Source organism: Roseicyclus persicicus, assembly GCF_012395815.1.
Classification (GTDB): Bacteria; Pseudomonadota; Alphaproteobacteria; order Rhodobacterales; family Rhodobacteraceae; genus Roseicyclus; species Roseicyclus persicicus.
On record NZ_JAAZQQ010000006.1, the window covers coordinates 163700 to 219725 of the forward strand.

Annotated in this window: 51 protein-coding genes and 1 tRNA gene (2 of these 52 cut by a window edge); 18 read left to right on the top strand and 34 right to left on the bottom strand. The window is 71.0% G+C overall.

The annotated features are described in order from the left end of the window. Positions 1 to 111, bottom strand: partial view of a YkgJ family cysteine cluster protein gene (locus tag HCU73_RS16170; protein ID WP_168624515.1) — the 5' end (the start) only. 312 nt of this gene lie to the left of the window's left edge; the window shows 111 of its 423 coding nt (coding positions 1–111); it begins with the start codon at positions 109 to 111; its stop codon lies beyond the left edge, outside the window. Between the two features lie 184 nt (positions 112 to 295). Here HCU73_RS16170 and HCU73_RS16175 point away from each other — a divergent pair, with 184 nt between their 5' ends. From HCU73_RS16175 to mmsB, 5 genes are all read left to right on the top strand, one after another. After that, positions 296 to 715, top strand: coding sequence for a hypothetical protein (locus HCU73_RS16175; protein WP_210730679.1), 420 nt, complete (start codon positions 296 to 298; stop codon positions 713 to 715). 81 nt (positions 716 to 796) lie between these two features. Next, entirely contained in the window at positions 797 to 1924 is a 1128-nt protein-coding gene (locus HCU73_RS16180; protein WP_168624517.1) for a carboxylate-amine ligase, read from the top strand. A gap of 90 nt (positions 1925 to 2014) precedes the next feature. Further along, a complete protein-coding gene (locus HCU73_RS16185; protein ID WP_168624518.1) occupies positions 2015 to 3157 on the top strand; it encodes an acyl-CoA dehydrogenase family protein in 1143 nt (380 codons plus the stop codon). Between the two features lie 54 nt (positions 3158 to 3211). Continuing rightward, the gene (locus HCU73_RS16190; RefSeq protein WP_168624519.1) at positions 3212 to 4246 is read left to right on the top strand and encodes an enoyl-CoA hydratase/isomerase family protein; all 1035 of its coding nucleotides are present in this window, start codon (positions 3212 to 3214) and stop codon (positions 4244 to 4246) included. A 15-nt stretch (positions 4247 to 4261) separates the two neighbouring features. Further along, positions 4262 to 5140: a 3-hydroxyisobutyrate dehydrogenase gene (gene mmsB, locus HCU73_RS16195; RefSeq protein ID WP_168624520.1), complete on the top strand. Its 879-nt coding sequence runs from the start codon at positions 4262 to 4264 to the stop codon at positions 5138 to 5140. Between the two features lie 219 nt (positions 5141 to 5359). Here the strand turns inward: mmsB and HCU73_RS16200 are convergent, their stop codons facing one another. The 8 genes from HCU73_RS16200 to HCU73_RS16235 all read right to left on the bottom strand — a co-directional run bounded on the left by HCU73_RS16200 (position 5360) and on the right by HCU73_RS16235 (position 15449). Next, complete coding sequence (locus tag HCU73_RS16200; protein WP_168624521.1) at positions 5360 to 6079, bottom strand: alanyl-tRNA editing protein; 720 nt, start codon at positions 6077 to 6079, stop codon at positions 5360 to 5362. After that, positions 6076 to 8529, bottom strand: a complete 2454-nt coding sequence (locus tag HCU73_RS16205; protein WP_168624522.1) for a DUF3772 domain-containing protein — start codon at positions 8527 to 8529, stop codon at positions 6076 to 6078. The genes HCU73_RS16200 and HCU73_RS16205 overlap by 4 nt, the downstream gene beginning before the upstream one ends. Next, positions 8529 to 9554, bottom strand: a complete 1026-nt coding sequence (locus tag HCU73_RS16210) for a cysteine synthase A (RefSeq protein WP_168624523.1) — start codon at positions 9552 to 9554, stop codon at positions 8529 to 8531. Before HCU73_RS16210 ends, HCU73_RS16205 begins: the two co-directional genes overlap by 1 nt. Positions 9555 to 9619: 65 nt before the next feature. Further along, on the bottom strand, positions 9620 to 10741 hold the full coding sequence (locus HCU73_RS16215; protein WP_168624524.1) for an NUDIX domain-containing protein: 1122 nt from the start codon (positions 10739 to 10741) through the stop codon (positions 9620 to 9622). A gap of 22 nt (positions 10742 to 10763) precedes the next feature. After that, a complete protein-coding gene (locus HCU73_RS16220; RefSeq protein ID WP_168624525.1) occupies positions 10764 to 11204 on the bottom strand; it encodes a TrgA family protein in 441 nt (146 codons plus the stop codon). Between the two features lie 115 nt (positions 11205 to 11319). After that, positions 11320 to 12531: an SAM-dependent methyltransferase gene (locus tag HCU73_RS16225; protein WP_168624526.1), complete on the bottom strand. Its 1212-nt coding sequence runs from the start codon at positions 12529 to 12531 to the stop codon at positions 11320 to 11322. A gap of 74 nt (positions 12532 to 12605) precedes the next feature. Then, a complete protein-coding gene (locus HCU73_RS16230) occupies positions 12606 to 14021 on the bottom strand; it encodes a cryptochrome/photolyase family protein (RefSeq protein WP_168624527.1) in 1416 nt (471 codons plus the stop codon). A 261-nt stretch (positions 14022 to 14282) separates the two neighbouring features. Continuing rightward, entirely contained in the window at positions 14283 to 15449 is a 1167-nt protein-coding gene (locus HCU73_RS16235; RefSeq protein WP_168624528.1) for a Ppx/GppA phosphatase family protein, read from the bottom strand. 274 nt (positions 15450 to 15723) lie between these two features. Here HCU73_RS16235 and HCU73_RS16240 point away from each other — a divergent pair, with 274 nt between their 5' ends. The 6 genes from HCU73_RS16240 (at position 15724) to HCU73_RS16265 (ending at position 20614) form a co-directional block, all read left to right on the top strand. Then, positions 15724 to 16044 carry a virulence factor gene (locus HCU73_RS16240; RefSeq protein ID WP_168624529.1) on the top strand — a complete coding sequence of 107 codons (321 nt, stop codon included), beginning with the start codon at positions 15724 to 15726 and terminating at the stop codon, positions 16042 to 16044. Positions 16045 to 16072: 28 nt separating this feature from the next. Beyond that, positions 16073 to 16993: a methylenetetrahydrofolate reductase gene (locus tag HCU73_RS16245; RefSeq protein WP_168624666.1), complete on the top strand. Its 921-nt coding sequence runs from the start codon at positions 16073 to 16075 to the stop codon at positions 16991 to 16993. Between the two features lie 17 nt (positions 16994 to 17010). Then, the gene (locus HCU73_RS16250; RefSeq protein WP_168624530.1) at positions 17011 to 18081 is read left to right on the top strand and encodes a methyltetrahydrofolate cobalamin methyltransferase; all 1071 of its coding nucleotides are present in this window, start codon (positions 17011 to 17013) and stop codon (positions 18079 to 18081) included. A 54-nt stretch (positions 18082 to 18135) separates the two neighbouring features. Next, on the top strand, positions 18136 to 18363 hold the full coding sequence (locus HCU73_RS16255; RefSeq protein WP_168624531.1) for an N-(5'-phosphoribosyl)anthranilate isomerase: 228 nt from the start codon (positions 18136 to 18138) through the stop codon (positions 18361 to 18363). A gap of 72 nt (positions 18364 to 18435) precedes the next feature. Beyond that, positions 18436 to 20493 carry an ASKHA domain-containing protein gene (locus tag HCU73_RS16260; RefSeq protein WP_168624532.1) on the top strand — a complete coding sequence of 686 codons (2058 nt, stop codon included), beginning with the start codon at positions 18436 to 18438 and terminating at the stop codon, positions 20491 to 20493. A 47-nt stretch (positions 20494 to 20540) separates the two neighbouring features. Then, positions 20541 to 20614 (top strand) — tRNA-Gly (locus HCU73_RS16265). Positions 20615 to 20806: 192 nt separating this feature from the next. On the opposite strand, the gene HCU73_RS16270 is transcribed toward HCU73_RS16265, so the two are convergent. From HCU73_RS16270 to HCU73_RS16280, 3 genes are read right to left on the bottom strand one after another with little or no spacing between them, the layout of a single operon-like run. Further along, positions 20807 to 21835 carry an AbrB family transcriptional regulator gene (locus HCU73_RS16270; RefSeq protein ID WP_168624533.1) on the bottom strand — a complete coding sequence of 343 codons (1029 nt, stop codon included), beginning with the start codon at positions 21833 to 21835 and terminating at the stop codon, positions 20807 to 20809. Beyond that, entirely contained in the window at positions 21825 to 22604 is a 780-nt protein-coding gene (locus HCU73_RS16275) for a citryl-CoA lyase (RefSeq protein ID WP_168624534.1), read from the bottom strand. The genes HCU73_RS16270 and HCU73_RS16275 overlap by 11 nt, the downstream gene beginning before the upstream one ends. Further along, positions 22601 to 23809: a CaiB/BaiF CoA transferase family protein gene (locus HCU73_RS16280; RefSeq protein WP_168624535.1), complete on the bottom strand. Its 1209-nt coding sequence runs from the start codon at positions 23807 to 23809 to the stop codon at positions 22601 to 22603. The genes HCU73_RS16275 and HCU73_RS16280 overlap by 4 nt, the downstream gene beginning before the upstream one ends. A 109-nt stretch (positions 23810 to 23918) precedes the next feature. On the opposite strand from HCU73_RS16280, the gene HCU73_RS16285 reads away from it, so the two are divergent. Beyond that, positions 23919 to 24410, top strand: coding sequence for an acyl-CoA thioesterase (locus HCU73_RS16285; protein WP_168624536.1), 492 nt, complete (start codon positions 23919 to 23921; stop codon positions 24408 to 24410). Positions 24411 to 24482: 72 nt separating this feature from the next. Here the strand turns inward: HCU73_RS16285 and pgi are convergent, their stop codons facing one another. From pgi to HCU73_RS16320, 7 genes are all read right to left on the bottom strand, one after another. Next, the gene (gene pgi / locus HCU73_RS16290) at positions 24483 to 26087 is read right to left on the bottom strand and encodes a glucose-6-phosphate isomerase (protein ID WP_168624537.1); all 1605 of its coding nucleotides are present in this window, start codon (positions 26085 to 26087) and stop codon (positions 24483 to 24485) included. A gap of 5 nt (positions 26088 to 26092) precedes the next feature. Beyond that, on the bottom strand, positions 26093 to 26764 hold the full coding sequence (gene pgl / locus HCU73_RS16295) for a 6-phosphogluconolactonase (protein ID WP_168624538.1): 672 nt from the start codon (positions 26762 to 26764) through the stop codon (positions 26093 to 26095). Position 26765: 1 nt separating this feature from the next. Then, complete coding sequence (gene zwf / locus HCU73_RS16300) at positions 26766 to 28211, bottom strand: glucose-6-phosphate dehydrogenase (protein ID WP_168624539.1); 1446 nt, start codon at positions 28209 to 28211, stop codon at positions 26766 to 26768. Between the two features lie 138 nt (positions 28212 to 28349). Beyond that, positions 28350 to 29306: an agmatinase gene (locus HCU73_RS16305; protein ID WP_168624540.1), complete on the bottom strand. Its 957-nt coding sequence runs from the start codon at positions 29304 to 29306 to the stop codon at positions 28350 to 28352. A 181-nt stretch (positions 29307 to 29487) separates the two neighbouring features. Continuing rightward, complete coding sequence (locus HCU73_RS16310) at positions 29488 to 30084, bottom strand: HNH endonuclease (protein WP_168624541.1); 597 nt, start codon at positions 30082 to 30084, stop codon at positions 29488 to 29490. A 196-nt stretch (positions 30085 to 30280) separates the two neighbouring features. Continuing rightward, a complete protein-coding gene (locus tag HCU73_RS16315; protein ID WP_168624542.1) occupies positions 30281 to 30967 on the bottom strand; it encodes a prolyl oligopeptidase family serine peptidase in 687 nt (228 codons plus the stop codon). Next, positions 30964 to 31599 carry a DNA-3-methyladenine glycosylase family protein gene (locus HCU73_RS16320; RefSeq protein WP_168624543.1) on the bottom strand — a complete coding sequence of 212 codons (636 nt, stop codon included), beginning with the start codon at positions 31597 to 31599 and terminating at the stop codon, positions 30964 to 30966. The genes HCU73_RS16315 and HCU73_RS16320 overlap by 4 nt, the downstream gene beginning before the upstream one ends. Positions 31600 to 31667: 68 nt before the next feature. Here HCU73_RS16320 and HCU73_RS16325 point away from each other — a divergent pair, with 68 nt between their 5' ends. Continuing rightward, the gene (locus HCU73_RS16325) at positions 31668 to 32936 is read left to right on the top strand and encodes an MFS transporter (RefSeq protein ID WP_168624544.1); all 1269 of its coding nucleotides are present in this window, start codon (positions 31668 to 31670) and stop codon (positions 32934 to 32936) included. 52 nt (positions 32937 to 32988) lie between these two features. On the opposite strand, the gene HCU73_RS16330 is transcribed toward HCU73_RS16325, so the two are convergent. The 4 genes from HCU73_RS16330 to cysS are packed head-to-tail and all read right to left on the bottom strand — an operon-like array spanning position 32989 to position 37472. Continuing rightward, complete coding sequence (locus tag HCU73_RS16330; protein ID WP_168624545.1) at positions 32989 to 33759, bottom strand: squalene/phytoene synthase family protein; 771 nt, start codon at positions 33757 to 33759, stop codon at positions 32989 to 32991. After that, positions 33756 to 34475 (bottom strand): class I SAM-dependent methyltransferase, encoded by a 720-nt coding sequence (locus HCU73_RS16335; protein WP_168624546.1) that lies wholly within the window; start codon positions 34473 to 34475, stop codon positions 33756 to 33758. Before HCU73_RS16335 ends, HCU73_RS16330 begins: the two co-directional genes overlap by 4 nt. Then, the gene (gene cimA / locus HCU73_RS16340) at positions 34472 to 36091 is read right to left on the bottom strand and encodes a citramalate synthase (protein WP_168624547.1); all 1620 of its coding nucleotides are present in this window, start codon (positions 36089 to 36091) and stop codon (positions 34472 to 34474) included. Before cimA ends, HCU73_RS16335 begins: the two co-directional genes overlap by 4 nt. After that, positions 36084 to 37472 carry a cysteine--tRNA ligase gene (gene cysS, locus HCU73_RS16345; RefSeq protein WP_168624548.1) on the bottom strand — a complete coding sequence of 463 codons (1389 nt, stop codon included), beginning with the start codon at positions 37470 to 37472 and terminating at the stop codon, positions 36084 to 36086. The genes cimA and cysS overlap by 8 nt, the downstream gene beginning before the upstream one ends. Positions 37473 to 37710: 238 nt before the next feature. Here cysS and HCU73_RS16350 point away from each other — a divergent pair, with 238 nt between their 5' ends. Beyond that, a complete protein-coding gene (locus tag HCU73_RS16350) occupies positions 37711 to 38064 on the top strand; it encodes an MmcQ/YjbR family DNA-binding protein (protein WP_210730680.1) in 354 nt (117 codons plus the stop codon). A gap of 124 nt (positions 38065 to 38188) precedes the next feature. Continuing rightward, positions 38189 to 39358 carry a pyridoxal phosphate-dependent aminotransferase gene (locus HCU73_RS16355; protein ID WP_168624550.1) on the top strand — a complete coding sequence of 390 codons (1170 nt, stop codon included), beginning with the start codon at positions 38189 to 38191 and terminating at the stop codon, positions 39356 to 39358. A 73-nt stretch (positions 39359 to 39431) separates the two neighbouring features. Here the strand turns inward: HCU73_RS16355 and HCU73_RS16360 are convergent, their stop codons facing one another. The 10 genes from HCU73_RS16360 to HCU73_RS16405 form a co-directional block, all read right to left on the bottom strand. Then, on the bottom strand, positions 39432 to 40046 hold the full coding sequence (locus tag HCU73_RS16360; protein WP_168624551.1) for an outer membrane protein: 615 nt from the start codon (positions 40044 to 40046) through the stop codon (positions 39432 to 39434). A 213-nt stretch (positions 40047 to 40259) separates the two neighbouring features. Then, complete coding sequence (locus HCU73_RS16365) at positions 40260 to 40865, bottom strand: outer membrane protein (RefSeq protein WP_168624552.1); 606 nt, start codon at positions 40863 to 40865, stop codon at positions 40260 to 40262. A 142-nt stretch (positions 40866 to 41007) separates the two neighbouring features. Beyond that, a complete protein-coding gene (gene eda, locus HCU73_RS16370) occupies positions 41008 to 41649 on the bottom strand; it encodes a bifunctional 4-hydroxy-2-oxoglutarate aldolase/2-dehydro-3-deoxy-phosphogluconate aldolase (RefSeq protein WP_168624553.1) in 642 nt (213 codons plus the stop codon). A 61-nt stretch (positions 41650 to 41710) separates the two neighbouring features. Further along, entirely contained in the window at positions 41711 to 43516 is a 1806-nt protein-coding gene (edd, locus tag HCU73_RS16375; RefSeq protein ID WP_168624554.1) for a phosphogluconate dehydratase, read from the bottom strand. 78 nt (positions 43517 to 43594) lie between these two features. Then, on the bottom strand, positions 43595 to 44431 hold the full coding sequence (locus HCU73_RS16380) for a YiiX/YebB-like N1pC/P60 family cysteine hydrolase (RefSeq protein WP_168624555.1): 837 nt from the start codon (positions 44429 to 44431) through the stop codon (positions 43595 to 43597). Between the two features lie 79 nt (positions 44432 to 44510). Continuing rightward, complete coding sequence (locus tag HCU73_RS16385; RefSeq protein ID WP_168624556.1) at positions 44511 to 45644, bottom strand: ABC transporter ATP-binding protein; 1134 nt, start codon at positions 45642 to 45644, stop codon at positions 44511 to 44513. A 36-nt stretch (positions 45645 to 45680) separates the two neighbouring features. Then, positions 45681 to 47345 (bottom strand): alpha-glucosidase family protein, encoded by a 1665-nt coding sequence (locus tag HCU73_RS16390; protein WP_168624557.1) that lies wholly within the window; start codon positions 47343 to 47345, stop codon positions 45681 to 45683. 19 nt (positions 47346 to 47364) lie between these two features. Beyond that, on the bottom strand, positions 47365 to 48540 hold the full coding sequence (locus HCU73_RS16395) for a carbohydrate ABC transporter permease (RefSeq protein ID WP_168624558.1): 1176 nt from the start codon (positions 48538 to 48540) through the stop codon (positions 47365 to 47367). A gap of 30 nt (positions 48541 to 48570) precedes the next feature. Continuing rightward, the gene (locus tag HCU73_RS16400; RefSeq protein ID WP_168624559.1) at positions 48571 to 49572 is read right to left on the bottom strand and encodes a carbohydrate ABC transporter permease; all 1002 of its coding nucleotides are present in this window, start codon (positions 49570 to 49572) and stop codon (positions 48571 to 48573) included. A 128-nt stretch (positions 49573 to 49700) separates the two neighbouring features. Then, positions 49701 to 51059 (bottom strand): ABC transporter substrate-binding protein, encoded by a 1359-nt coding sequence (locus tag HCU73_RS16405; RefSeq protein ID WP_168624560.1) that lies wholly within the window; start codon positions 51057 to 51059, stop codon positions 49701 to 49703. Positions 51060 to 51329: 270 nt separating this feature from the next. Here HCU73_RS16405 and HCU73_RS16410 point away from each other — a divergent pair, with 270 nt between their 5' ends. Genes HCU73_RS16410 through HCU73_RS16420 form a run of 3 tightly spaced genes read left to right on the top strand, consistent with a single transcriptional unit; the run spans position 51330 to position 54707 of the window. Next, positions 51330 to 52355 (top strand): substrate-binding domain-containing protein, encoded by a 1026-nt coding sequence (locus tag HCU73_RS16410; protein WP_168624561.1) that lies wholly within the window; start codon positions 51330 to 51332, stop codon positions 52353 to 52355. 26 nt (positions 52356 to 52381) lie between these two features. Next, positions 52382 to 53695, top strand: coding sequence for a GH1 family beta-glucosidase (locus HCU73_RS16415; protein WP_168624562.1), 1314 nt, complete (start codon positions 52382 to 52384; stop codon positions 53693 to 53695). A gap of 52 nt (positions 53696 to 53747) precedes the next feature. After that, positions 53748 to 54707 carry a glucokinase gene (locus tag HCU73_RS16420; protein ID WP_168624563.1) on the top strand — a complete coding sequence of 320 codons (960 nt, stop codon included), beginning with the start codon at positions 53748 to 53750 and terminating at the stop codon, positions 54705 to 54707. Here HCU73_RS16420 and HCU73_RS16425 read toward each other — a convergent pair. Beyond that, a protein-coding gene (locus HCU73_RS16425) for a carboxypeptidase M32 (protein WP_168624564.1) crosses the window boundary here: on the bottom strand, positions 54702 to 56026 show its 3' portion. Its footprint extends 145 nt past the window's final position; only the last 1325 of its 1470 coding nucleotides appear in the window; the start codon falls outside the window, past its right edge — the gene reads right to left on this strand; it ends in the stop codon at positions 54702 to 54704. The two genes, HCU73_RS16420 and HCU73_RS16425, sit on opposite strands and share 6 nt — an antisense overlap.

Here is a 56026-nt window from a genome sequence, read left to right on the forward strand (position 1 = left end):
CGAGGCCGGAATCGCGCGGCCGCGGTCCTCGGGCAGAAGGGCGACATAGCGGTCGTGACCGCCGAAGCAGCAGGCCCCGCAGGCCGTGCAGTCGAATGTGGGGGAGGACACCGAAGCACCCGTGCGATGCGCCGGCAGGGCCGGCCCGATGCCGCCCGCGATGCGCCGCCGGGGCAGATAGCGGCCCGCGCGACGCCCGGCAAGGGGAGCGGTTGCGCAAGTTAACGCTTGTCACGGCTCCGCGATTTTCACAAAACTGCGAGGACGGCGTTTCCAGTGTCAGGCGAGAGTTGTCATGCCAGTAACGTTCCGGATTTTTCCGGACCATGCACTCGTGACCGTGCGCTACACGGGTCACGTGCGGTTCTGCGACGGTCAGTCCGCGTTCTGCGACTACCTCGAACACCCGGACCGGCGCAGACGGGAAAAGCACCTGCTGGACCTGAGCGAGGTGACGGGGTTCGACCGCGACTATGCCCGGCTGATGCAGATGCAGGCGGTCAAGGCCGCCGCCTTCTACGAAACCGGCGGGCCCGCGATGCTGCTGTACCTTGCGCCTACGGACGTCAGCCTGCGTCTGGCCCTGATGTTCCAGCGCAGCTGGGACGGGGTGGCCGACCTGGCCGTGCGGGTCGTGCGCGAGACCGAGCAGGCCGAGGACGTGCTGGGCCTGCGCCCCGGCGCGCTGGAGACCCTGCTGCAGACCGTGCCCTGACGTCCGCGCCCGCCTTGCCCCTTGGCAAGGCCCCGCCGCCCCGGCCATGCTGGCACGACCGCAACCGGAGGGGGCGCGCGCATGACCGACCAGGCCTTCACGCTGGGGATCGAGGAGGAATACCTCCTCGTCGACCGCGAGACGGGCGATCTGCGCCAGGCGCCCGAGGGGCTGATGCAGGCCTGCGCCGCCGAGCTCGAGGGGCAGGTCAGCCCCGAGTTCCTGCAATGCCAGATCGAGATCGGCACCCGCGTCTGCACCGACATCGCCGCCGCGCGCGAGGATCTGAGGCGCCTGCGCGCCACGGTCTCGGCCTGCGCGGCCCGGCACGGGCTGTCGCCGATCGCGGTGTCCTGCCACCCCTTCGCCGACTGGAAGGACCAGCACCACACCGACAAGGACCGCTACAACCGTCTTGCCCAGGACCTCGGCGGCGTGGTGCGGCGGATGCTGATCTGCGGGATGCATGTCCATGTCGGGCTGCCCGACGACGAGACGCGGATCGACCTGATGGGGCAGATGTCCTACTTCCTGCCGCATCTCTTGGCGCTGTCGGCGTCGTCGCCCTACTGGCAGGGGCAGGACACGGGGCTGGCCTCCTACCGGCTGACGGTGTTCGACAACCTGCCGCGTACCGGGCTGCCGCCACTGTTCAGTTCCTTCGCGGAATACGGCCGCACCACCGACACGCTGATCGAGCTGGGGCTGATCGAGGACACCACCAAGATCTGGTGGGACCTGCGCCCCTCGCACCGCTTCCCGACGCTGGAGGCCCGCATCTGCGATGTCTCCCCCCGGATGGAGGACGCGCTGGCGCTGGCCGCCCTGGTGCAGTGCCTGATGCGCTTCTTCCACCGGCTGCGGCAGAAGAACCAGCGCTGGCGCATCTACGACCGCTTCCTGATCAACGAGAACCGCTGGCGCGCGCAGCGCTACGGCACGACCGAGGGGCTGATCGACTTCGGCGCAAGGGCCATCATCCCCCTGCCCCGGGCCGTGGCCGAGATCCGCGAGCTGATCGCCGAGGACGCCGCCGCGCTGGGCTGCGAGGCTGAGATCGCGCGGCTGGCCCACATCGCCGAGGCCGGCACCAGCGCCACGCGCCAGCGCCGCGCCTTCGCCGAGGCCAGGGCCGCGGGGCGCGACGACCGCGCGGCGATGAAGGCGGTGGTCGACCACCTGATCGAGGAGTACCACCTCGACCTGTGACGGGCGCGCGGGCGGCCTTGCAAAACTCCTGCAACAGTCGGTAATTAAACGAGCGTTCAATTCTTCGGGCACCAAGGGGAGGAGCCGCAGATGGACTTCGCACTGAGCGAGGAGGCGCAGGCCGTCCACGACATGGCGCTGGAGTTCGGCCAGGCCGAGATCGCGCCCCACGCGCGCGACTGGGAACGGGAGGGCACGATCCCCAAGGCGCTGTGGCCCAAGCTGGCCGCGCTGGGCTTCGGCGGGCTCTACGTGTCCGAGGACAAGGGCGGATCGGGCTTGAGCCGGCTCGAGGCGACGCTGGTGTTCGAGGCGCTGAGCCGCGCCTGCCCCTCGGTCGCGGCCTTCCTGTCGATCCACAACATGTGCGCCAAGATGATCGAGCTCTATGGCTCGGACGAGCTGCAGGCCCGGTTCCTGCCCCGAGCGCTGGGCATGGAGACCTTCTTTTCCTACTGCCTGACCGAACCCGGCTCGGGCTCGGACGCGGCCGCGCTCAAGACGCGGGCCGAGCGCACCAACGACGGCTACGCGCTGACCGGCACCAAGGCCTTCATCTCGGGAGGCGGCTATTCGGACGCCTACATCGTGATGTGCCGCACCGGCGGCGACGGCCCGCGCGGGATCTCGGCGGTGATCGTCGAGGACGGCGCCCCGGGCCTGTCCTTCGGCGGGCTCGAGGACAAGATGGGCTGGCGCTCGCAGCCGACGCGGCAGGTGCAGTTCGACGCCTGCGCGGTGCCGGCCGGCAACCTGCTGGGCGAGGAAGGGCTGGGGTTCAAATACGCCATGGCGGGGCTGGACGGCGGGCGGCTCAACATCGCGGCCTGTTCGCTGGGCGCGGCGGCGGCGGCGCTGGAGCAGACGCTGGCCTACATGGGCGAGCGCAAGGCCTTCGGGCAGAGCATCGACCAGTTCCAGGCGCTGCAGTTCCGGCTGGCGGACATGGAGATCGAGCTGGAGGCCGCGCGCGTGATGCTGCGGCAGGCGGCGTGGAAACTGGACCAGGGCGCGCCGGACGCGACGAAACATTGCGCCATGGCCAAGAAATTCGTGACCGAGGCCGGCAGCCGCATCGTCGACCAGTGCCTGCAGCTGCACGGCGGTTACGGCTACCTGGCCGACTACGGCATCGAGAAGCTGGTGCGCGACCTGCGCGTGCACCAGATCCTCGAGGGCACCAACGAGATCATGCGCCTGATCGTGGCGCGCCACATGCTGGCCGCGCGCTAGGCGGCGGGCGGGTCATGCGTATTTTGGGAAAGATGAAGGGGGCTGGGCGGCGGCATGGCTGAGGACATCGACATCCGCGTCGAGGGGCGCGCGGGGCGGATCACGCTGCGGCGGCCGCAGGCGCTGAACGCGCTGAGCTACGACATGGTGCGCGCCATCGACGCGGCGCTGATCGGCTGGGCGGACGACGGCGCGGTGGCGCTGGTGGTGATCGACGCCGAGGGCGACCGCGCCTTCTGCGCCGGCGGCGACATCGCCGAGATGCACGCGACGGGGATGGCCGAGGATTACGCCTACGGGCGCCGGTTCTGGGCCGACGAATACCGGATGAACGCGCGGTTCTTCCATTTCCCCAAGCCCGTGGTCAGCCTGATGCAGGGCTTCACCATGGGGGGCGGCGTCGGCATCGGCTGCCACGCCTCGCACCGGGTGGTCTGCGAGACGAGCCAAATCGCCCTGCCCGAATGCGGGATCGGGCTGGTGCCCGACGTGGGCAGCACGCTGCTGCTGGCCCGCGCGCCGGGGCGGCTGGGCGAATACCTCGGCGTCACGGGGGCGCGCATGGGCCCGGGCGACGCGATCCTCGCGGAGTTCGCGGACTACTACATCCCGCGCGAGGCCTGGCCCGCGCTGGTGGCCGAGCTGTGCGAGACCGGCGACTGGGAGGCGGTGGACCGCGCGGCCGCGCCCGCGCCCGAGGCCCCGCTGGCCGCCGACCGGGCCGCGATCGACCGCCTGTTCGCGGGCGACACCCTCCGCGACGTGCTGAACCTGCTGACCATCGACGGGAGCGCGGTGGCCGAGGGCGCCCTGAAGCTCATGAACCGCAACAGCCCGCTGGCCGTCGCCTGCACGGTCGAGCTGGTCCACCGCGCCCGGCTGCGCGACACCATCGACGCGGCGCTGGAGCAGGAATACCGCTTTACCTACCGCGCGATGGAGAAGGGCGATTTCCTGGAAGGCATCCGGGCGGCGATCATCGACAAGGACCGGACGCCGCGCTGGCGCCACGCGGCGCTGGATGCCGTGCCCGCGACCGAGGTGGCGGCGATGCTGCTGCCGCTCGGCGCCGACGCACTGAAGCTCTGAGAAAGGGAGAGGGTCATGAGGATCGGGTTCATCGGTCTGGGCAACATGGGCGCGCCGATGGCCGCCAACCTCGTCAAGGCGGGCCACGCGGTGACGGGTTACGACGTGGCAGCCGCCGCGCCCGAGGGCGTGACGCGGGCCGACAGCGCGGCCGGGGCGGCGAAGGGCGCCGAGGTGGTCATCACCATGCTGCCGAACGGCGCGATCCTGAAACAGGTCGCGGCCGAGGTGATCCCGGCGATGGAGCCGGGCGCGGTCCTTCTCGACTGCTCCACCGTCGACGTGGCCAGCGCCCGCGAGGTGGCCGCGATGGCCGCGGGTGCGGGGCTCGGGTCGCTCGATGCGCCGGTGTCGGGGGGCGTGGGCGGGGCGGCGGCCGGCACGCTGACCTTCATGGTCGGCGGCACGCCCGAGGCCTTCGCCACCGCGAAACCCCTGTTCGACGCGATGGGCCGCAAGGCGGTGCATTGCGGGCCGGCGGGCAACGGGCAGGCCGCCAAGATCTGCAACAACATGATCCTCGGCGTCACCATGATCGCCACCTGCGAGGCCTTCGCGCTGGCCGACAAGCTGGGGCTGGACCGGCAGGCGATGTTCGACGTGGTCTCGACCTCGTCGGGGCAGAGCTGGTCGATGAACACCTACTGCCCCGCCCCCGGCGTCGGCCCGACCAGCCCCGCGGACAACGGCTACAGGCCCGGCTTCGCGGCGGAACTGATGCTCAAGGACCTGCGCCTCAGCCAGGCGGCGGCCGAGGGCGCCGACGCCGACACGCCGATGGGGGCGCTGGCGGCCGCGCTCTATGCCCGCTTCGTCGAGGAGGAGGACGGCCGCGGCCGGGACTTCTCGGCGATGCTGCCGAGATTCGAGGGCCGGGGACGGACAAGCTCCTAGCGGATCGAAAGATATTTTCCTTTGAGATGTTGCCGAATTGTGGCACCTTGTCGGGGACACTCCAAGATATGTCCGCACAAGGCCCGGCGGGGCGGCCCTCTTGCTCAGGTGCACCTCAGCCAACCCGCCGGGCCGCGGACATCTCGACGGGGTGCTTTTTTTTGCCCCCCATGATCCATGGCCCAGCCGGCGGCCCGATGACCGGGCCTGCGGCGTCCGTCAGCCCAGTTCGACGGTGATGCGGCGGTTCTGGCGGCCCTTCTTCTCGATCTTGCCGATGACGAGCTTCCCGATCTCGCCGGTGCGCTTGACGTGGGTGCCGCCGCAGGGCTGCAAGTCGATCTGACCCGCCCCCTCGCCGATGCGGATCAGCCGGATCCGGCCCGCCCCGCGCGGGGGCTGCACCGACATGGTCTTGACGAGGCCGGGGTTGGCGTCGAGTTCGGCCTCGGTGATCCAGTCCTCGGTCACGGGCAGGTCGCGGGTGACGAGCGCGTTCAGCCGCCCCTCCAGCACCGCCTTGTCCTCGGGGCTGTCGGGCATGTCGAAGTCGAGCCGGCCCTTGTCGGCGCCGATCGCCCCACCCGTCACCGGCAGCGGGATCACCACCGACAGGAGGTGCAGCGCGGTGTGCACGCGCATGTGGCCAAAGCGCCGGTCCCAGTCGAGGCGCTGGCCGACCTCGGCGCCGACGGGCGGCAGGATCGCGGGCTCGGCCGGCACCAGCACGATGGCCCCCGCCTCGCCCTTGACCGCGGTCGCCACGGGAATGCGCCCGCCGTCCCAGTCGAGCGTGCCGGAATCGCCCGGCTGGCCGCCGCCGCGGGCGTAGAAGATGGTCCGGTCCAGCACCAGCCCGCCCTCGGCGGTATGGGCCAGCACCCGGGCCTTGGCCGAGGTGCGGTAGGGGTCGGTCAGGAACAGGGGCTCGGTCGTCATGGTCCGTTGCCTTCCTCGCGCGGGGCCGGGGCGGTGTCGTCGCCGTCATCCTCGGCCTCGCCGGTGCCGTCAAGCACCCGCGGCCGCGGCGCCAGCGCCTCGGGGTTGCGCAGCCAGATGTCGCGCTGCGCGAAGGGGATCTCGATGCCCTCGGCCCTGAAGCGCTCGGCAATCTGGTGGTGCACCTCGGTCTTGACCTTCACCAGGTTGTTGATGTCGCGCAGGATCATGCGGATGCGGAAATCGAGGCTGTCGGCCCCGAAGCCCAGGAAATCCACCCCCGGCTCGGGGTAGCGGGCCACCTCGGGCTGGGCGCGGGCGATCTCGAGCAGGATCTGCTGCACCCGGCGCGTGTCGGTGCCGTAGGCCACGCCCACCGTGACGACCGCGCGGCCGATCGTCTTGCCGCGGGTCCAGTTCGTGACGGTCCCGGCGATCAGGTCGGCGTTCGGCACGATCACGTCGGTCTTGTCGAAGGTCTCGATCACGGTGGAGCGCACCGAGATCGACTTGACGATGCCCATGGTCGGGCCGACCTCGATCCAGTCGCCCTCGGAGATCGGACGCTCGATCAGCAGGATGATGCCCGAGACGAAGTTGTTGACCACGTTCTGCAGGCCGAAGCCGATGCCGACCGACAGCGCGCCCAGAACGACGCCGAGCGCCGTCAGGTCGATGCCCGCCGTGGTGATGGCGATGACCGCCGCGATGGCGATGCCGACATAGCCGATGCCCGACACCACCGCGTTGCGCGCGCCGAGGTCCAGCCGGGTGCGCGGCAGCACGGTGGAGCGGAGCGCGCCCTGAAGGAGCCGCGTGGCCAGCAGGCCGATGGTAAAGACGGCGATCACGGCCAGCAGGATCGCGGGCGTGATCCGGGTGCCGCCGAGGTCGAAGCCTTCGAAGAAGCGGCTGATGATTTCGGACAGCTGCTCGCTGCGCATCCCCCAGATCAGCGCCAGCACCGGCATCAGGCCAAAGACCAGCAGCAGGTTCACCATCACCGGCAGCAGCGCCTGCCCGGCCTCTTCCTGCGACTTGCCGGTGCCGAGCGCGTAGAGGTCGCGGATCGGCACCTGCAGCGCGACGATCAGGCCGAACAGGCCCAGCGTCAGCGCCGTGGGCGTCATCACCGCCTCGGCCAGGTTCAGGTAGCCGACCGCGGCCAGCGCGGGGCCGACCACGCCCACCACGCGCAGCGCCAGCCCGACGAAGCGCAGGGTTCGGCTGGCGAAGCTGCCGTCGCCGTCGCCCTCCTCCAGCGCGTCGAGCACGGCCTTGCGGTGCAGCCGCAGGAGCCGGGCGAGCCAGAGAAAGCTGAACGACATGCCGACATAGACCGGCAGCACGAACAGCCCGCGCGCGGCCAGCGGCACCACGTCCTGGGTGGCCACCGTCTCGGCGAAGGTGCCGAGGCCGAGGAACAGACCCACGAACAGCGAGCCGCGGCGGAAGGCCGGGCGCAGGGCCTCGGACACGCCGAAGGCCGCGGGCAGCTCGGGGTTGGCGGGAAACAGGCGCCCGCCCAGCCACAGCGCCAGGTAGATCGACACGAGGCCCGCGATCGACGCCTCGAGCAGCGCGATGCCGATCGCGCCTAGGATGTCGAGGTAGACGGTGGCCGCGCCGAACAGGACCAGCCCGCCGATCGGCAGCGCCACCTGCAGCAGCGAGATCAGGAACGCCAGCGCCCCGCGCCCGCGCCGTTCGGCCACCTGCAGCTGCATCCGTTCGGTCCAGCGCCCGACGATGAAGCGGCTGCGCAGGAGCAGGAGCAGCGCCACCAGCACCATGACGACGGCAAAGGGCGCCCGGTCCCAGGGGTTGTCCTCGGGGTCGCGCCCCGACTTGATGCCCGAGACCTCCCCGAGCAGCGTGACGGTCAGGTCGCGCAGGCCCACCGCGGCGGGCGGCCAGTTCAGCGGGTTCACCGGCGCGGGGTCGCGCTCGAACAGCTCGCGCGCCTGCCGTTCGGCCAGGATGGCGTCGACCTCGGCGATCAGCCCGTCGGCGCGGTTGAACGCCTCGGTCGCGGTCAGCCGGGGCACCTGCGCGTCGGCCAGCTGCTGGGTCAGCGCCGTCCGCCGCTCGGCGATCTGCGCGGGCTCGGTCGCGCCCTCGGCGGGCGGCGCCCCCAGCGCGTCGATCTGGGCCTGGATCGTGGCGATCCGCGTCGCGTTGGCGTTCTGCGCCGCGAGGAACCGCGCGCGCCAGTTCACCAGCGTCGCGCGCAGGTTGGTCAGGAAGGCGGTGGAGGCGGTCTGCGCCTCGATCAGGTTCTCGGCGCGGGTCGCGGCCTCTTCCCAGGCGGCGTAGTCGATCGGCCCCTGCTCCTCGGCGGCGGCCGGGGCGGCGGGGTCGGCGGCGTCGGTCTGGGCCAGCGCGGGCGCAAGCGGCGTCAGCGCAAGCCCGAGCACCAGGAGCAGGCGGGTCAGGAAGGGAAAGGTCATCAGTCTTGGAACACGTCCGGAATGTCGGCCGGTTCACGCACGAGCCAGGGCGGGACCGGAAGCCCCTTCTCGCGCAGGAACGCGGGGTTGAAGAGCTTGGACTGGTATCGCGTGCCGTAGTCGCACAGGATCGTCACGATGGTGTGCCCCGGCCCCATCTCGCGGGCCATGCGCACGGCGCCGGCCATGTTCACGCCCGACGAGCCGCCGAGGCACAGCCCCTCCTCGGCCAGGGTGTCGAACACGATCGGCAGCGCCTCGCTGTCGGGGATCTTGTAGCAGGCATCGGGGGTGAAGCCCTGCAGGTTGGCGGTGATCCGCCCCTGCCCGATGCCTTCGGTGATGCTGTCGCCGCCGGCCTCCTTGCCGGTGTAGAGCCTGTAGAGCCCCGAGCCCTCGGGGTCGGCCAGCCCGATCTTGACCCCCCTGTGCTGCAGCGCCATGCCGACGCCCGCCAGCGTGCCGCCCGAGCCGACCGCGCAGACGAAGCCGTCGACGCGGCCCCCGGTCTGGTCCCAGATCTCGGGGCCGGTCATCTCGATATGCGCCTGCCGGTTAGCCACGTTGTCGAACTGGTTCGCCCAGATCGCGCCGTTCGGCTCGGACTGGGCCAGCCGCTCGGCCAGCCGGCCGGAATAGCGGACGTAGTTGTTGGGGTTGGAATAGGGCGCGGCGGGCACCTGGATCAGCTCGGCGCCGGCCAGGCGGATCATGTCCTTCTTTTCCTGGCTCTGGGTCTCGGGCATCACGATCACGGTGCGGAACCCCATCGAGGCGCCGACCAGCGCCAGCCCGATGCCGGTGTTGCCGGCCGTGCCCTCGACGATGGTGCCGCCGGGGCGCAGCTGCCCCTTCGCCACCGCGTCGCGGATGATGTAGAGCGCGGCGCGGTCCTTGACCGACTGGCCGGGGTTCATGAACTCGGCCTTGCCCAGGATCTCGCAGCCCGTCTCCTCGCTGAGCCGGCGCAGCCGGATCAGGGGCGTGTTGCCGATGGCGGCGGCGAGATCGGAATGGATGGTCATGGCGCGGGGCCTTCCGGGCTGGCGTGGATCTGAGGCCCAAGGGATAGGCCCCCCCGCCCGAAACCTCAAGCCGAAGGCCGCAGCCGGTCCCGGTTCAGCATCAGCCACTGCATCGACACGACCAGCGGCGCGTTCGCCATGTCGCCGCGCTTTAGCATCTCCAGGGCCAGCGGCCAGTCGACGAGGTGGGACAGGATGTCCTCGCCCTCGTGGTCGTGCCCGCCGATCCCGGCGGCGTCGTCGGGCAGGTCGGCGATCCCGACATAGGAGGTCAGCACCTGCGCGATGCCGCCGGGGCTGGGGTAGTAGCGGGCGACGAAATGGAGGTCGCCGAGGTCCAGCCCCGCCTCCTCGACGGTTTCGCGGCGGGCGGCGGTCTCGGGCGCCTCGCCCGCGTCGATCATGCCGGCGACCGGCTCCAGCAGCCAGGGATGCGCGTCGCCATGGGCGTAGGCGCCGAGCCGGATCTGCTCGATCAGCAGGATCCGGTCGCGCACCGGGTCGTAGGGCAGCACGGTGACGGCGTCGGCGACGCGGAACACCGCGCGCTCCTGCACCGGCGACTGCGTGCCGTCGAACTGCGGGTGGCGGACGGCCAGCTCCTCGACCGTGAAGAAGCGGGAATAGGGGTGGCGGCGGGCGACCACCTCGACCGTGTCGCGGTGCGGCGTGCGGCCCACCAGCCCCGGTCGCGCCCAGGCGCCCGCCGAGACCTCGGCCTGCGCGCGGGCGCAGATCATCCAGTAGCGCCGGGCGATGTCATCGGCCGTGGCCCCCTCGGCGCGCTGGCGCATCACCTCCTGCGCGGCGAGGATGGTCAGCGCCGCCCAGTCCCGCGCCCAGGCGTCCAGCGACCAGGGGCCGTCGGGCGCGCCCGGCGCGCCATGGGGCCGCCACGCGTCCACCACCCGCGCCGCGCCGCGCATCTCGACGGTCACGGGCTGGCGGGTGTAGCCGAACACCGCCTCGTAGAAATCCAGCCGCGCCAGCGCCTCGCCGCTGGCCTCGATCAGCACGCCCTCGGCCCGCGCGCCGGGCGCGTCCTCCAGCATCGGCCAGGCCGCGCCCGCGACCTTCGCCACCCGCGCGCCCGGCATCGCGGCGGGGCGCACGGCCAGATCCGCCCCCGCGACGGCGCGCAGGAGCGGCCCATGGCACAGCGTGCCAAACAGGAAGATCTCGGTCATGAAAGGCCCCCGGGGGTGCGAGTCAGCGCCAGCGTCGCGCGGCACCTTCGCAGATCAACCCGCCGATGACACCCCCGACCAGCAGCACGCCCCAGACCGGGGCGATCAGCGACTGGAAGAAGTATTCGATGAACAGGTCCATCGCCGCGACCACCGCCTCGCCGAAGCCGTCGTAGCGCAGGCTCATGGACCGCTCGAACATGGTGCGCAGCGCGAACACGATCAGCCCCAGCGCCGCTATCTGGATGGAGGTGCGCAGCCCGTTCGCCACCGCCATCGACCGGCCCCGGCCCGCGTTGGCGCCGGCCACGCTCCAGCCCTGCCAGAGCCCGATCATCGCGATCGTCACCGGGAAGAAGGTCGCGGGCGTGCCTTCGGGCACCGTCGTCAGCACCTGCAGCGCCGCGGCCCAGCCAACCCCGAAGAACACCACCGCGCCGACCAGCCGTGCGGCGGTCGGCATCCGGTTCGAACTTCCACGGTTCTCTATGTGCGTCGGAAAGAACATGGGGCGAAGATCACCCCATGTTTCTGGCGGTTTTGTGGCCGAAGCGGGCAAGGCCCGTGGAAAATGCGCCTCAGCCCGGCCGCGTCACCGTGATCTGGGTCACGTCGGTGTTGCCGAAGTGGAAGGTCGCGGCGCAGGCGGTGAGGTAGAAGTTCCACATCCGCCGGAACCGGTCGTCGAAGCCGAGCCGGGCCACGTCGTCCCATTTCTCGTTGAAGGTCTCGTGCCAGCGCCGCAGCGTCTGGCTGTAGCTTTCCCCGAACTCGATGGAATGGGCGACCCGCAGCCCCGCGCGCTCCACCTCGGCGCGCAGCACCTTGGGTGCGGGCAGCATCCCGCCCGGGAAGATGTATTTCTGGATGAAATCGACGCCGCGCCGGTAGACGTGCCAGCGGCGGTCCTGCACCGTGATGATCTGCAGCGTCGCGTTCTTGCCGGGCTTGAGGTTGTCGCGCAGCGTGCGGAAATAGACCGGCCAGTATTTCTCCCCCACCGCCTCGAACATCTCGATCGACGCGATGCCGTCGTACTGCCCGCGCTCGTCGCGGTAGTCCTGCAGCTTGATCTCGACCCGGTCCGACAGGCCCGCGGCGGCGATCCGCGCCACGGCGTAGTCGTACTGTTCCTTCGAGATGGTCAGGCCGGTGACGCGCAGGCCCCGCTCCTTCGCGGCGTATTCGGCGAAGCCGCCCCAGCCGCAGCCGATCTCGAGGATGTGGTCGCCGGGCTGGGCGCCCATCTGGTCGACCATGCTCTCGTATTTCGCAATCTGCGCCGCCTCGAGGCTCTCCTGCCCGCTGCGGAACAGGGCCGAGGAATAGGTCATCGTGTCGTCGAGCCAGAGCCCGTAGAACTCGTTGCCGAGGTCGTAGTGGTAGGAGATGTTCTTGCGCGCCTGGCGCTTGGAATTCGACTGCCACCAGAAGCGCAGCTTCTCGTAGGTGCGCACGATCCCCATGCCGAGGAAGCCGTCGTAGACCTCCTCGTTGTCGGCGTGGACGAGGTCCATGAAGGCCTGCAGGTCGGGCGTCGACCACCAGCCGTCGAGATAGGCCTCGCAAAAGCCGAGGTCGCCCTCGCGGATCAGCCGGGCGAAGATGTCGGGGTTGTGGATGTGCAGCTCCGCCACCGGCCCCGGCCCGTGCCCCGCGGCGCGGAACACGCGCCCGTCCGGCAGCACCATGTCGAGGCGGCCGTGCTGCATCTTGTTGGCCGTGTCGAACACCGGCTGGAAATAACGGGGGAGATTGGCCTCTCCCTTCGTGGTTGTCCTGACGTCCATGTGGTCCCCTTGTCTGGCGCGCGATTTGGGCAGAAGCTGCAACGCAGCACAAGCCCCGATTGTTTCACCCAAGGTCAGAATCCCCGGGTCTCGTAGGCGTCCAGCGCCCGCCGCCGCCCCTCGGCCGCGTCGACCACGGGGGCCCGCGGGTAGGGGTCGCCCGCTGCCATGCCCCAGCCCCGCGGGATCGCGGCGAAGTAGCTGGTGGCGGTATCGGGCGGCCGCGACGACAGCTCGGCCACCCAGGCCCGGCGGTAGCGGCCCAGCGGGTCGAACTTCTCGGCCTGGGTCTCGGGGTTGAACACGCGGAAATAGGGCGTCGCGTCGGGCCCCGACCCCGCCGACCACTGCCAGCCCATGGCGTTCGAGGCCGGGTCCCAGTCCACCAGGCAGTCGGCGAACCAGTCCATCCCGATCTTCCAGTGCGTGAGCAGGTGCTTGGTCAGGTAGGACGCCACCAGCATCCGCGCCCGGTTGTGCATCCGCCCCGTCACGTACATCTCGCGCATCGCCGCGTCGACGATGGCCATGCCGGTGCGCCCGCGCTGCCAGGCCTGCACATGGGGGTGGTCCGCGTCGGTGTTCCAGGGGAACGCCTCCCACTCCTCACGCCAGTTGCGCGTGGTGATGTGCGGCGTGTGGTGGACGAGGTGATAGGCGAAGTCGCGCCAGATCAGCTCCTTGAGGAAGGTCTCGGCCCCGGCCTTGCCCTCCTCCATCGCCCGCATCCCGGCATGCCAGCAGGTCCGCGCCGAGATCTCGCCATGGGTCAGGTTCTCGGACAGGCCCGAGGTGCCGTCGACGTCCAGCCGGTCGCGGTCCTCGGCATAGGCGCCGATCCGGTTGACCACGAAGGCCCCCAGCCGCCCCTGCGCCCCGGCCTCGCCGATCACGCAATGGGGCCGCACCACATCCGCACCCCGGTCCATCGCCGCCCCGAGGCCCCAGCCGGCGATGTCGTCGCCGGGTGGCCACTGCTCCGGCGCCCTGAGCCGCGGCACCGCCAGCGGCGCGGCCACGTCGCGCCCGCGCACCGCCTTCCAGAACGGGGTGTAGACCTTGTAGAACCCGCCCGTCCCGGTCTCGACCGTCCAGGGCTCGTGCACCAGGTGCCCGGCATGGCTCACCGCCGCGATGCCGTCGGCCTTCAGCGCCGCCTTCACCGCCTCGTCGCGCCGCCGGCTGTCGGGATCGTAGAGCCGGTTCCAGTGCACCGCCGTCGCGCCCGTCTCGGCCACCAGCGCGCGGATCACCTCCAGAGCCGGCCCGCGCCGACACACCAGCCGGCTGCCGGCCTCGTCCAGCCGCGCCGCGAAGGCCTCGGCCCCCAGCCCCAGCCGCCACTTCGGCGCCGCGCCCAGCCCCTCCACCACCTCGTCGCAGACGAACACCGGGATCACCGGCGCCCCGCTGGCGCAGGCGGCGACAAGGGCGGGATTGTCCGACAGGCGGAAATCCCGGCGGGTCCAGTAGATCACGGGGGGCGTCATGGGCAGGTCAGCTCGCTGGTCGTCGTCGCGCTCTACCTAGGGCGCGAGACGACCGGTCAAGCACCCCTGCCCGCTTCATCTTTCCCCAAATACGCAGGCAACGGCGCAACCCGCGCCCCGCCGGGCCGCCGCGCCCCGTCGCCACCCGCGATTTTCGCGCCCCGCGAAAATCGCCCCCGGCGACGCCGAAGGCGGCGCAAACCCTCAGGCATACGACGCCGAAGGCGGCGCAAGCCCTCCGCCCGCCGCACGCGCCGCCGCTCAGAACGGCCCGTCCTCCAGCACCCCGTCTGCCGACATCTGCGCGTAGAGCAGCCCCTCGCGCAGCCCCCGGTCCGCCACCGTCAGCCGGTCCGTCGGCCAGGCCCGGAGCAGCGCCTGCAGGATCGCCGCCCCCGACATGATCAGCGTCTGCCGGTCGCGCCCGATCCGCGGGTCGCGGCGACGCCCCTCGGGGCCGAGCGCCAGGTACTGCGTGATCACCCGGTCGATCTGGTCGGAGGTCATCCTGAGGCCGTCCACCTTGTTGCGGTCGTAGCGCCGCAGCCCTAGGTGCGAGGCCGCCACCGTGGTGACGGTCCCCGAGGTGCCGATGATCTGGAACCCCTCCCGCGCCTGGTCGGCGGCGTCGTCGTAGGGCGAGAAGGCCGCGAGCTTCTCCTCGAAGAACCAGCTCATCAGCGCGAACCGCGCCCCGTCGTCGGCGACGTCGTCATACATGTCCTTCAGCGTCGCCACGCCCAGCGGGATCGAGATCCAGTCCACCACCTTGGCGCGCGGGAACACCGTGTCGGGGTGGTCGAAGCCCTGGTGCAGCCGCATGATCGCCCGCGGCCGCTCCAGCCGCGGCACCCGGCACAGGTCGATCCACACCAGCTCGGTCGAGCCGCCGCCGATGTCGACGACCAGCAACTGCTCGGTCTTGGCCGAGACCAGCGGCGCGCAGGACACCACGGCCAGGCGCGCCTCCTCCTCGGGCTGGATGATCTCCAGCTCCAGCCCGGTCTCGCGCTTGACCACGGCGATGAAGTCGCGCGCGTTGGTCGCCCGGCGGCAGGCCTCGGTGGCCACCAGCCGCATCCGGCTGACGTTGTGTTTCTCCAGCTTGCGCTGGCAGATCTTGAGCGCCCCCACCGCGCGCGCCATCGAGGCACGGCTGAGCCGGCCCGAGGCCTCCAGCCCCTGCCCCAGCTGGACGCTCTTGGAGAACGAATCCACGACATGCAGCTGGTTGCCCTTGGGCTGGGCGATCAGCATCCGGCAGGAATTGGTGCCGAGGTCGAGGGCGGCGTAGAGATCGGCCGGGTCGGGCCGGGAAGCGGGCGCGTCGCGCCGTTCGACAGGCGGGTCTGCGGCCGGCGCAAGGGGCACCACGTCGGCCACGGGTCTGGGGAACGGACCGGCGCCGCCCTTGCGCTTGCGCGACATGCGGGCCTCCGAAAATCATGTGTTGGTCGCAATGTAGCAAGGCCGGCCCGCCGTCACAATGGAGTTGGGTCCGGGCGCGCGAACGCGACTCAACATCTTCATGAGAATTTTGGGCCGCCCCGGCCCTCGCCCTTTCGGCCGCCGGCGGCTATCTCCCGACGGGCCGGGGTCGCTCCCGCCCCGGCTTGTGTCGAAAACGGAGCGCGCCGTGCCGCGGGCCTCGCCTATGGTGCGCGGCAACCGCAGGACGCTCGCCCGAGGAAGGACGCCGCCGATGCCCATCGTGACCCATGTCTTCTGGCGCGACATTCCCGCCCAGGTCATCGTGGGCAAGGGGCGTCGCGGGTCCAAGGCGGTGCTGCCCGAGCGCTTCGAGCAGGCCATCGACCGCTGCGCGATGAAGATCGGCGCCAAGGACCAGGACGCCTATCTGGCCGAGTGGCGCCGGGTCGAGGTCGGCGAGGTCGAGGGCGACCCCGACGCGCTCGCCGCGTCCGAGGCCGCCCGGCTCGAGGCCGCCTACGACCCCGACCGCATCCGCCGCCTGATCGAGGCCGACGGGTTCGACCGTTCCACCGACACAACCGCCGCCTGAGGCCATGGCCTCGATCTGGGAGACCGCGATGGCGCTTCTGAACTTCCGCAGCCGGGCCGCCGCCCCTGCCCCGTCCTCGCCCTCGCTCGAGGCGCTGCTGGCGGGCTATTCCATCGAGGTGATGCCGCGCACCGCCGAGAAGATCGCGGATTTCCGCGCGCTCCTGCCCGTCGGCACGCGGGTCTACATCGCCCATATCGACGGCACCGACTTCGCCGACATGCTGGCCACCGCCGTCCGCCTGCGCGCCGAGGGCTACGAGCCGATGCCGCATTTCCCCGCCCGCTCGATCCCCGACCGCGCCACGCTGGCCGACTGGGTCGCGCGCTACCGGGGCGAGGCGGGCGTGAAGCAGGGCCTGATCCTCGCCGGCGGCATCGCCGAGCCGCGGGGGGCGTTCCATTCCTCGATGCAGCTTCTGGACTCGGGCGTCTTCGACGGGTTCGAGCGGCTCCACGTCGCCGGCCACCCCGAGGGCAACCGCGACATCGACCCCAAGGGGGGCGAGGCCGAGGTGATGGCCGCGCTCAAGTGGAAGCAGGACTTCGCCAACCGCTCCGACGCGGCCTTCGCCATCGCGACCCAGTTCGCCTTCGAGGCCGGCCCGGTGCTCGACTGGGCCGACCGGCTGGCCGCGGCCGGAATCGCCATGCCCGTGCACCTGGGCATCGCGGGCCCCGCCAAGCTGCAGACGCTGATCAAGTTCGCCATCGCCTGCGGCGTCGGCCCGTCGCTGTCGGTGCTGCAGAAGCGCGCCCGCGACGTGTCGAAGCTGCTCCTGCCCTTCGAGCCGACCGAGATCCTGACCGCGCTCGCGCAGGCCAAGGCCGCAGGCCGCGGGCGGAACATCGAACGCATCCACTTCTTCCCGCTCGGCGGGATCACCGCCAACGCCACCTGGGCGACCGAGCACGGCGGCGCCCCGGCGCAGCCGGCCGCCGCCTCCTGAGAAAGAGCCCACGCCCCATGACCCGCACCGTCATCGAGTCCAAGACCCGCACCACGATCATCGGCTTCGACCAGCCTTTCTGCGTCATCGGCGAGCGGATCAACCCGACGGGCCGCAAGATCCTGAACGAGGAGCTGGAGCGCGGCGATTTCTCCCGCGTCGAGGCCGATGCCATCGCCCAGGTCGAGGCCGGCGCGACGGTGCTGGACGTGAACTCGGGCGCGGTGTTCTCCAACAAGATGGGCGAGGATCCGCGCTACGCCGACAACAACTTCGTCGAGCCGATGCTGATGCCGGAACTGATCCGCGTCGTGCAGGGCGTCACCGACTGCCCGCTGTGCATCGACTCGTCGGTGCCCGGCGCGCTGCAGGCGGGTCTCGAGGCGGCCGAGGGCCGGCCGCTGGTGAACTCCGTCACCGGCGAGGAGGAGCGGCTGGAGGTCGTCCTGCCGCTGGTCAAGAAATACAACGTGGCGGTGGTGGCGATCTCGAACGACGACACCGGCATTTCCGAGGACCCCGACGTGCGCTTCGCCGTGGCCAAGAAGATCGTGCAGCGCGCGGCCGACTACGGCATTCCGGCGCACGACATCGTGGTCGACCCGCTGGTGATGCCGATCGGCGCGATGGCGACGGCGGGCCACCAGGTGTTCACCCTCGTGCGCCGCCTGCGCGAGGAGCTGGGCGTGAACACCACCTGCGGGGCGTCGAACATCTCCTTCGGGCTGCCGAACCGGCACGGGATCAACAACGCCTTCCTGCCGATGGCCTTCGGCGCCGGCATGACCAGCGCGATCATGAACCCCGTCGCCCTGCCCGTGGGCCCCAAGGCGATCGCCGCCAAGCGGGCCGAGGTCGAGGCCGCGGGCATCGTCCTGCCGCCCGACATGGACGACGAGACCTTCGTGAAGCTATTCGGCATGGGCTCGACCCGTCCGCGGCCCGGCAAGGAGATGGAGGCGATCCGCGCCGCCAACTTCCTGCTGAACCAGGATGCCGGCGGTGCGGGCTGGATCCGCTTCAACAAGGATCCCGACGCCGAGGAACAAGGCGGCCGGGCCGGCGGGCGGCGGCGGCGGCGCGCGTGACAGCGGTTAACCGGGCATTTACCGGAGGCAGGTCAAGGTCGGGGCATGAGCATCATGTCCCGACCTCCCGCGCTTCTCGGCCAGGATTGGCTGGACCAGGTGTTCCACGCCAAGGCGGCGCAGACCGGCGGCGTTGTCCGGCGCAAGATCGTGGACGTGGAGCGCGAGATCGGGCGCGATGCGCTGGAACTTGCGGTGCGCCGGCGCGGTTTTCACCTGATCGAGTGCGACCGCGACTTCGTGATCATCTGCAGCGGCGCCCCCTTGCGCGTGATCTGCTGAGGCCCTCTTCGCAAAATCTTCTAGAAGATTTTGCCCGGGCCAATTTTTCTAGAAAAATTGGTGACTTCCAGCATGGCTGAGACCAACCCCCTCGTCATCTTCACCCCCTCGGGCAAGCGCGGCCGCTTCCCGGTTGGCACCCCCGTCCTGACCGCCGCCCGCCAGCTTGGCGTCGACCTCGACAGCGTCTGCGGCGGCCGCGGCATCTGCTCGAAATGCCAGGTGGCGCCATCCTACGGCGATTTCCCCAAACACGGGGTCACCGTCTGCGACGGCGCGCTCTCCGAATGGAACGCGGTCGAGGCGCGCTACGACCGCGTCCGCGGCCTCAAGCAGGGCCGCCGCCTCGGCTGCCAGGCCACCGTGCAGGGCGATGTCGTCATCGACGTGCCGCCCGAAAGCCAGGTCCACCGCCAGGTGGTGCGCAAGGCCGCCTCGGCCCGCCCAATCACCATGGACCCCGCCACCCGGCTGGTGCTGGTCGAGGTGACCGAGCCCGACATGCACGAGCCCTCGGGCGATTTCGAACGGGTGAAGGCCGCGCTCAAGGAGCAGTGGCAGATCGAGGGCGTCACCGCCCCCCTCACCGTTCTGCAGAAGCTGCAGCCGGCGCTGCGCAAGGGCCAGTGGCAGGTCAGCCTCGCGCTGCACCACCCCGCGAACAGCGACGACATCCGCATCCTCGACGTCTGGCCCGGGCTGCACGAGGGCGGCCTCTACGGCCTCGCCATCGACCTCGGCTCCACCACCATCGCGGCGCATCTCTGCGACCTGACCGATGGGCGCGTGCTCGCGTCCTCCGGCCTCATGAACCCCCAGATACGCTTCGGCGAGGACCTGATGAGCCGGGTCTCCTACGCCATGATGAACCCCGGCGGCGACGCCGAGATGACAGCCGCCGTGCAGGAGGCCATCGCGCGGCTCGCGACCGAGATCGCGGCCGAAGCCGGCATCGACCCGCGGCTGATCTACGAGACGGTGATCGTCTGCAACCCGGTGATGCACCACCTGCTCCTCGGCATCGACCCGGTCGAGCTCGGCCAGGCGCCCTTCGCGCTCGCCACCTCCGGCAGCCTCACGCTCGCGGCCCGCGACATCGGCCTCGACACCATCGCCCCCACGGCGCAGCTCTACCTCCTGCCCTGCATCGCGGGCCATGTCGGCGCGGATGCCGCCGCCGTCGCGCTGTCCGAGGAACCGGACAAGGCCGAGGACCTTACCCTGATCGTCGACGTCGGCACCAATGCCGAGATCCTGCTCGGCGACAGCCACGGCGTGCTTGCCTGTTCCTCGCCCACCGGCCCCGCCTTCGAGGGCGCGCAGATCAGCGCCGGCCAGCGCGCCGCCCCCGGCGCCATCGAGCGGATCGAGATCGACCCGGTGACCAAGGAGCCCCGCTTCCGCGTCATCGGCTGCGAGCTCTGGTCCGACGATCCCGGCTTCGCCGAGGCGACGAAGGACACCGGCGTCACCGGCATCTGCGGCTCGGGCATCATCGAGGCGGTGGCCGAGATGCGCATGGCGGGGCTTCTCGACGCATCGGGCCTGATCGGCGGGCCCGAGGCGACGGGCACCGCCCGCTGCGAACCCACGGGGCGCACCTTTGCCTATCTCGTTCATGACGCGACCGCCACGGGGGGGCCGCGCATCACCGTCACGCAGGGCGACATCCGGGCGATCCAGCTTGCGAAATCCGCGCTTTACGCCGGCGCGCGCCTGTTGATGGACAAGCGCGGCGTCGACCGGGTGGCGCGGGTGGTGCTGGCGGGTGCCTTTGGCGCCCATATCAGCCCGAAACACGCGATGGTGCTGGGCATGATCCCCGACGTGCCGCTCGACCGCGTCACCAGCGCGGGCAACGCCGCCGGCCACGGGGCGCGGATCGCGCTGTGCAACCGCGCCGCGCGGGAGCGGATCGAGCGCACCGTGCGCGACATCGAGAAGATCGAGACGGCGATCGAGCCCCGCTTCCAGGAGCATTTCGTCAACGCCAACGCCATCCCCCACGCGACCGACCCGTTCCCGGAACTGGCCAAGGTCGCGCCCCTGCCCCAGGTCGCCTTCGGCGCCTCGGGCAGCGCGCCGGGTGGCGGCGAGGACGGTGGCCGCCGACGGCGCCGCAGGGCCTGAGCCCCCTTGACGCGCCCCGAGACGCAGGTCTATCTCGGGGCTCTGACGCGGGTATGATGTAATGGTAGCCTGTCAGCTTCCCAAGCTGAACGCGCGGGTTCGATTCCCGCTACCCGCTCCAGCCTCCCCTCCGATCCGGCGCGCGAAGACAGGGTGAAAATACCCTGAAATCGTTTCCGTCTCGCCGCATTTCGGCCGCAGCCCACCGGCATTGTCAGAGATACCGAAACGGCGGGCTCCTCCCTCCCGCCCGTTTTTCCCTCCCTGACCCGACTTCGGGCCGCGCTCCACCCAAGGCGCGGCCCTTTTTCCGTCAGCGCCGCAGCCGCACCACCATCACCGGCACCAGCACGGTCAGCGCGATCAGGCGGAACACGTGGTGCGCCGCGACGAAGGCGGGCTCGAGCCCGGTCTCGACCGCCAGCGCCGCCATCACCTCGACGCCGCCCGGCGCGAAGGCCAGGAGCAGCGCCGCCGCCGGCAGCCCGACGATCCCGGCCGCGACCAGCGCGCCGGCGGCCGCCACCGCACAGGCCACCAGCGTGGTCACGAACCCGGCGAGAAAGGCCGCGCCCAGGCCCCGCCGGTCGATCCCGCTGAAGCGCGTGCCGATCAGCGTGCCCATGCCGATGAAGGCCACCGTCACCAGCCAGGGCGGGATCGCCCCCGGCGTCAGGTCCGCCCCGTGCCCCAGCGCCGACACCGCCATCGCCCCCAGGACCAGCGCCGCCGGAACCCGGAGCCGGTTCAGCACCAGCCCCAGCCCCAGGGCCAGCGGCACCGTCAGCACCAGGTGCAGGGGCGCGATCGGCCCGCGGTCGACGAGATAGCCCGTCCCCTCCACGCCCCAGAGCGCGATCAGCACCGGCACCAGCAGCGTCAGGAGCAGCACGCGCACCGTCTGCACCAGCGCCACGCGCGCCACGTCGGCCTCCAGTTCCGTCGACAGGCCCAGCACGTAGCTCAGGTGCCCCGGCGTCGCGGCCAGCAGCGCCGTCGTCCGGTCGTAGCGGAACAGCCGCTCCAGCGCCGCCATGGCGACCAGCATCACCGCCACCAGCGTCGCCACCAGCACCGCCAGCGACAGGGGCCAGGCCAGCGCGGTTGCGATCACCTCGGGCGTCACCGTGCTGCCGATGGTGATGCCGATCACCAGGAACACCGCGTCGCGCAGCATCGGCGGCATCGCCGTCCGCAGGCCCATGAGCGTCGCCGCCGACACCGCCGCCGCGGGCCCCGTCAGCACCGCGGCCGGAAAGCCGATCAGCCAGAACAGACCCGCCCCCGCCGCCCCGATGGCGAGCGTCGCAGGCACCTGCCGCCACGCGGGGTCAATCGCCATCATAGGTCCAGCGGTATCCCGGCGGCGTCGGGCCCTTGTTGCGCCCGCCCTGCTCCATCTGTTCCCAGGCATGGGCCAGCAGCCCCACCGACCGCGACAGCCCGAAGAACCCGCGCGCCAGCGGCGGCGGGCAGCCGAGCTCGGCGTAGATCACCGCCGTCGCCCCGTCGATGTTCATCGGCACCGGCTTGCCCCGCTCGGCGGCGAGGTGGCGCTCGATGGCGCGCCCGATCTCGGCATAGGCGCCGGGCACCGCGCCCTGCTCGGCCGCCGCGTCGACCAGCGCCAGAAGCCGCGGCGCGCGCGGGTCCACCGGCTTGTGGTAGCGGTGCCCGAAGCCCGGCAGGAAAGGCCCGTGCTCCGCCCGCCACGCGTCCAGCGCCGCGGCCAGCCCCTCGGGCCCCGCCCGCTCCACCGCGCGGTAGAGCGCCACCGCCTGCTCCCCCGCGCCGCCATGCACGTCGCCGAGCATGTTCAGCCCCGTCGCCATCGCCGCCTGCAGCCCCACCCCGCAGGTCGCCGCCATCCGCGCCGCGGCGATCGAGGGCGCCTGCGGCCCGTGGTCCACCGCCGCGACCAGCGCCGCTTCGAACAGCCGCGCCCGGTCGCCCGCGATCTCCTCGCCCATCACCATGAGCCAGATCATCTCGGCAAAGCCGGTCGTACCGATCAGCTCCTGCACCGGCCGCCCGCGCAGGTGGATGCGCCCCGGCTCCATGTCGATGATGCGGGTGCGCCACCAGTCGGCGACATCCTGTCCGTCGGTCAAATCACCCCCTCCGCCCGCAGCTCCGCGATCTCGGCCGCGCTGTAGCCCAGCCCCTCGAGGATCGCGTCGCCGTCCTGCCCCAGAAGCGGCGGTGGCCTGTCGACCGCGGGCCGCACCCCGTCGATCATCGGCCCGATCCGGGCCACGTCGATCGCCCGGCCCACCCCCGGCACATCCTCGAACCGGGCGAGAAAGCCGCGGCCCGCGACCTGCGGATGGGCCAGGATCTCGGGCACCGTCATCACCGCCCCCGCCGGCACGCCAAGGGCGGCCAGCTCGTCGGCCCAGTCGGCCGCGGGCCGCGTGGTCAGCACCGTCTCCAGCTCCGCGCGCAGCCGGTGGCGGTTGCGCTTGCGGTCCTCCCGCGTGGCGAAATCGGGGTGCGCCAGCAGGTCCTCCCGGCCCAGGTGACGGGCCAGCACCGCCCACTGCTCGTCCTTGTTCGCGGCGATGTTGATCGGCGCGTCGGCGCACTGGAAGGTACCCGAGGGCGCCGAGGTCGGGTTCTCGTTGCCCTGCGGGCCCGGGGTCACGCCCCCGATCAGGTGGTTCGACACCACCCAGCCCATGGTCGCCAGCACCGAATCAAGCATCGCCACGTCGAGGAACGCCCCCCGCGGGTTCGCGTTCAACGCTGCGCAGATCGCCATCGCCGCGGTCAAGCCGCCCACCGTGTCGGCCAGCGGGTAGCCCACGCGCAACGGCGCGCTGTCCGCATCCCCCGTGATCGCCATGACCCCGGCGGCCCCCTGCACGATCTGGTCATAGGCCGGCCGGTCGGCCCAGGGCCCGGTCTGCCCGAAGCCCGAGATCGCGCAATAGATCAGCCGCGGGTTCTCCTGCCGCAGCACGGCCGGCCCCAGCTCCAGCCGGTCCATCACGCCTGGGCGGAAGTTCTCCACCAGCACGTCCGCGCCCGCCAACAGCCGCCTCAGCACCGCCTTGCCGCGCGGGTCCTTGAGGTTCAGCGTGAGCGACCTCTTGCCGGCGTTCTGCGCCAGGAAGCTGATCCCCATGTCGCGCGCCGACAACTCCGGGTCCGACCCCAGCGCGCGGGCCAGGTCGCCGCGCCCGACGGCCTCCACCTTGATCACCTCGGCGCCCAGATGCGCCAGCTGGTGGCAGCAGAACGGGCCGGCCAGCACGTTGGTCAGGTCCAGCACCCGCACCCCCTTGAGCGGCGCCGCCGTCGCCCCCTCCGCCATGCCTCTCTCCCCGGTTTGTCGCGCAAACTCAACAGCATCGCTTGGGGGGTGGCAAGGGCCGGCGGATCGGGGCTTGCCGCGCAGCGCCGGCCACGGCAGGACAGGGGCCATGGACCTGCGTTACCACACCCCCCTCGACGCCCGCGCCTTGCGCGCCCTCGGCATCCCCGCGCCCTGGGGGTTCGGACTGGCCGACCGCGTCCGCTTCGGCGAGATCGACGCCCTCGGCCACGTCAACAACACCGCCTACCTGCGCTGGTTCGAAAGCTTCCGCCTGCCCTACCTGCAGGTGCGCCAGGTCACCGACTACGGCCCCGACAGCCCGCGGCTTGTCCTGAAACGCACCTCTTGCGACTACCTCGCCGAGATGTTCCAGGGCATGGATTACGTGGTGACGGGCCGCACGCGGGCCTTCCGCACCACCTCCTTCACGATGGAGTTCGCGGTCTGGCTGCCCGACCCCGCCGGGGCGCGCCAGACGGCGGCCGGCGAGGCGGTCATCGTGCTCCTGAACCGCGCGGGCCCCGGCCGCCACCCGATCCCCGAGGCCGGCCGCCGCGCCTTCACAGAGATCGACGGCGCCCTGCCCGAGACCGCCTGACCCTTCATCTTTCCCCAAATACGCCCTTCGGGGGCGACACCGCCACCCCGCGCGACGCCCGCCTGCCGCGCCTCAGCCGCCCCGGGCAAAGGCGACAAGCGCCAGCGTGGAGCCATCCTTCCCCGCGCCCGGGTCCTCGCCCGCAAGCACCGGCTCCAGCGCCTTGGCCAGCTCCTTGCCCAGTTCCACCCCCCACTGGTCGAAGCTGTTGATCCCCAGGATCACCCCCTCCACGAACACCCGGTGCTCGTAAAGCGCGATGATCTGGCCCAGCACATGCGGCGTCAGCCGGCGGTAGATCAGCGTGGTCGACGGCCGGTTGCCCGGGAACACCCGGTGCCGCGCCTGCCGCTCCAGCTCCGCCCCCTCCAGCCCCCTGGCCGCCATCAGGGCGCGCGCCTCGTCCAGGCTCCGCCCCCGCATCAGCGCCTCGGATTGCGCCAGGCAATTCGCCACCAGCAGCCGGTGGTGATGCGCCAGCTCCGGCTCGTGCCCCTCGGCGGCGACGAGGAATTCGCAGGGGATGACCCGCGTGCCCTGGTGGATCAGCTGGTAGAAGGCGTGCTGGCCGTTGGTCCCCGGCTCGCCCCAGACCACGGGGCCCGACTCGACGGGCAGGTCGCGCCCGTCCATCGCCACGCGCTTGCCGTTGCTCTCCATCTCCAGCTGCTGCAGGTAGGCCGGCAGCCGCGCCAGCCGCTGGTCGTACGGCAGCACCGCCCGCGTCGCGTGGCCCTGCCCCTGGTTGTGCCAGATCCCTACCAGCGCCAGCAGCACCGGAAGGTTGTCCGAAAGCGCCGCGCTGCGGAAATGGTCGTCCATCGCCCGCCCGCCGGCGAGGAACTCCTCAAAGCGCCCGGGCCCGATGGCCAGCATCAGCCCCAGGCCGATCGGCCCCCACATCGAATAGCGCCCGCCGACCCAGTCCTCGAAGCCGAAGACGCGGCTCGCGTCGATGCCGTAGGCGCCGGTCCGGTCCGTCGCGCTCGACAGCGCGGCGAACTGCGACGCGGGCTCGGCCACGGCCCGCGCCATCCAGTCCCGCGCCGTGTCGGCGTTGGTCATGGTCTCGATGGTGGTGAAGGTCTTCGACGCCACGATCACCAGGGTCCGTGTCGGATCAAGCCCTTGCAGCGTGTCGTGAATGTGCGCGCCGTCGACGTTCGACACGTAATGCACCCGCGGCCCGTCGTGGAACGGCGCCAGCGCCAGCGTCGCCATGGCCGGCCCGAGGTCCGAGCCGCCGATGCCGATGTTGACCACATCCGTGTAGGCTCCGCCCGCGCCCTTGATCTCGCCCGACCGCACCTTGTCGGCAAAATCCGCCATCCGCGCCCGCGTCGCCCTGACCCCCGGCAGCACGTCCTGCCCGTCGACCAGGATCGGCCCCGCCTCGGCCCGGAGCGCCGTGTGCAGCACCGCCCGCCCCTCGGTCTCGTTGATCTTGGCACCGCCGAACATCGCGTCGCGCCGCGCCTCGACCTCCGCCGCGCGGGCAAGATCCAGCAGCACGGCCATCGCGTCGTCGTCCAGCTGCGTCTTGGAAAAGTCGAACAGCATGTCGCCAAGCGACCGGGAATAGCGCCGTGCGCGCCCTTCGTCCTCGAACAGCCGGCCCATCGGCCGCCCCTCGACCCGCGCCGCCTGGCGCTTCAGCTCGCTCCACAGCCTGTCCATGACCCTCACTCCGCCCAATGCACCGTCGCCTGCCCCAGCACGCAGCGCACCGGCGCCTCGTGCACCGGCAGGTGCGCCGCCCGTTCGATCGCCGCCCGCTTCTCCGCGCCGGTGATCAGGATATGCGTGCTCATCGCCCCCGTCAGCACCGGTGCCGTCAGGGTGATCCGCGGCTCGCCCGCGCCCTCGGCCCGCATCGCCATCAGGGGCGGCGCGTCGGCCGCCAGCGCCGCCGCGAGGTTGTCGGCCCCCGGGAACAGGCTCGCCGTGTGCATGTCGGCGCCCATGCCGAGCAGCAGCACCGACAGCGGCAGGTGCGGCGCCAGCCCCTCGGCAAGCGCCCCGATCTTGTCCTCGGGGGCCGGCGCCTCGGCGTAAAGCGGGATCAACGTCGCCGCGGAAGCCTTTGAAACCAGGAGACGTTTCTTCAACAGCCCCGTGTTCGACCGCGGGCTGTCCTCGGGCACCCAGCGCTCGTCGTTCAGCACGACGGCGACGCGGTCCCAATCCAGCGCCTGCTCGGACAGCACGTCGAAGACCGGCCCCGGCGTCGTCCCCCCCGGCACCGACAGGCTGACCCGGTCGTGGTGGCGCAGCGCCTCGGCCAGCTCGCTCGCCAGCCGGTCGGCCAGCGCCAGCATCATCAGGTCGCGGTCGGGGTATTCGACCAGCTCCATCTCAGATCTCCCGCCAACGCCGGTCGTCCCGGTGCATCAGGATCGCCGCCTCCTCCGGCCCGGTGCTGCCCGGCGCGTAGGGCACCGGCTGGTCGGCGCGCCGCGTCCAGGCCTCGATGATCGGGTCGGTCCAGCCCCATGCCGCCTCGACCTCGTCGCCGCGCATGAACAGCGTCTGGTTGCCCCGGATCACGTCCATGATGAGGCGTTCGTAGGCGTCGGGCACATCCGTCGCCTCGGGCCCCAGCGCATCGGCAAAGGACATGTCCAGCGGCACGTCGATCAGCCGCATCCCCCCCGGCCCGGGTTCCTTGATCGTCACCCGCAGGTCGATCCCCTCGTCGGGCTGCAGCCGGATCGACAGCACGTTCGACCGGCTGCCGGCATCGGCGTCGAAGATCGAATGGGGCGTCTTCTTGAAATGCACCACGATCTCGGACTTGCGCGATTTCAACCGCTTGCCCGTCCGCAGGTAGAAGGGCGTGCCGTTCCAGCGCCAGTTGGCGATGTGCAGCTTCATGGCGATGAAGCTTTCGGTCAGGCTGTCCTCGTTCTCCACGTCCTGCAGGTAGGACGGGTGCTGCCCGGCCTTGTACTGCCCCCGCACGATGTGCTCGGGCGCGACCGGGTCGAGGGCGCGGATCACCTTGAGCTTCTCGTCGCGCACCGCGTTCGGCTCGAAATGGGCGGGCGGCTCCATCGCGGTCAGGCACAGGAGCTGCATCAGGTGGTTCTGCACCATGTCCCGCATCGCCCCGGACTTGTCGTAGTAGGCCCCGCGGCCGCCCACGCCCACCTCCTCGGCGACCGTGATCTGCACGTGGTCGACATATTGCGCGTTCCACAAGGGCTCGAACAGCGTGTTGCCGAAGCGCACCGCCATCAGGTTCTGGACCGTCTCCTTGCCGAGGTAATGGTCGATCCGGTAGATCTGCTGCTCGCGGAAATGCGCGGCCAGCGTCGCGTTCAGTTCGCGCGCCGAAGCAAGATCGCGCCCGAACGGCTTTTCCACAACGATTCTCGCATCATGCCGGGCGATGTTCAGGTTGTGCAGCCGCTCGGCCAGCGCCCCGAACAGGCTGGGCGCCACCGAGAAGTAGAAGGCCTGCACCATGCCCTCGCGCATCTCGGCGCGCAGCGCGTCCCAGCCGGCCGTGCCCGTCGCGTCGATCGGCACGTAGCGCAGCCGCTCGCAGAACGCCTTGAGCCCCGCCGGGTCGCGCTTTTCCGCAGGCAGGAAGGTCTCGATCGCCTCGGCGACCTGCTCGACCCAGGCGGCGCTGTCCTGCTCGGTGCGGGCGGCGCCGATGATGCGGGCCTCGGGCGGCATCTGCCCGTCGCAGAACCGCCGGTAGAGCCCCGGCAGGATCTTGCGCCGCGCAAGGTCGCCCGTGGCGCCGAAGATGACGAGGTCGAACGGGTCGACCGGAATGACACGCGAGACCATGGCCCTGAATTCCCGATCCGGTTTGCGGAGCCTGTTAGCGCTAACAGGTTCCTCTGGTCCGGCATTTACACCCTGCCCACGCGCGAGTCTAGCAGATGCCCCGCCTGCGGCAACCGGGCGCCCCCGCGGGGCGGCGCGTTACTTCTGCATCGCGCAGAGCAGCTCGAACATCACCGACGCGCCCAGCCACGCCGTGATCCCGCCCGTGTCGAAGGGCGGCGACACCTCCACCAGGTCCGCCCCGATGATGTCGAGCCCGCGCAGGCTGCGCACGCACCGGATCGCGTCGAAACTCGTCGGTCCACCCACCTCGGGCGTCCCCGTCCCCGGCGCATAGGCCGGATCGACGAAATCGATGTCGAAGCTGACATAGGTCGGCCCGTCCCCCACGACGGCCCGGGCGATCTCCATCACGGCGGTCCAGCCCAGCTCCATGCACTCCTCGATCGGCACGATCCGCACGCCCTTGTCCCAGCCATACTGGAAATCGGCGTTGTTGTAGGAGGTCCCCCGCATCCCCACCATCACGCAGCGGGCGGGGTCGAGGCAGCCCTCCTCGATCCCCTGCCGGAACGGGTTGCCGTGGGTCAGGGTCTGGCCCCCGAAATACGGCGGGTAGAGGTCGGTGTGGCTGTCCAGGAGCACGAGGCCGAACGGCTCCCCCCGCGCCGCCCGCAGCTCCCGCAGCACCGTCAGGGTGCACAGGTGATCGCCCCCCACCATGAAGGGCCGGATCCCCTGCCCCAGCACCCCGCGGATGAACGCCTGCGCGTTCCCCAACGCCTCGTCCTGGTCCACCGGGCTCATCGCCACGTCGCCCAGGTCGGCGATCCGCGCGGCGCGGAACGGCTCCTGCCCGGTCGCCCGGTTGCGCTCGCGGATCATGGTCGAGGCATCGCGCAAGGCCCGCGGCCCGTGGCGCGCCCCCGGCCGGTTCGAGGTCGCCCCGTCCCAGGGCAGCCCGAAGATCCCGATCTCCACCTCCCCCCGCCGCGGGTGATCGGGCGGCAGGTAGGGCAGCCGCATGAAGCTCGGCACGCCGGCATAGCGCGGCAGGTCGGTGCCCGAGGGCGGCTGGAAGAACGGGTCGGACATGAAGGCTGGCTCCGGGCAAGGTCTCTGGCCGCGACGCTAGCCGGCCCGGCGCCCCCTGTCACCCACCCTGCCCTTCATCTTTCCCCAAATACGCAAGCCCCGACAGCCACGAGCCACCCCGCCCGGGCCATCGCAGCCCGGTCGCGGCGACGCGGGGCCGGCAGGCCCGAGGAGCGGCGGCTCAGGCCTCCAGCTCGCTGTCCCAGTAGAGATAATCGAGCCAGCTGTCGTGCAGGTAGTTCGGCGGGAACTTGCGGCCCACGTTGCGCAGCTCCTCCGCCCCCGGCCGCCGCGGCGGCTTGCGCAGGCTCAGCCCCGACTGCCGCAGGCTCTTGGACCCCTTGCGCAGGTTGCAGCCCGAACAGGCCGCCACCACGTTCTCCCAGCTGGTCACGCCGCCGCGCGCCCGCGGCACGACGTGGTCGAAGGTCAGGTCCCCCTTCGCCCCGCAGTACTGGCACGAGAACTCGTCGCGCAGGAACAGGTTGAACCGGGTGAAGGCCACCCGCTTCTGCGGCTTCACGAAATCCTTCAGCACCACCACCGAGGGGATGCGGATCGACGTGGACGGCGAGCGCACCACCTCGTCGTATTCCGCCACGATCTGCACCCGGTCGAGCCAGGCGGCCTTCACCGCCTCCTGCCAGGGCCAGAGCGACAGGGGATAGTAGCTCAGCGGCCGGTAATCCGCGTTCAGCACCAGCGCCGGATGGGACTTCAGCGCCCCCGGCTCCCGCACGAACTGCGTCCTGAACTCGATCTCCGTCGCGCCATCCATGCCGAGACTCCGTTCCCGCCCTGTCTGCCCCGTTTCCTGGCACCAGAGCGGGAGCCCCCGCTCCAGCATGACATCACTATATCTAGGCTTTTCGATCCGGCAAGCCCAACAACATGCAGTGGATGCCAGGGACAGCCCTAGCGCCCGGATCTGACGATTTCGTGACAGGAACGCCCGGTCGGCCGGCAGGCCCGCATCAGTCGCCCGCGCCGCCGCGCTCCAGCCCGAAGACCTGCCGCAGGAAGGCCAGCGCGACGCCCAGGCCATCGGGCGCGATGCCGTGGCCGGTCCCGCGCATGACATGGGCGTAGACCTCGGTGAAGCCCGCCCGCTCCAGCGCCTCGGCCGCCTCGGGCAGCGCCTGCGGCGGCACCACGTCGTCGCGGTCGCCGTGCACCAGCAGGATCGGCGGGCGCACCTGCACCTCGTCGACCAGCGCCTCGGGTTCGATCAGCCGGCCGGAAAAGCCGACGACCCCGGCAAAGGCCTCGTCCCGGCGCGGCGCGACATGCAGGCTCATCATGGTGCCCTGCGAGAAGCCCACCAGCGCCACCTGCTCGGCGATCATGTCGTGCTCGGCCATCACCCGGTCGAGACAGGCGTTCAGGTCCTCGACCGCGCGGGCCATGCCCTCGGCCGCCGCCTCCTCGGACGATCCGTCGATCCAGGGGATCGGGAACCACTGGTAGCCCATCGGGTTCATCACCGACCGCTCGGGCGCGTTCGGCGCCAGGAACACCGTGTCGGGCAGGTGCTGCTTCAACGGCTCGGCCAGCCCCAGCAGGTCGGCCCCGTCGGCGCCATAGCCGTGCAGGAAGATGACCATGCTGTCGGCCTCGCCCGACAGCGCCGGCACGGTGCCGTAATCCAGAACCCGCGTCACAGACTGCCCTCCCGTCCGGTGTCCAGACGGTAGTAGGCCCAAAGCGCGCGGGCGGCAACCGCGCGGACGGGCGACCACGCCGCGGCCATCTCGCGCAGCGCGGGTTCGGAGGGGCGCGCGGGCAGGTCGAAGGCGCGGGCGGCCGCGACCTGCAGGGCAAGGTCGCCCGCGGCGAAGGCGTCGGCGTGGCCGAGGGCGAACTTGGCGTAGATCTCGGCGGTCCAGCGGCCGATGCCGGGCAGCGCGGTCAGGGTGGCGACGACGGTCTCGGTGTCGGCGGCGCGGAGCGCGCCGTAATCCAGCCGCGCCGCCGCCAGCGCCCGGACATAGCGGATCTTGGGCCGCGACAGCCCGCAGGCCCTGAGCGCCTCCTCGGAGGCGGCCGCGGCCGCCCCCTCCTCGGCAAGACCCGCCGCCTCGAGCCGCCCGAGGATCGCCGCCGCAGAGGCGGTCGAGACCTGCTGCCCCACGATCGCGGACAGGAGCGCGGGGAACCCGTCCGGCCGCCGCCGGAGCGGCAGGGGCCCCACCGCCGCCAGCACGGGCGCAAAGCACGGGGCACGCGCCACCAGCACGGCCGCGCCCGCCGCCAGGTCCGCCTCGGTCTCGATCCGCGCCGGTGCCTGCGCCATGCCCTCGCCCCCTGTCCGCGACGCGCCGGCCACTGGACGGACGCCGGGATTCCCGATACCGCAGCGTCATGACGGACACGACCCCCGATCTTCCGGGCCCCGATCTTCCGGCCCCCGATCTCGCCGCCCCCGCGCACGACGACGCCCGCGCCCGGCGCAACGTCGCGGTGCTGGTGGCCGCGCAGGCGCTCCTGGGCAGCCAGATGCCGCTGATCTTCACGGTCGGCGGGCTGGCGGGGCTGATGATCGCGCCCTCGCCGGCGCTGGCGACGATCCCGATCTCGCTGATCGTGTTCGGGTCGATGACGACCGCCCCGTGGCTCTCGGCGCTGATGCAGCGCTACGGCCGCAGGGTCGGCTTCCTCGCCGGGGCGCTCGGCGGCGCGGCCGGCGCGGCCGTCGCTGGCTGGGGGCTCTGGAGCGACCAGTTCCTGGTGTTCCTGTTCGGCTCCTACCTCACCGGCATCTACATGTCGGCGCAGGGCTTCTACCGCTTCGCCGCCGCCGACACCGCCTCGCCCGCCTTCCGGCCCAAGGCGATCTCCTACGTCATGGCGGGGGGCCTCCTGTCGGCGCTGATCGGCCCGCAACTGGTCAAGCTCACCGCCGAGGCCACCGTGGTGCCCTTCGTCGGCGCCTATGCGGCCGTGGTGGCGATCAACCTTGTCGGCGCGCTCCTGTTCGTCTTCCTCGACCTGCCGAAACCCGCGGCACCCGCGCCGGGGGCGGCCACCGGGCGCAGCCGGGCCGAGCTGCTGCGCGACCCGCGGATCGCGGTGGCGATCATCTGCGGCATGGTCTCCTACGCGCTGATGAACCTGCTGATGACCTCGACGCCGCTGGCGGTGGTCGGCTGCGGCTTCACCACTGGCAACGCCGCCGACATCGTCTCGGCCCATGTCATCGCCATGTTCGCGCCGTCCTTCTTCACCGGCCACCTGATCGCGCGCTTCGGCGCCATCCGCATCGTCGCCGTGGGCCTGTTCCTCTTGGCCTGCGCGGGCGGCGTCGCGCTGACCGGGGTGGAGCTGACGCAGTTCTTCGCGTCGCTGGTGCTGCTGGGGGTGGGCTGGAACTTTGGCTTCATCGGCGCGACGGCGCTGCTGACCCAGGCGCACAGCCCCGAGGAACGCGGGCGCGTGCAGGGGCTGAACGACTTCCTAGTGTTTGGCTGCGTGACCTTCGCCTCGCTGTCCTCGGGCCTGATGATGAGCTTCGGCGACGACGTGCAGACCGGCTGGACGGCGGTGAACCTCGCCATGCTGCCCTTCCTGGTGCTGGCGGGCGCGGCGCTGATCTGGCTCGCGCTCAGGCCGAAGGACGCCTTGGCCACCTGACAAGCGCGCTTTGCTGAAGCAGGACGGCGGGAAGACCTGCAGGTCTTCGGCTTCACCAGCGCCCGGTCGCCGCCAGCCGCGCAAGGCGCAGGCTGTCCCTGATCCCCGCCCCCGGCAGGTCGCCCGCCGCCACCCGGCCCGGATCGGCCGCCGCCGCCCGCAGGGTCGCCTCGGCCCGCCAGCCGGCGAACAGCGCCGGCGCCGCCGCCCGCGGCACCGCCCCGCGCCCCGCCCGGGCCCGCGCCAGACGGTCCAGACCCTCGCGCGCCAGCCCCGCCACGGCCGCCGGCGTGCCCTCGACCAGCGGTTGGCGGCCCGCGGCCTCCAGCGCCGGGATCGCGCGCAGATAGGACGCAAGCCCGAAGGCCCAGCCTGCATCGGCCAGCACCGGACCGGCCGCCGCGGGCGCGCCCAAGGCGCGGGCGGCCACCGTCACCAGCGGCGCGGCGGTGTCGGCGATGTAGGCGTCGAACTCGGCCCGGTCGGCGAAGGGATCCTTGTGGATGTCGCGCCGGCGCGCGGCGACCAGCGCGTCCAGCCCCCCGGCCACAGCCGCCGGGATCGCGGCGGCCAGCGGCGCCACCACCTCATGGGCACGCGGGGTGCGGCCGGCGGCGATCTCCTCGACCACGTCGCGCCAGAACTGCAGCCGCATCTCGGCAATCAGCGGCTCGGCCGTGACCCAGGGCGCGCGCGTGACCTCGATGTTGAAGGCGTAGAGCGGGAACAGCACGGCCCGGGCGGCCACGGGTGCGGCCATGGCGGCGCGGAACCGGTCGGGGTCGCCCCGGGCGACGAGGTCGGCGCAGGCCTGCAGGCTCATGCCGGGCGCACCACGCTGAGGAGGTAGCCGGTCTCGGCCCGGCAGGCGCGCCAGCCGGCGATCTCGGCCTCGGCCTCGTCCAGCACGGCCGCCAGCCCCGCATCGGCACCGGGACGGAGGCGGGCGATGCGCGCCTCCTGCGGGCGGAAGTAGCTTTCCCAGGCGATGTCGCCGAGGGCCCGGGTGGCCAGCGTCTCGTAGCCCGCGGCGGTGACCCGGGCGGCGATGCCGGCCGCGTCGGTCAGGCCCTCGTAGCCCTGCCAGAAGGCGATCGCCTCGGCGCTCGGGGCGTCGGTGAAGAGGCAGGGCTCGGAAAAGGCGATGGCCCCGCCCGGGGCGAGGCGCGGCCGCCAGGCGGCCAGCGCGGCCTCGATCCCGAGGAAGTAGACGGCGCCCGCGCACCAGATCAGGTCGAAGGGCCCCTCGGGCGTGGTCATGTCGCCCACCGTGAGCGTCACCCGACCGTCGGCGCCCCAGCGCGCGCGGGCGGCGTCGATGAAGGGCGCGTGGAGGTCGATGGCGGTGACATGCCCCTTGGGCGCGGCGCGAAGAAGCGCGCCGAGGTCGCCGCCGGGCCCGCAGGCGGCGTCGAGAATGCGGGCGGTGTCGGGCGTGCCGGCCACCTCCGCCGCCCAGGCCACGTCGGCGGTCTCGCCCGGCCCCTCGCGCGGCAGGTCGGCGTGCAGGACGAAGAAGGGGTGATCGGCGGGGATCATGCCGGCGGCGCCCCGTCGCGCACCAGTTTCCACATCACCGCGTCCAGCAGCGCCTCGAAGCTCGCGTCGACGATGTTGGCCGACACGCCCACGGTCGACCAGCGCCGGCCCGCGCCGTCCTCGCTGTCGATGATGACGCGGGTCACGGCCTCGGTGCCGCCCTGGGTGATCCGCACCTTGAAATCGACCAGCCGGATGTCGTCGATGTAGCGCTGGTAGGGCCCGAGGTCCTTGGCCAGCGCCTTGGACAGCGCGTTGACGGGGCCGCGGTCGGTGCCCTGCTCGTCCATCGATTCCGAGACCGACAGCATCTTCTCGTCGCCGATCTTCACCACGACCACGGCCTCGGACAGGCTGACCATGCGGTCGTACTTGTTCTTGCGGCGCTCGACGGTGACCTTGTAGCGCTTGACCTCGAAGAACCGGGGCATTTCCCCGAGCGCCCGCCGGGCCAGCAACTCGAAGCTCGCCTGCGCGGTGTCGTAGCTGTAGCCCTGGTCCTCGCGGGCCTTGATCTCCTCGAGGATGGCGGGGAGCGCGGGGTGGTCGCGGGGCACGTCGAGGCCGGCCTCGGCCAGGCGCCGGCGCAGGTTCGACTGGCCGGCCTGGTTCGACATCGGGATGATGCGGGCGTTGCCGACCAGCGCGGGGTCGATGTGCTCGTAGGTGGCGGGGTTCTTGAGGATCGCGGAGGCATGCAGCCCCGCCTTGTGCGCGAAGGCCGAGGCGCCGACATAGGGCGCCTGCCGCATCGGCACGCGGTTCAGGATGTCGTCGAGCATCCGGCTGACGCGGGTCAGGTCGTGGAGCGCCTCGGGGCTGATCCCGGTCTCGAAGCGCGCGGCATAGGGCGCCTTGAGCATGAGCGTGGGGATCAGCGTGGTCAGGTTGGCGTTGCCGCAGCGCTCGCCCAGCCCGTTCAGCGTGCCCTGGATCTGGCGCGCGCCGGCCATGACGGCGGCAAGGCTGCCCGCGACCGCGGTGCCGGTGTCGTCGTGGGTGTGGATGCCGAGCCGGTCGCCCGGGATGCCGGCGGCGATGACCTCGGCGGTGATGCGGCCGATCTCGTCGGGCAGCGTGCCGCCGTTGGTGTCGCACAGCACCACCCAGCGGGCGCCGGCGTCATGGGCGGCGCGGAGGCATTGCAGCGCATAGGCGGGGTTGGCGGTGTAGCCGTCGAAGAAATGCTCGGCGTCGAACAGCGCCTCGCGGCCCCGTGCGACGCAATGGGCGACGGAGGCGCGGATGCTCTCGAGGTTCTCGTCGAGGGTGATGCCGAGCGCCTCGGTGACGTGGAAGTCATGGGTCTTGCCGACGAGGCAGACGGCGGGCGTGCCGGCGTTGAGGACGGCGGCGAGCACGTCGTCGTTTTCCGCCGACCGGCCGGCGCGCTTGGTCATGCCGAAGGCGGTCATGGTGGCGCGGGTCGCGGGGGCGGTATCGAAGAAGGCGCTGTCGGTGGGGTTCGCGCCCGGCCAGCCGCCCTCGATGTAGTCCAGCCCGAGGGCGTCGAGCGCTTCGGCGATGCGGGCCTTTTCCGCGGTGGAGAACTGCACGCCCTGCGTCTGCTGCCCGTCGCGCAGCGTGGTGTCGTAGAGGTAGAGACGGTCAGCCATGGCAAGCCCACAAGCGATCAAGCAGGTTGATGTCAAAGTGAGCGGCTTTCTCAAACTGCGGCTCACCTGATTTCACATCGCGAACAAGGACGCCAGCTTCTGCAAGTCCATCGCGGATTGCGTCTGCACGCTGCCAGTCTTTGTTCGCGCGCGCTTGATCCCGCTTCTGCAGAAGATCGCGCACCAGCCCCATTTCGGCGTCCGAGAATCCCGGAACCCGCGCCCAATCCGGAACGCTGTCGGCTAGGAGGCCAAGCAAATGCAGGCTGCCGCGTAGCGCCGACACATCACCTGCGTTCGAGACGGCGTGGCATTGGGTCAGGGCCTCATGCGTATTGAGATCATCTGCAAGTGCCTCCACGACAGGCTGATAAGGTTCGGTTGCCGTGCTAAGACCGACCTGCCGATACCACTTCATCAGCGTCCTCTCCGCCTCCTCCGCCTTCTTCGCCGTCCAATCCATCGGCTTCGAATAATGCGTCGACAGGAACACGAACCGGATCACCTCGCCCGGCACCCCCTGATCCAGCAGGTCGCGCACGGTGAAGAAGTTGCCGAGCGACTTCGACATCTTCTTGCCCTCGACCTGCAGCATCTCGTTGTGCATCCAGATCTGGGCCATCCGGTCGGTGTGGTTGGCGCAGCAGCTCTGGGCGATCTCGTTCTCGTGGTGCGGGAACATCAGGTCGTTGCCGCCGCCGTGGATGTCGAAGGTGTCGCCGAGCAGTGCCTTGGCCATCGCCGAGCACTCGATGTGCCAGCCGGGGCGGCCACGGCCCCAGGGGCTGTCCCAGCCGGGAAGATCGTCCGGCGACGGCTTCCACAGCACGAAATCCATCGGGTCTTCCTTGTAGGGCGCGACCTCGACCCGCGCGCCCGCGATCATGTCGTCAACCGACCGGCCCGACAGCTGGCCATAGGCGTCGAAGCTCCGTACCCGGAACAGGACATGCCCCTCGGCCGCATAGGCGTGGCCGTCGGCGATCAGCCCCTCGATCATGGCGACCATCTGGGCGATGTAGGCGGTCGCGCGCGGCATGTGGGTGGGCTCGCCCACGCCAAGCGCGGCCATGTCCTCGAGGTACCAGGCGATGGTTTCCTCGGTGATGGCCGAGATCGGCCGCCCGGTCTCGGCCGCGCGGGCGTTGATCTTGTCGTCCACGTCGGTGAAGTTGCGCACGTAGGTGACGTGCGCGGGGCCGTAGACATGCGCCAGCAGCCGGTAGAGCACGTCGAACACCACCGCCGGCCGGGCATTGCCCAGATGCGCGCGGTCGTAGACCGTGGGGCCGCAGACATACATCCGCACATTGGCGGGATCGAGCGGGCGCAGCGGCTCGACCCGGCGCGTGCGGGAGTTGCGGAGGCGAATCTCGACCATGGGGCAAGCCTTTCAACGGACCGAAGACCGGCGCCGGGGGCCTAACAGGTTGCGGTTGGGTTGAAAACCGATAGATGACCGGGCCGGCGACAGGGGGATGTCAGCGGCAGATACAGATCGCGGTGCGGGGACGCATCGGGTGGGTCATGGGCGCAACTGTGACCAAGTGCGCCGCGCGGCGCAAGGGGCTTCGACGGGCTTTGACAGTCGCCGCGGTATACCGTTGTATGTGCAAGAAATGCGCCACGAGTTCATCGACCGCCACTGCCGGGCCCTGCCCAGGGCCGAACGGGACCAGCCCTTTGGCCCCGACACGGTCGTCTGGAAGATCAACGGCCACATGTTCGCGGCCTACACCGAGACCGGCGAGGGGCTGTCGGTGCGGGTAACCAACATGGCGCGCGCCCTGGCGGTGATCCGGCGCAGCCGCCCGGCCTCGGCGCCCTACCTGTCGGGCGGCGGCTGGGTGCTCCTGCCCTGGGAGACCTCGCCCGAGGAGCTGCGCCTGCGGCTGATCGAGAGCTACAACCTCGTGCGCCGCGACTGGCCGCGCGCCGACCCCACCGAGACACCCCAGCCCGGCGACGATTGAAGCGCCCGTGCCGGGCGACGACTGAGGCGCCCGTGCCGGGCGACGACCAAGGGCGCGGGTTGCGCCCGGGCAGCCGGCGTGGCCATCTGCGCGGCGCGAATCCCCCCTTGCCGGAGCCCTGCCCATGCCCGCCCCCTCCACGCGCATCGCGACCCTGACCGGCGACGGCGACGACGGCTGGAGCCTGTTCTACCGCGCCCGCGCGATGATCGCGGCGGGCGAGGAGGTGCTGGAGCTGACCATCGGCGAGCACGACGTGCGCACCGCGCCCGACATCCTGGACGAGATGCACCGCGCGGCGCGGGCGGGCCACACCGGCTATGCCGCGGTGCCCGGCATGGCGGCGCTGCGCCGGGCGGTGGCGGCGCGGCTGTCGGCCTCCCACGGCAGGGCCTATGGCCCCGAGAACGTGCTGATCACCCCCGGCGGCCAGGCGGCGCTGTTCGCGGCCCACCACGCGGCCTGCGACGAGGGCGACCGGGCGCTGCTGATCGACCCCTACTACGCCACCTACCCCGGCACGATCCGGGCCGTGGGCGCGGTGCCCGTCCCCGTCGCGGCGCGCAGCGAGGACGGGTTCCAGCCCGACCTCACGGCACTGGCCGCCGCGGCGCCCGGGGCGCGGTCGCTGCTGATCAACAGCCCCAACAACCCCACCGGGGCGGTCTATTCCGAGGCGAGCCTCGCGGGCATCGCCGCGATCGCCGAGGCCCACGACCTGTGGGTGATCTCGGACGAGGTCTACGACAGCCAGGTCTGGGCGGGGCGGCACATCCCGACGGCGTCGGTGCCGGGCATGGCGGCGCGCACCCTGACGGTGGGGTCGCTGTCGAAAAGCCACGCGATGACCGGCTCGCGGCTGGGCTGGCTGGCCGGCCCGGCCGAGGTGATCGCGCATCTGGTGACGCTGGCGACCCACACCACCTACGGGGTGCCGGGCTACATCCAGGAGGCGGGGCTCTACGCGCTGGGGCTGGGGCCCGAGGCCGAGGCGGCGGTGGCCGCGCCCTTCCTGCGGCGGCGGGCGATCCTGCTCGACCGGATCGCGGGGCACCCCCGGCTGCGCGCGGTGCCGCCGGACGGGGCGATGTACGTGATGCTCGACATCCGCGCGACCGGCCTGAGCGGCGCGGCCTTCGCCGCGGGGCTGCTCGACGCCGAGCGGGTGGCCGTGATGCCGGGCGAAAGCTTCGGCCGGGCGGCGGCGGGCCACCTGCGGGTGGCGCTGACCCTTCCCGACGACCGTTTCGCCGAGGCGGTCGACCGGCTGGTCCGCTACGCCGACGGTCTGTGACGGCGCGCGGAAAAGGAAAAGGGCCCGGAAGACCGGGCCCCTTGCAGGCGTGAGGATCGGGCAACGGCCCGGATCAGAACTCGAAACCGATGCCCAGGCCGATCGTGGTGGCGTCGATGTCGGCGCCCGAGCCCGAGAAATCGTCGATGCGGTGGTACAGGACCTCGGCGGCCAGGAAGGTGCTGGCGCTCAGGCGGTAGTCCACGCCGAAGCCGCCGACGAAGCCCCAGTCGTAGTCGTCGAACGGGCCGGAGGGCGAGATCGTCGCGCCGAACACGCCGGCGGTTCCGTAGAGGAAGGCGTTGCCGGTATCGACACCGTATTCCAGGGTGCCGCGGATCAGGCTGTCGACTTCGCCGACGCCGCCGCTGACGGACATGTCGCTCGACACGAGGTCAAGCTCGACGCCGAAGACGGTGCTGCCGTAATCCACGCGGTAACCCGCGAAGATGCCGTAGTTGATGCCGTCGATGTCGACGCTGGTCGGGCCGCGGCCCGGGGCGCCGCTGTTCGACACGGTGCCCTGGCCCCATTCGAGCATGACACCGCCGTAGAACCCGCCCCAGTCGGGCGTCGGGGCGACGGGGATGATGACGGGCGGCTGGGCGGCGGGGCCGGTGCCGCCGGCCAGCGCAGGCCCGGTGAGGGCGAGGGCGGCGACGGTCGCGGCGAGCAGTGTACGGGTCATTCAAATGCTCCTCGAAAAACGCAAAAGAGACGTAACACGTCCTTTGATACCCATATAGCACGACCCGCGCCTTCCTGTATGCGCGGCTTCTTGCCGATGCTTGCTTGTTGCACGAAAGGCACGGCCCCCGGCGCCGCAGCGCGCGAGGGTCGCGGTGCCCCCCCCGGTCCGGGTCAGCCGAGCGGGCCTTGCCGGCCCGCCCGCGCGGCGGTGTCAGAACCGGATCGCGGCGTTGAGGCCGATCGTCGTCATCTCGACCGTGACCGGCGGCGGGTTGCCCGCCTCGTCGAACTCGTGCCGCAGCACCTCGAGGCCGACCGTCATCCGGTCGGTGACGGCGAAGTCGACCCCGATCCCGTAGAAATGGCCGTTGTTGTCGGTGGACCCCGCGGGGTCGGTCAGGCCGACACGCGCCCATCCTGCCGTCGCGTAGACGAGGGCCTGCCCGGCATCGACCCCCGCCTCGAGGCCGAAGCGCAGGACATCGTCGACGCCGCCCGGCGACCCGGAGGTCAGTTCCCCGGCGACGAAGTCCAACTCGGCGCCGACGACGATGGACCCGAAATCATGGCGATACCCGCCGAAGATCCCCGTGAACATGCCGTCGAAGTTCGGGTCGGGCGGACCGGGCTGGATGGTGGCATCGCCGCGCTCGATCTGCAGGCCGAGATAGGGGCCGGTCCAGTCTGTCCCCGCGGGCACCGGCGCCACGGATGCGGTCGGCGCGGGCTGGGGCGCCGCCTCGTAGCCCCCGGCCAGACCCGGCGAGGCCAGCCCGCAGGCGACGGCAATGGCGATGGCGATGGCTGTGCGGGTCATGGTGCACCCTCCTCGATGTGAACGATCACACGCGACGATAGTGGGCCATGCCTACCATTTCCAGCGCACCCCATGGTCAGGGGCCGGGACAGGACGGGGCTGTCGCCGCCGTGCAACAGGTCGGGCGGTCGAGGGCGGCGGTTCAGCGCCCCAGGGACGCGGCGGCGCGGGCGAGCGCCTCGATGCCGGCCCAGTCGCCGGCGGCCAGCCTGTCCCTGGGCGCGACCCAGGAGCCGCCGGCGCAGACCACGTTGGGCAGCGACAGGTAGCCCGGCGCGTTGGCCGGGGTGACGCCGCCCGTGGGGCAGAAGGCGACCTGCGGGATCGGCGCGCCGATGGCCTTGAGGGCGGGGGCGCCGCCGGCGGCCTCGGCGGGGAAGAACTTGAGCATGTCGTAGCCCTGCTCGAACAGCACCATCACCTCGGTCGCGGTGGCCGCGCCCGGCAGGAGCGGCAGGCCCTCGGCGGCGCAGGCGGCGATCAGGCGCGGCGTGGCGCCCGGGGACACGCCGAAGCGGGCGCCGGCGGCCTTGGCGGCGCGCACGTCCTCGGGTGTCAGCAGCGTGCCGGCCCCGACGATGCCGCCCGGCACCGCGGCCATGGCGCGGATCGCGTCGAGCGCGCAGGGGGTGCGCAGCGTCACCTCCAGCGCGGGCAGGCCACCGGCGACCAGCGCCTCGGCCAGCGGGCGGGCGTGGGCGAGGTCGTCGATCACGAGCACGGGAATGATCGGCGCGCGGGCGGCGATCTCGCGGGTGGCGGCGGATTGCTCCTTGGGGGTCATCGGCGGCTCTCGGGTCTCGGGCGTGGCGGTGCGTATTTTCGGAAAGATGAAGACGGGACGGTCAGACCACCACCCCCGCGCCCTCGGTCGCGGGGCCGGCGGTGCGGCGGAAGATCTCGAACAGCTCGCGGCCGACGCCGTGGGCGTTGGCGGACAGGTCGGGCGTGGCGGGCGCGCGGTCGGCGACGCCGGGGGTGAGCACCTCGAGCCGGCCCGCGCGGGCGTCGACGCGGACGAGGTCGCCATCGGCGAGCCTGGCGATCAGGCCGCCGTCCAGCGCCTCGGGGGCGACGTGGATCGCGGCGGGAACCTTGCCCGACGCGCCCGACATGCGGCCGTCGGTGACCAGCGCGACCTTGTGGCCGCGGTCCTGCAGCACCGACAGGAGCGGCGTCAGCGCGTGCAGTTCCGGCATCCCGTTCGCCTTGGGGCCCTGGAAGCGGACGACGACGACCACGTCGCGGTTCAGTTCGCCGCGCTGGAACGCGGCCTTGACCGCGGCCTGGTCGTGGAAGATGGCGGCCGGCGCCTCGATCACGTGGCGGGCGGGGTCGACGGCGGAGACCTTCATGACGCCGCGGCCGAGGTTGCCGGTCAGCTCCACCAGCCCGCCCTGGGGCTGGAAGGCGTCGGCGACCGGGCGGACGATGCGGTCGTTCAGGCTGGCGCGGGGGCCATCGGCCCAGGACAGGCGGCCGCCCTGGAGCGTGGGTTCCTGCGCGTAGAGCGACAGCCCCTGCCCCGCCACGGTGACGGTGTCGGGGTGCAGGAGGCCCGCGTCGAGCAGTTCCCCGATCAGGAAGGCAAGGCCCCCCGCGGCGTGGAAATGGTTCACGTCGGCCAGCCCGTTGGGGTAGACCCGCGCCATCAGGGGCGTCGCGGCCGAGATGTCGGCGAAATCCGCGCAGTCGAGGATCACGCCCGCCGCCCGCGCCATGGCGACGAGGTGGATCACCAGGTTGGTGGACCCGCCTGTGGCCATCAGGCCCACGATGCCGTTCACGAACGCGCGCTCGTCGAGGATGTCGCAGACCGGCGTGTAGGCGTTGCCGAGCGCGGTGATCGCCGCGGCCCGTTCCGTGGCGGCGTCGGTCAGCGCGTCGCGCAGGGGGGTGCCGGGGTTGACGAAGCTGGCGCCGGGCAGGTGCAGGCCCATGAATTCCATCAGCATCTGGTTGGAGTTCGCGGTGCCGTAGAAGGTGCAGGTGCCGGGGCCGTGGTAGGAGGCCATCTCGGCCTCCATCAGCTTGTCGCGGCCCACCTCGCCCGCGGCGAACTGCTGGCGGACCCTGGATTTCTCGTCGTTGGGCAGGCCCGAGACCATCGGGCCGGCGGGGACGAAGAGGCCGGGGAGATAGCCGAAGGTCGCCGCCGCGATGACGAGGCCCGGGACGATCTTGTCGCAGACGCCGAGGTAAAGCGCGGCGTCGAAGGTGTTGTGGGAAAGCGCCACGCCGGTGGCCAGCGCGATCACGTCGCGGGAGAAGAGGCTGAGTTCCATCCCCACCTGGCCTTGCGTGACCCCGTCGCACATCGCCGGCACCCCGCCCGCGACCTGCGCGGTGGCGCCGACGCGGCGGGCGGCGGCCTTGATGCGGTCGGGGTAGTCCTTGAAGGGCTGATGGGCGCTCAGCATGTCGTTGTAGGCGGTGACGATGCCGAGGTTCGGGGCGCGGGCGGCGACCAGCGCGTCCTTGTCGTCGCCCATCGCGGCATAGGCGTGGGCCTGGTTGCCGCAGGACAGGTGCGCGCGGCGCGGCCCGTCCTCGGCGAGGCGGCGCATCCGGTCGAGATAGACGCCGCGCGCGGCGCGCGAACGGTCGACGATCCGGTCGGTCACGGTGGCGATGCGGTGATCCAGTGCCATGTCGGCCCCCAAGCTGCGAGTCCTCGGCGTCTTCTACCGTGTTAGCGCTAACATTGCCACCCCCTTTGCGGGGCGCGATCAGGCCGGCCACTCGGCCAGGAGGCGGCGGGCGAGGTCGTCTTGCGACAGGGCGCGGGCACCCCCGCCGGGCGTCGCCTCGACGAAGCCGACGAAGCCGAAAGGCAGCGTGTCGTCGAGGGCGCCGGCCACGAGGCTGTCGATCAGGATCGTTTCGCGCCCGTAGATCGCGGTGCGCGGCAGCGGCGCGGCGGGGAAGGTCAGCGCGACCAGCTCGGCGCAGAACAGGGCCGAGGGGTCGGTGGCGTCGAAGCGCATGTCGAAGGGCGTGCCCATCCGCGCCAGCGCCCGGCCGAGCGCCGCGGCGCGGTCGGTGCGCGCGGGGCGGAGGACGGCGACGGCGTCGGTGTCGAGCACGATGTCGGGGCCGTGCAGCTGGACGCCGCCGTTCACCGCCTCGAGGTAGATCGCGCCCGCGGCGATGGCGGGCTGGTGCGGCCGCAGCGCGGGGTGGTCCCAGAGGCCCGCATCCCTGAGCTGCGATTCGGTGCCGAGGTAGATCGCGGCATGGGTGAAGAGGCCGGGCAGGACCAGCCCGGACATGCGGTTGGGCGAATGGAAGGCGAGCACGTCGAGCGGCCGCAGCGCGCCGGTCAGGAGCGCCATCGCCTCGGGCTGTTCGGTCAGGCGGCCGGGCCGGAACTGCACGAGGCCCAGTTCGAGCGTCAGGGCGGTGTTTCGGTCGGCCACCGCGACAAGCCAGTCAGGCAGGCGTTCGACGCCCCGCTGGCAGCAGTCGGACAAGGGCCGCGCGGGGTCGACGGCGGACGGATCCGGCGCGGCGCAGCCCACAGGCACCGCCGCCAGCAGAGCGAGCCCGAAGATCGCGTTGCGCATGTCCGCCCCCTGCCCCGGCACGATGCAAGCCTAGCAGATGGCGCCGCGGCGCGATACGCGGCGCCGTGGCGCGCGGGTCTCAGTGCGGCTGGACGCCCGGCAGGAACACCGGCTCGTCGCGGTAGAGCAGCGAGATGCCGTCGCGGAACACGTGCACGTTGGCCGGATCGGCCGTCAGCCGCACGTCGGAGCCGCGCAGGCCCTGGTGGATGCCCGCCAGCTTGCCGATGACCGGATGGTGGTCGGGCGCCGATCGCTTGAAATACAGCAGCGTCACCTCGCCGAGCGCCTCGGTGATCTCGACCGTGCCGTGGTAGGCGTAGGTGTCGCCGTCGGTCGCTTCCATGTCCTCGGGGCGGATGCCCACCTGCACCTCGGCGCCCATGTCGCTGTCGCGGCTGGGGTAGTGCGAGGTGATGCGGCCGCTGCCCTCGGGCAGTTCCAGCGTGGTGATCTCGCCGGTGCCGACGATGCGGCCCTTGAGCAAGTTCATCGCGGGCGAGCCGATGAACTGCGCCACGAAGGTGGAGTTCGGGCGCTGGTAGAGATCCAGCGGAGAGCCCACCTGCGCGATGCCGCCGCCCGCCAGCACCACGATGCGGGAGGCCAGCGTCATCGCCTCGACCTGGTCGTGGGTGACGTAGATCATGGTCGAGTCGGGCATCTGTTCCTTGAGTTGCGCGATCTCGATCCGGGTCGCCACGCGCAGGGCGGCGTCGAGGTTCGAGAGCGGCTCGTCGAACAGGTACACCTTGGGGTCGCGCACGATCGACCGCCCGATGGCGACGCGCTGGCGCTGGCCGCCCGACAGCGCCTTGGGCAGCCGGTCGAGGAAGTTGGTCAGCTGCAGCTTGTCGGCGGCGGCGCGCACCTTCTTGTCGATGGTGGCCTTGTCCAGCCCCGCGATGCGCAGGGAGAAGGCCATGTTGTCGTAGACCGTCATGTGCGGGTAGAGCGCGTAGGACTGGAACACCATCGCGATGCCGCGCTGGCTGGGCGGCACGTCGTTCACCACCTGCCCGTCGATCTCCAGCGTGCCGCCCGAGATCCGCTCCAGCCCCGCGATCATCCGCAGAAGCGTGGACTTGCCGCAGCCCGAGGGGCCGACGAACACGATCAACTCGCCGGTCTTGATGTCGAGATTGATGTCGCTCAGCACGCGGACGGTGCCGCCGTAGACCTTTTCGACATCGGTCAGTTTCAGATCGGCCATGATCCCCGTTTCCTCCCTCGTGGTCCCTGCCCGGCCTCAGGCCGCCTCGGCGGCGGCGAAAAAGGCCTGGTAGGGCGGCAACGTCACCTGCCGCCCGCTGTCGTCGTCGATCGCCGTGAAGGGCGCGCCCTTGTCCTGCCGCCAGCCGCCCTCGGGCAGCGTGACGGGCTGCGCCATGTTGGTCAGGTTGAAGGCGCAGAACAGGCGCTGGCCGTCATGGGCGCGCACGAAGCTGACCACGCCGTCCTCGGCGCGCAGGTCCTGCAGGCTGCCCTTGACCAGCGGCGCCCAGGCCTGCCGGAACCGCACCATGCGGCGGTAGAAATGCAGCGTGCTGTCCTCGTCCGACAGCTGGTTGCCGACCGCGCGGGTCAGGTGCTCGACCGCCATGGGCAGCCAGGGCTTGGTGTCGGAAAAGCCGCCGTTCTGGTTGTCCGAGATCCACGGGATCGGCGTGCGGCAGCCGTCGCGGCCCTTGAACTTGGGCCAGAATCGGATGCCGTAGGGGTCCTGCAGATCCTCGTAGGAGACATAGGCTTCGGTCAGGCCCAGCTCCTCGCCCTGGTAGAGACACACGCTGCCCCGGAGCGACAGCAGAAGCGCGGCGTAGAGGCGGCGCGCCTCCTCGCCCAGATTCCAGCGGCTGGCGTGGCGGACCACGTCGTGGTTGGAAAACGCCCAGCAGGCCCAGCCGTCGCCGATCTGGTCCTCGTAGGTGGCCAGCACCTCGGCCACGCGCTCGGGCGTGGGGGCGGTGCCGGACAGGAACTCGAAGGAATAGCACATGTGCACCTTGTCCCCGCCCGAGGTGTACTCGGCCTGGATCTCCATGCCGCGCTGCGCGTCGCCCACCTCGCCCACCGCCGTTGCGGCCGGGTATTCATCCAGCAGCGCGCGGAACCGGCGCAGGAAATCGAGGTTCTCGGGCTGGTTCTTGTCGTAGAGGTGCTCCTGCCAGTTGTAGGGGTTCACCTCGGGCGCGATGGTGGCGTTGCGGCGCTCGGGCGCGAGCGCAGGGTTGTCGCGCAACTCCTTGTCGTGGAAATAGAAGTTGATGGTGTCGAGGCGGAACCCGTCGACGCCCCGGTCGAGCCAGAAGCGCGCGACCGACAGAAGCTCGTCCTGCACCTCCGCGTTGTGCAGGTTCAGGTCCGGCTGCTCCTTGAGGAAATTGTGCAGGTAATACTGCATCCGGTCGCCCGACCATTCCCAGGCCGAGCCGCCGAAGATCGACAGCCAGTTGTTCGGCGGCGTTCCGTCGGGCTTGGCGTCGGCCCAGACGTACCAGTCGGCCTTGGGATTGTCGCGGCTGGTCTGGCTTTCGTGGAACCAGGGGTGCTGGTTCGAGGTGTGGCTGAGCACCAGGTCGATCAGAACCCGCAGCCCCAGCTCGTGCGCGCGGGAAATCAGCGCGTCGAAATCGCCGAGGCTGCCGAACATCGGGTCGACGTCGCGGTAGTCGCTGACGTCGTAGCCGAAATCCAGCATGGGCGAGCGGAAAAACGGGCTGATCCAGATCGCGTCCACGCCCAGTTCCGCCACATGCGGCAGGCGGTGGATGATGCCGGCGAGGTCGCCCACGCCGTCATGGTTCGAATCCTGGAAGCTGCGCGGGTAGATCTGGTAGATCACCGCCCCCCGCCACCAGTCACGGTCGGCGGCGAGGATGTCGTCGCGCTTGAGGTCCTGCATCAGGTTCATGGATGCGGGTCTTTCCTTGTCATTTCACCGATCCGGCCAGGAGGCCGCGGACCAGGTAGCGTTGCATGGCGAAGAACACGACCAGCGGCACCGCGATGGACACGAAGGCCGAGGTCGCAAGGATTTCCCAGTCGCCGCCGCGGGTGCCCAGCAGTTCGACGATCTGGCGGGTCATCACGGTGGTCTCGCCCGAGCTGTCGATCAGGAACACCATGGCGACCAGCAGGTCGTTCCAGGTCCAGAGGAACTGGAAGATGGCGAAGCTGGCCAGCGCGGGGAAGCTGAGGGGAAGGATGATCTTGACGAAGATCTGGAAGTCGGTCGCCCCGTCCACCTTGGCGCATTCGATGATCTCGCGCGGCAGGCCGACCATGTAGTTGCGCAACAGGTAGATCGCGAGCGGCAGGCCGAAGCCCGTGTGGGCAAGCCAGACGCCGAGATACCCCTTCCCGATGCCGATGTCGTTGTGCAGCGTCAGGAGCGGGATCAGCGCCAGCTGCAACGGCACCACGAGGAGCGCCACCACCCCCGCGACCAGCAGCGCCCGGCCGGGAAACTCCATCCAGGCCAGCGCGTAGGCCGCGAAGGCCGCGATCAGGATCGGGATGATGGTGGCCGGGATCGTCACCGTGAGGGTGTTGAAGAAGGCCTTGGCCATCCCCTCGCGGTTGCCGGGGTCGAACAGCACCGTCTGGTAGTTGTCGAAGGTGAATTCCGGCGGGCTTTCGGCGGTGACGAAGACGCGCTGGCCGCGGCCGCTCAGCTGGTCGTCGCTGCCGGTCCAGACGTAATCGCCGTTGGCCTCCACCGTCATGGTCTCGCCGTCGCCCAGGTCGGCGGTCTCGCCGGGGGCATAGGCGCCGATGGCGCGGGACGAGGTGCCCCAGGCCTGCACCACGGCGGCCACGTCCCCGTCGGTGTCGGCGCGGCCGGCGACGACGTAGAGGTTGCCCTCGACCACGAATACGCCGTCGCGCTCCACCCGGAACTCGCCCGGGTCGGCGGTGCGGAACACCTCGTTCTGCACCGCGGGAAACAGCGCCGCCCACCAGCCCGAGGACCGGATCTGGTCGGTGGTGCGGAAGGAGGACACCAGCAGGCCCAGCGTGGGGAAGATCCACAGCAGCACCAGCGCCGCGACCGAGATGTGGACGGCCCAGGTCAGGCCCGATTTCTTGCCGGCGATGTTATCCATGAGTCGATGCTCCCATACGGTCGCGGGCCATCACCGCATCTCCTTCCGGGCGTTGTAGACGTTCCAGACGAGGATCGGCGTCACCAGCAGCATGATGATCATGGCGCTGGCCGATCCCACGCCCCAGTCGTTGGCGCGGAACAGCTTGTCGTACATGTAGTTGGCCAGCACCTGCGTCTCCCATTGCCCGTTGGTCATGGCAAAGACGATGTCGAACACCTTGAGCACGACGATGGTGATGGTGGTCCACACCACCACGATGGTGCCCGCGATCTGGGGCACCTTGATCTTGAAGAAGATCTGGAACGGGTTCGCCCCGTCGACGATGGCGGCCTCGATGGTCTCCTCGGGGATGCCGCGCAGCGCGGCGGACAGGATCACCATGGCAAAGCCGGTCTGGATCCAGATCAGCACGACCATCAGGAAGATGTTGTTCCAGAACGGCACCGTCAGCCAGGTGATCGGGCTCTCGCCGCCGAGCTGCAGGTAGATCGCGTTCAGGACGCCGATCTGCGCCACGTCCTCGGGGCGGGCGTCGTAGACCAGCTTGAAGATCACCGCGGCGCCGACGAAGGAAATCGCCATCGGCATGAAGATCAGCGACTTGGCGATGTTGCCCCAGCTGATGCGGTCGGTCAGCTGGGCGGCCAGCAGCCCGAAGGCGGTGGAGGCCGCGGGCACGATCAGCAGCCAGAGGAAGTTGTTGCGCACCGCTTCCCAGAACTTCGGGTCGGCGGCCATGCGGCTGTAGTTGTCCAGCCCCACGAAGGCGCCGCCGGCGCTGCGGTCGGTCAGCGACAGGCGCAGCGTCTCGAACACCGGGTAGGCGAGGTAGAGGCCGAGGGCGAACAGCGCGGGGAACAGGAACAGCCAGGGCCGGATCGCGTTGGCGCGGTTGATGTTGCGCCCGGTGTTCGGCCCGCGCGGCGGAAACAGCACGCGGTCGAGGAACTGGTTCGACAGGTAGAAGTAGGCCACGCAGCCGCCGACGCCGACGACGATGGTGATCAATCCCTGCAATGCCGGATTCATGGCGACCCCTCCCAAGGCGCGCGCGGCGGGGCCCGCGGCCTGCGGCGGCCGCCCTGCCCCACCCGGGGTGGACGGGTCCGGCCGCGCACGGCCGGACCCCTGGTCATGTCACGGGGCGGAAACCCGCCTCAGTTCAGCGCGTCCCAGCTGGCCTGGATCGCGTCGGCCACGGCCTGCGCGTCGGCGCCGCCGACATAATCGACCATCCCGGTCCAGAAGCTGCCGGCGCCCACGCCCGCGGGCATCAGGTCGGAGCCGTCGAAGCGGAAGGTGGTCGCGCCCAGCAGGATCTCGCCCTGGCCGGCCTCGACCGCCGAGGCGTAGGCCTCGAGGTTCACGCCCGAATGCGGCGTGAGGAAGCCGCCCTGCGCCATCATGATCTCATGCGCGAAGGGGGTCTGCAGGAACTGCATGAAGGCCATGGTCGCGTCCGACGGATCGGTGACCGCCATCAGCGTGCCGCCGCCGAGCACCGGGTTGCCGAGATCCTCGCCCTCGAAGGAGGGGAAGTAGAAGAAGTCGGCGTCCTGCCCCACGACCGTGCCATCGGGGAAGAAGGCCGGGATGAACGACGCCTGGCGGTGCATGTAGCAGCCTGGCGGCGAGGCGAAGAGGCCCGAGGGGCTGTCGCGGAAATCGGTGGTGGCGACCGTGCCGGCGCCGCCCATGACGTAGTCGTCGTTGCGGGCGAAGGAGCCGAAGATCTCGATCGCGTTCACGACGCGGGGGTCGTTGAACGGGATCTCGTTGGTCGTCCAGCCGTCGTAGACCTCGGGCGGCTGGGTGCGGAGCATGATGTCCTCGACCCAGTCGGTGGCCGGCCAGCCGGTGGCCGCACCCGAGCCCAGGCCGATGCACCAGGGCGTCTCGCCGTCGGCGGCGATCTGCTCGGTCAGCGCGATCAGCTCCTCCATGGTGGTCGGGATCTCGTAGCCCGCATCCTCGAAGTTCTCGGGGACGTACCAGACCAGCGACTTGAGGTTCACGTTGAAGAAGAAGCCGTAGAACTCGTCCTCGCCGCTCGCGTTGGCATAGGTGCCGAGATCCACCCAGGACGAGCCCGCGGCGTAGTTCTCGGCCACCCAGGCGGCCATGTCGTCACCCAGTGGCGTCAGCTGCCCCTGCCCGGCCAGCACGGCGGCCAGGCCCGGCTGCGGGAACACGGCGATGTTGGGGGCCGAGCCCGCCTCGACGTCGATCACGATCTGCTGCTCGAAGCTGTCCGAGCCGGTGTAGCTGGCCTCGGCGCCGGTCGCGGCCTCGAAGTAGTTCAGCAGGATGTCGAAGCGGTCGGCCTCGGGCGACAGCCAGGGGCCCGAGACCGTCACCGTCTGCCCAGACAGGTCCGGCGCGGACTCGGCGAAGGCGGCATAGCTGTCCCAGTTGAAGGCGCCCTCGCCCTCGGCGAAGGGCATGTGGGCATCGGCCAGCGCGCCGCCCGCGGACAGCGCCAGCGCCGCGGCGCTCGCGTAAAGCGTGTGTTTCATGTGGTCCTCCCAATCACAGCCGGTCGTTGATGCCGGCGGGGTCGTCTGCCCAAGCGACACGGGGCCCCGAGGGGCATTTCCAAAGCGCTTTGGGTTGCGGACACCCTGTGCAAAGCCGCCGAGTCTGTCAATCCACTTAAGAAATGGCGTGGAAATTAAGCGGGTTCCTTCGCAGGTGCAGAAACCAGATGCACTTTTGAACCTTTGACAAGCGCAGACAACCGACGATAGCTTCACCCGGACTCAAACCGCTTTGGCTGTTCTTTTGCCATGAATCTCAAGGAACTGGCCGACTCGCTGAACCTCAGCCCCACAACCGTGAGCCGTGCGCTCAACGGCTATCCCGAGGTGCGCGAGGAGACGCGGGCGCGGGTTCTGGCGGCGGCCAAGGCGGCGAACTACGCGCCCAACAGCCGGGCGCGGCGTCTGGCCACGGGGCGGGCGATGACCATCGGGCATGTCATCCCGCTGACCGGCCGGGCCGAGATGGTGAACCCGATCTTCGCCGATTTCCTGATCGGCGCGGGTGAGGTCTACGCCCGCGAGGGCTATGACCTGCTGCTGTCGATGGTCACCGACGGCGACACCGAGGGCGCGTTCCGGCAACTGGCCGCCAACGGGTCGGTCGACGGGGTGATGGTGCAGGCGCCCGTGGCCGACGACCCGCGCATCGCGCTCCTGAAGGAGCTGGACCTGCCCTTTCTCGTCCACGGCCGCACCGGCGACCCCACCGGCTACAGCTGGCTCGACATCGCCAACATCCGCGCCTTCCGCCGGGCGACCGACTTCCTGCTCGATCTCGGGCACCGGCGCATCGCGCTCCTGAACGGGCAGGAGGCCTTCGACTTCGCGCAGCGCCGGCGCCGCGGCTTCGAGGAGGCGCTGGCCGCCCGCGGCCTCGCCCCCCTGCCGCACCTCATGGCCGACGACGCGATGACCGAAAGCTTCGGCTACCTGACCGCCTCGGCCATGCTGGACGGACCCGAGCCGCCCACGGCCTTCCTCGCCTCGTCGGTCATCATCGCCATCGGCATCCGCCGCGCGGCCAGCGAGCGGGGCCTGCGGCTGGGGCGCGACCTGTCGGTGATCTGCCACGACGACGAACTCAGCTACCTGAACAACGACGTGGGCGGGCCAGCCTTCACCGCCACGCGGTCCTCGATCCGCGCCGCCGGCCGGCGCTGCGCCGAGATCCTGATCGAGCTGATCCGCCACCCCGAGCGCCCGCCGATCCAGGAGCTGTGGGATACCGACCTGACCGTGGGCCAGTCGACCGGCCCCTGCCCGACCCGCTGAGGCCCAGCCACACAAAGGACGCCGCCATGGACTTCACCCGCCGCGATTTCCCCGAGGGGTTCCTCTTCGGGGTCGCCACCTCGTCCTACCAGATCGAGGGCCACCGCTTCGGCGGCGCGGGGCCCACGCACTGGGACAGCTTCGCCGCGACGCCCGGCAACGTGGTGCGCGCCGAGGACGGGGCGACCGCCTGCGACCACTACCACCGCTGGGCCGAGGACCTCGACCTCGTGCGCGACCTCGGCGCCGACGTCTACCGCTTCTCGACCAGCTGGGCCCGCGTGCTGCCCGAGGGCACGGGCCAGCCCAACGCCGAGGGCCTCGATTTCTACGACCGGCTGGTGGACGGGATGCTGGCGCGGGGCGTGAAGCCCGCCGCCACCCTCTACCACTGGGAACTGCCGCAGGCGCTGGCCGACAAGGGCGGCTGGCGCAACGCCGACATGCCCGACTGGTTCGCGGATTACACCGAGGTCATCATGCGACGGATCGGCGACCGCGTCTGGTCGGCCGCCCCGATCAACGAGCCCTGGTGCGTCGGCTGGCTGAGCCATTTCGAGGGCGTTCACGCGCCCGGCCTGCGCGACATCCGCGCCACCGCGCGGGCCATGCACCACGTGCTGGTCAGCCACGGCCGCGCGATCGAGGTGATGCGGTCGTTGGGCATGTCCAACCTCGGCGCGGTCTGCAACTTCGAGTGGGCGACGCCCGCCTCGGACGCGCCCGAGGACGTGGCGGCGGCCACCCGATACGACGCGATCTACAACCGCTTCTTCCTCGGCGGGCTGTTCAAGGGCGCCTATCCGGCCGAGGTGCTGGAGGGGCTCGGCCCCCACCTGCCCACGGGCTGGCAGGACGACTTCGCCACCATCCGCGCGCCGCTCGACTGGCTCGGGGTGAATTATTATACAAGAAAACTCGTCCGCCACGTCGACGGCCCCTGGCCCCACACCGGCGAGGCGCCCACGCGCCTGCCGCTGACGCAGATGGGCTGGGAGATCTACCCCGACGGGCTGCGCGATTTCCTGATCCGCAACGCGCGCGAATATTCCGGCGACCTGCCGATCTTCGTGACCGAGAACGGCATGGCGAACCCCGACACCCACAACACGCCCGACGGGCCGCGCATCGACTACCTGACGTCGCACCTGCGGGCCGTGCAGGAGGCCATCGCCGCCGGCGCGCCGGTCGCGGGCTACTACGTCTGGTCGCTGATGGACAATTACGAGTGGTCGCTCGGCTACGAAAAGCGCTTCGGCCTCGTCCACGTCGATTTCGACAGCTTGGCAAGGACCCCGAAAGCGTCCTATCAGGCGCTCGCGCGCTGGTGGCGCGCGTGACAACCTTGACGCGCAGGGCGCGCGGGACGGCAGGGCAACCGGGGCGGGCATCATGGGCGATCTGACGGGCGAGACGGGCCTCAGCCTGGTGGCCGACATCGGCGGCACCAACACCCGCGTGGCGCTGGCCCGCGGGCCGGTGGTCGACCGCGCCACGGTCACGCGCTATGCCAATGCCGCGCATCCCGACCTGTCGGCGGTGCTGGCGCGCTACCTGTCCGAGACCGGCGTCGAAAGCGGCCAGATCACCGGCGCCTGCGTCGCCGCCGCGGGGCCGGTGCATGACGGGGTGGCCGAGCTTACGAACCTCGACTGGACCATCGACCGCGCCACCCTCGCCCGCGCCCTCAGCGCCGACCGGGTCGCGGTGCTGAACGACCTGCAGGCGCAGGGCCACGCCATCGGCCACATCGACGCCGCCGACCTCGACGCGGTGCTGCCCCAGCCCGAGGTGCCGGCCCATGCCACGCGGCTGGTGATCGGGCTTGGCACCGGCTTCAACGCCTGCCCGGTGTTCGAGACGCCGGGCGGCCGCTTCGTCCCGCCGTCCGAGGCCGGCCACGTCAGCCTGCCCGCGCTGTGCGGCGAGATGGCGGCGCTGACCGACGCCATGGTCCGCGATTTCGGCTTCGCCTCCGTGGAGGAGGTGCTGTCGGGCCGCGGCATCCGCTACCTGCACCGCGTGCTGCACGGGGTCGAGGCGGAACCGTCCGAGATCATGGCCGCCATCGCCGCGGGCGATGCGGCCGCCGAGGCGACCTGCGCCGCCTTCGTGCGCGTCACGGGCACGGTCGTGGGCGACCTCGCGCTGTCGCATCTGCCCTTTGGCGGCATCTACCTGATCGGCGGCGTCACCCGGGCCTTCGCCCCCTATTTCGACCGCTTCGGCTTTGCCGAGGCGCTGCGGTCCAAGGGCCGCTTCACCGAGTTCATGGGCCAGTTCGGCGTCTTCGTGGTGCGCGACGACTACGCCGCGCTGACCGGCTGCGCCTCGCACCTGTCCAAGCTATAGGCCGTAAAGCGCCCCGAACTTGGCCTCGAGGTAATCGAGCAGCGGCGCCTCGCTGACGGCCGCGCCGGTCGCGTGTTCGATGGTCGCCCGCGGCTCGCGCAGCGCGCCATGGGTCTGCACCCGCTCCCGCAGCCAGCCAAGCGCCGGCGCAAGGTTCCCCTCCGCCAGCCGGTCGTCGAGGTCCGGCATCGCGTCCCGCAGCGCGGCGTGCAGGCAGCCCGCGTAGACATTGCCAAGGCTGTAGGTCGGGAAATACCCGAACAGCCCCACCGGCCAGTGCACGTCCTGCAGCACGCCGTTCGACGGCCTGTCCACCGCCACCCCGAAATCGGCGTGGAAGCGGTCGTTCCACGCGGCCTCCAGGTCGGCCAGCGTCAGGTCGCCCCGCATCAGCGCCCGTTCAAGGTCAAACCGCAGCATGATATGCAGGTTGTAATGCACCTCGTCCGCCTCGGTGCGGATGTAGCCCGAGGCCACCCGGTTCACCGCGCGGGCAAAGTCCTCGGGGCCGCCGACCGACAGCTTGCCGAACCGGTCCACCATCCGGCCATGGAGCCACCCGCAGAAGGCCGGCGATCGGCCCAGCTGGTTCTCGTAGATCCGGCTCTGGCTCTCGTGCACGCCCATCGACACGCCCTGCCCCAGCACGCTGAGGCCATACCCCTGCGCCACGTTCTGCTCGTAGCCCGCGTGGCCCACCTCGTGGATCGTGGAGTAGATGCAGCCGAGCGGCTCCGCCTCGTCCACCCGCGTCGTGATCCGCACGTCATTGTGCGAACCCGAGGAAAACGGGTGCACCGCCTCGTCGATCCGGCCACGGGCCAGGTCGTAGCCGAAGGCCACCGCCACCTCCTCGGCCAACGCGCGCTGCTGGTCGCGCGGGAAATGCCCGGTCAGCTGGGGCGCGGGCGGGGCCGCCATCAGCGCCTCGCGCAAGGCCACGATCCGCGGCCGCATCCGGTCGAACAGCGCCGCGATCTCGGCCCCGGTGATGCCGGGCTCGTAGCCGTCGAGGAGCGCGTCATAGGCGTCCCCGCCGTCGGCGAGCGCCGCCGCCTCCTCGCGCCTGAGGTCGATCACCTGCCCCAGCACCGGCAGGAACCCCTGCAGATCCTGCGCCTTCCGCGCCGCCGCCCATTTCCCCTGCGCAACCGAGGTCACCCGCGCGATCTCGGCCGCGAGCCGCGCCGGCACCTTGCGCGTCCGGTCGTAGCTCCGCCGGATCAGCCTCAGCTGCGCGGCCTCCTCCTCGGTGGCAGCCTCCGCTGCCGCCAGCCAGTCGCCGATCCGCGGATCGGTGCGCCGCGCGTGCAGCACCC

Coding starts and splice junctions, on each gene's coding strand:
- HCU73_RS16365 (WP_168624552.1), bottom strand. CDS start 40,865: ATGACCCGCACAGCCATCGCCATCGCCATTGCCGTCGCCTGCGGGCTG.
- HCU73_RS16420 (WP_168624563.1), top strand. CDS start 53,748: ATGGGCGATCTGACGGGCGAGACGGGCCTCAGCCTGGTGGCCGACATC.
- HCU73_RS16325 (WP_168624544.1), top strand. CDS start 31,668: ATGACGGACACGACCCCCGATCTTCCGGGCCCCGATCTTCCGGCCCCC.
- HCU73_RS16330 (WP_168624545.1), bottom strand. CDS start 33,759: ATGAGCCTGCAGGCCTGCGCCGACCTCGTCGCCCGGGGCGACCCCGAC.
- zwf (WP_168624539.1), bottom strand. CDS start 28,211: ATGGTCTCGCGTGTCATTCCGGTCGACCCGTTCGACCTCGTCATCTTC.
- HCU73_RS16235 (WP_168624528.1), bottom strand. CDS start 15,449: ATGTCGCGCAAGCGCAAGGGCGGCGCCGGTCCGTTCCCCAGACCCGTG.
- HCU73_RS16335 (WP_168624546.1), bottom strand. CDS start 34,475: ATGATCCCCGCCGATCACCCCTTCTTCGTCCTGCACGCCGACCTGCCG.
- HCU73_RS16385 (WP_168624556.1), bottom strand. CDS start 45,644: ATGGCCGATCTGAAACTGACCGATGTCGAAAAGGTCTACGGCGGCACC.
- HCU73_RS16190 (WP_168624519.1), top strand. CDS start 3,212: ATGGCTGAGGACATCGACATCCGCGTCGAGGGGCGCGCGGGGCGGATC.
- HCU73_RS16285 (WP_168624536.1), top strand. CDS start 23,919: ATGGACCTGCGTTACCACACCCCCCTCGACGCCCGCGCCTTGCGCGCC.
- HCU73_RS16210 (WP_168624523.1), bottom strand. CDS start 9,554: ATGACCATCCATTCCGATCTCGCCGCCGCCATCGGCAACACGCCCCTG.
- HCU73_RS16280 (WP_168624535.1), bottom strand. CDS start 23,809: ATGGCGGAGGGGGCGACGGCGGCGCCGCTCAAGGGGGTGCGGGTGCTG.
- HCU73_RS16395 (WP_168624558.1), bottom strand. CDS start 48,540: ATGGATAACATCGCCGGCAAGAAATCGGGCCTGACCTGGGCCGTCCAC.
- HCU73_RS16245 (WP_168624666.1), top strand. CDS start 16,073: ATGGCGCTTCTGAACTTCCGCAGCCGGGCCGCCGCCCCTGCCCCGTCC.
- HCU73_RS16415 (WP_168624562.1), top strand. CDS start 52,382: ATGGACTTCACCCGCCGCGATTTCCCCGAGGGGTTCCTCTTCGGGGTC.
- HCU73_RS16270 (WP_168624533.1), bottom strand. CDS start 21,835: ATGGCGATTGACCCCGCGTGGCGGCAGGTGCCTGCGACGCTCGCCATC.
- HCU73_RS16380 (WP_168624555.1), bottom strand. CDS start 44,431: ATGCGCAACGCGATCTTCGGGCTCGCTCTGCTGGCGGCGGTGCCTGTG.
- HCU73_RS16310 (WP_168624541.1), bottom strand. CDS start 30,084: ATGGATGGCGCGACGGAGATCGAGTTCAGGACGCAGTTCGTGCGGGAG.
- HCU73_RS16205 (WP_168624522.1), bottom strand. CDS start 8,529: ATGACCTTTCCCTTCCTGACCCGCCTGCTCCTGGTGCTCGGGCTTGCG.
- HCU73_RS16185 (WP_168624518.1), top strand. CDS start 2,015: ATGGACTTCGCACTGAGCGAGGAGGCGCAGGCCGTCCACGACATGGCG.
- HCU73_RS16260 (WP_168624532.1), top strand. CDS start 18,436: ATGGCTGAGACCAACCCCCTCGTCATCTTCACCCCCTCGGGCAAGCGC.
- HCU73_RS16225 (WP_168624526.1), bottom strand. CDS start 12,531: ATGGACGTCAGGACAACCACGAAGGGAGAGGCCAATCTCCCCCGTTAT.
- pgl (WP_168624538.1), bottom strand. CDS start 26,764: ATGGAGCTGGTCGAATACCCCGACCGCGACCTGATGATGCTGGCGCTG.
- HCU73_RS16200 (WP_168624521.1), bottom strand. CDS start 6,079: ATGACGACCGAGCCCCTGTTCCTGACCGACCCCTACCGCACCTCGGCC.
- HCU73_RS16220 (WP_168624525.1), bottom strand. CDS start 11,204: ATGCCGACCGCCGCACGGCTGGTCGGCGCGGTGGTGTTCTTCGGGGTT.
- eda (WP_168624553.1), bottom strand. CDS start 41,649: ATGACCCCCAAGGAGCAATCCGCCGCCACCCGCGAGATCGCCGCCCGC.
- HCU73_RS16400 (WP_168624559.1), bottom strand. CDS start 49,572: ATGAATCCGGCATTGCAGGGATTGATCACCATCGTCGTCGGCGTCGGC.
- HCU73_RS16410 (WP_168624561.1), top strand. CDS start 51,330: ATGAATCTCAAGGAACTGGCCGACTCGCTGAACCTCAGCCCCACAACC.
- HCU73_RS16230 (WP_168624527.1), bottom strand. CDS start 14,021: ATGACGCCCCCCGTGATCTACTGGACCCGCCGGGATTTCCGCCTGTCG.
- cimA (WP_168624547.1), bottom strand. CDS start 36,091: ATGGCTGACCGTCTCTACCTCTACGACACCACGCTGCGCGACGGGCAG.
- HCU73_RS16360 (WP_168624551.1), bottom strand. CDS start 40,046: ATGACCCGTACACTGCTCGCCGCGACCGTCGCCGCCCTCGCCCTCACC.
- mmsB (WP_168624520.1), top strand. CDS start 4,262: ATGAGGATCGGGTTCATCGGTCTGGGCAACATGGGCGCGCCGATGGCC.
- edd (WP_168624554.1), bottom strand. CDS start 43,516: ATGGCACTGGATCACCGCATCGCCACCGTGACCGACCGGATCGTCGAC.
- HCU73_RS16255 (WP_168624531.1), top strand. CDS start 18,136: ATGTCCCGACCTCCCGCGCTTCTCGGCCAGGATTGGCTGGACCAGGTG.
- HCU73_RS16250 (WP_168624530.1), top strand. CDS start 17,011: ATGACCCGCACCGTCATCGAGTCCAAGACCCGCACCACGATCATCGGC.
- cysS (WP_168624548.1), bottom strand. CDS start 37,472: ATGGTCGAGATTCGCCTCCGCAACTCCCGCACGCGCCGGGTCGAGCCG.
- HCU73_RS16175 (WP_210730679.1), top strand. CDS start 296: ATGCCAGTAACGTTCCGGATTTTTCCGGACCATGCACTCGTGACCGTG.
- HCU73_RS16180 (WP_168624517.1), top strand. CDS start 797: ATGACCGACCAGGCCTTCACGCTGGGGATCGAGGAGGAATACCTCCTC.
- HCU73_RS16350 (WP_210730680.1), top strand. CDS start 37,711: ATGCGCCACGAGTTCATCGACCGCCACTGCCGGGCCCTGCCCAGGGCC.
- HCU73_RS16405 (WP_168624560.1), bottom strand. CDS start 51,059: ATGAAACACACGCTTTACGCGAGCGCCGCGGCGCTGGCGCTGTCCGCG.
- HCU73_RS16215 (WP_168624524.1), bottom strand. CDS start 10,741: ATGACCGAGATCTTCCTGTTTGGCACGCTGTGCCATGGGCCGCTCCTG.
- HCU73_RS16305 (WP_168624540.1), bottom strand. CDS start 29,306: ATGTCCGACCCGTTCTTCCAGCCGCCCTCGGGCACCGACCTGCCGCGC.
- pgi (WP_168624537.1), bottom strand. CDS start 26,087: ATGGACAGGCTGTGGAGCGAGCTGAAGCGCCAGGCGGCGCGGGTCGAG.
- HCU73_RS16390 (WP_168624557.1), bottom strand. CDS start 47,345: ATGAACCTGATGCAGGACCTCAAGCGCGACGACATCCTCGCCGCCGAC.
- HCU73_RS16240 (WP_168624529.1), top strand. CDS start 15,724: ATGCCCATCGTGACCCATGTCTTCTGGCGCGACATTCCCGCCCAGGTC.
- HCU73_RS16320 (WP_168624543.1), bottom strand. CDS start 31,599: ATGGCGCAGGCACCGGCGCGGATCGAGACCGAGGCGGACCTGGCGGCG.
- HCU73_RS16355 (WP_168624550.1), top strand. CDS start 38,189: ATGCCCGCCCCCTCCACGCGCATCGCGACCCTGACCGGCGACGGCGAC.